This is a genomic window from Pirellulales bacterium (genome assembly GCA_019694435.1).
Taxonomy (GTDB): Bacteria; Planctomycetota; Planctomycetia; order Pirellulales; family JAEUIK01; genus JAIBBZ01.
In genome coordinates this window covers 288357-342422 of the sequence record JAIBBZ010000003.1, presented here as the reverse complement: position 1 = coordinate 342422, position 54066 = coordinate 288357, and the positions used below count along the sequence as shown (strand labels likewise).

The 54066-nt window shown below is 65.7% G+C and carries 48 protein-coding genes (1 of these 48 cut by a window edge); 25 read left to right on the top strand and 23 right to left on the bottom strand.

The window, feature by feature from the left end; all coding sequences use genetic code 11:
- The 3 genes from K1X74_05140 to ggt form a co-directional block, all read right to left on the bottom strand.
- Positions 1–319: toll/interleukin-1 receptor domain-containing protein (locus K1X74_05140; protein MBX7165714.1), on the bottom strand; the 319-nt coding region annotated here is incomplete at its 3' end.
- Between the two features lie 107 nt (positions 320–426).
- Complete coding sequence (locus tag K1X74_05135; protein ID MBX7165713.1) at positions 427–2550, bottom strand: enoyl-CoA hydratase/isomerase family protein; 2124 nt, start codon at positions 2548–2550, stop codon at positions 427–429.
- A gap of 116 nt (positions 2551–2666) precedes the next feature.
- Positions 2667–4430, bottom strand: coding sequence for a gamma-glutamyltransferase (gene ggt, locus K1X74_05130; protein MBX7165712.1), 1764 nt, complete (start codon positions 4428–4430; stop codon positions 2667–2669).
- Positions 4431–4576: 146 nt separating this feature from the next.
- Between ggt and deoC the strand changes: the two genes are divergently transcribed.
- Together deoC and K1X74_05120 are read left to right on the top strand one after the other, a co-directional pair.
- Positions 4577–5281 carry a deoxyribose-phosphate aldolase gene (gene deoC / locus K1X74_05125; protein ID MBX7165711.1) on the top strand — a complete coding sequence of 235 codons (705 nt, stop codon included), beginning with the start codon at positions 4577–4579 and terminating at the stop codon, positions 5279–5281.
- A gap of 246 nt (positions 5282–5527) precedes the next feature.
- Positions 5528–6511: a fatty acid desaturase gene (locus K1X74_05120; protein ID MBX7165710.1), complete on the top strand. Its 984-nt coding sequence runs from the start codon at positions 5528–5530 to the stop codon at positions 6509–6511.
- A 22-nt stretch (positions 6512–6533) separates the two neighbouring features.
- Here the strand turns inward: K1X74_05120 and K1X74_05115 are convergent, their stop codons facing one another.
- The gene (locus K1X74_05115; GenBank protein MBX7165709.1) at positions 6534–7202 is read right to left on the bottom strand and encodes a class I SAM-dependent methyltransferase; all 669 of its coding nucleotides are present in this window, start codon (positions 7200–7202) and stop codon (positions 6534–6536) included.
- Between the two features lie 253 nt (positions 7203–7455).
- On the opposite strand from K1X74_05115, the gene rpsO reads away from it, so the two are divergent.
- The 15 genes from rpsO to K1X74_05040 all read left to right on the top strand — a co-directional run bounded on the left by rpsO (position 7456) and on the right by K1X74_05040 (position 25560).
- Positions 7456–7725 carry a 30S ribosomal protein S15 gene (rpsO, locus tag K1X74_05110; GenBank protein ID MBX7165708.1) on the top strand — a complete coding sequence of 90 codons (270 nt, stop codon included), beginning with the start codon at positions 7456–7458 and terminating at the stop codon, positions 7723–7725.
- A gap of 222 nt (positions 7726–7947) precedes the next feature.
- Entirely contained in the window at positions 7948–10140 is a 2193-nt protein-coding gene (gene pnp, locus K1X74_05105; protein MBX7165707.1) for a polyribonucleotide nucleotidyltransferase, read from the top strand.
- A 107-nt stretch (positions 10141–10247) separates the two neighbouring features.
- The gene (locus K1X74_05100; protein MBX7165706.1) at positions 10248–10970 is read left to right on the top strand and encodes a sensor histidine kinase; all 723 of its coding nucleotides are present in this window, start codon (positions 10248–10250) and stop codon (positions 10968–10970) included.
- 95 nt (positions 10971–11065) lie between these two features.
- On the top strand, positions 11066–12475 hold the full coding sequence (locus K1X74_05095) for a sigma-54 dependent transcriptional regulator (protein MBX7165705.1): 1410 nt from the start codon (positions 11066–11068) through the stop codon (positions 12473–12475).
- A gap of 48 nt (positions 12476–12523) precedes the next feature.
- Positions 12524–14434 (top strand): DNA mismatch repair endonuclease MutL, encoded by a 1911-nt coding sequence (gene mutL, locus K1X74_05090; protein ID MBX7165704.1) that lies wholly within the window; start codon positions 12524–12526, stop codon positions 14432–14434.
- 222 nt (positions 14435–14656) lie between these two features.
- Positions 14657–16144, top strand: a complete 1488-nt coding sequence (gene aroE, locus K1X74_05085) for a shikimate dehydrogenase (GenBank protein MBX7165703.1) — start codon at positions 14657–14659, stop codon at positions 16142–16144.
- A 47-nt stretch (positions 16145–16191) separates the two neighbouring features.
- Positions 16192–16731, top strand: coding sequence for a shikimate kinase (locus tag K1X74_05080; protein MBX7165702.1), 540 nt, complete (start codon positions 16192–16194; stop codon positions 16729–16731).
- On the top strand, positions 16728–17960 hold the full coding sequence (locus K1X74_05075; GenBank protein MBX7165701.1) for an A24 family peptidase: 1233 nt from the start codon (positions 16728–16730) through the stop codon (positions 17958–17960). The genes K1X74_05080 and K1X74_05075 overlap by 4 nt, the downstream gene beginning before the upstream one ends.
- Before the next feature lie 82 nt (positions 17961–18042).
- Positions 18043–18639, top strand: coding sequence for a hypothetical protein (locus K1X74_05070; protein ID MBX7165700.1), 597 nt, complete (start codon positions 18043–18045; stop codon positions 18637–18639).
- A gap of 130 nt (positions 18640–18769) precedes the next feature.
- Positions 18770–19651 (top strand): OmpA family protein, encoded by an 882-nt coding sequence (locus K1X74_05065; protein ID MBX7165699.1) that lies wholly within the window; start codon positions 18770–18772, stop codon positions 19649–19651.
- A gap of 114 nt (positions 19652–19765) precedes the next feature.
- Entirely contained in the window at positions 19766–20371 is a 606-nt protein-coding gene (gene hisH / locus K1X74_05060; protein MBX7165698.1) for an imidazole glycerol phosphate synthase subunit HisH, read from the top strand.
- 127 nt (positions 20372–20498) lie between these two features.
- A complete protein-coding gene (locus tag K1X74_05055) occupies positions 20499–20888 on the top strand; it encodes a DoxX family protein (protein ID MBX7165697.1) in 390 nt (129 codons plus the stop codon).
- Between the two features lie 219 nt (positions 20889–21107).
- The gene (gene hisA, locus K1X74_05050; GenBank protein MBX7165696.1) at positions 21108–21833 is read left to right on the top strand and encodes a 1-(5-phosphoribosyl)-5-[(5-phosphoribosylamino)methylideneamino]imidazole-4-carboxamide isomerase; all 726 of its coding nucleotides are present in this window, start codon (positions 21108–21110) and stop codon (positions 21831–21833) included.
- Positions 21834–21993: 160 nt separating this feature from the next.
- Complete coding sequence (locus tag K1X74_05045) at positions 21994–24096, top strand: elongation factor G (GenBank protein MBX7165695.1); 2103 nt, start codon at positions 21994–21996, stop codon at positions 24094–24096.
- A 501-nt stretch (positions 24097–24597) separates the two neighbouring features.
- Positions 24598–25560 (top strand): serine acetyltransferase, encoded by a 963-nt coding sequence (locus tag K1X74_05040; GenBank protein ID MBX7165694.1) that lies wholly within the window; start codon positions 24598–24600, stop codon positions 25558–25560.
- Positions 25561–25607: 47 nt separating this feature from the next.
- Here K1X74_05040 and K1X74_05035 read toward each other — a convergent pair whose 3' ends face one another.
- Positions 25608–26447 carry an FkbM family methyltransferase gene (locus K1X74_05035; GenBank protein ID MBX7165693.1) on the bottom strand — a complete coding sequence of 280 codons (840 nt, stop codon included), beginning with the start codon at positions 26445–26447 and terminating at the stop codon, positions 25608–25610.
- A gap of 202 nt (positions 26448–26649) precedes the next feature.
- Here K1X74_05035 and K1X74_05030 point away from each other — a divergent pair, with 202 nt between their 5' ends.
- Positions 26650–28410, top strand: a complete 1761-nt coding sequence (locus K1X74_05030; GenBank protein MBX7165692.1) for an ABC transporter permease subunit — start codon at positions 26650–26652, stop codon at positions 28408–28410.
- Here the strand turns inward: K1X74_05030 and K1X74_05025 are convergent.
- From K1X74_05025 to K1X74_04965, 13 genes are all read right to left on the bottom strand, one after another.
- A complete protein-coding gene (locus K1X74_05025) occupies positions 28379–30880 on the bottom strand; it encodes a YfhO family protein (GenBank protein MBX7165691.1) in 2502 nt (833 codons plus the stop codon). The genes K1X74_05030 and K1X74_05025 overlap by 32 nt on opposite strands.
- Before the next feature lie 72 nt (positions 30881–30952).
- Positions 30953–31324 carry a hypothetical protein gene (locus tag K1X74_05020; protein MBX7165690.1) on the bottom strand — a complete coding sequence of 124 codons (372 nt, stop codon included), beginning with the start codon at positions 31322–31324 and terminating at the stop codon, positions 30953–30955.
- A gap of 87 nt (positions 31325–31411) precedes the next feature.
- On the bottom strand, positions 31412–32041 hold the full coding sequence (locus tag K1X74_05015) for an FHA domain-containing protein (protein ID MBX7165689.1): 630 nt from the start codon (positions 32039–32041) through the stop codon (positions 31412–31414).
- 249 nt (positions 32042–32290) lie between these two features.
- Positions 32291–32707 (bottom strand): ATP synthase F1 subunit epsilon, encoded by a 417-nt coding sequence (atpC, locus tag K1X74_05010; protein ID MBX7165688.1) that lies wholly within the window; start codon positions 32705–32707, stop codon positions 32291–32293.
- Positions 32708–32785: 78 nt separating this feature from the next.
- Positions 32786–34240, bottom strand: coding sequence for a F0F1 ATP synthase subunit beta (atpD, locus tag K1X74_05005; protein ID MBX7165687.1), 1455 nt, complete (start codon positions 34238–34240; stop codon positions 32786–32788).
- Positions 34241–34338: 98 nt separating this feature from the next.
- Positions 34339–35223: an ATP synthase F1 subunit gamma gene (gene atpG, locus K1X74_05000; GenBank protein MBX7165686.1), complete on the bottom strand. Its 885-nt coding sequence runs from the start codon at positions 35221–35223 to the stop codon at positions 34339–34341.
- Positions 35224–35227: 4 nt separating this feature from the next.
- A complete protein-coding gene (gene atpA, locus K1X74_04995; GenBank protein ID MBX7165685.1) occupies positions 35228–36763 on the bottom strand; it encodes a F0F1 ATP synthase subunit alpha in 1536 nt (511 codons plus the stop codon).
- Positions 36714–37349, bottom strand: a complete 636-nt coding sequence (atpH, locus tag K1X74_04990) for an ATP synthase F1 subunit delta (GenBank protein MBX7165684.1) — start codon at positions 37347–37349, stop codon at positions 36714–36716. Before atpH ends, atpA begins: the two co-directional genes overlap by 50 nt.
- Positions 37350–37413: 64 nt before the next feature.
- Entirely contained in the window at positions 37414–38079 is a 666-nt protein-coding gene (gene atpF / locus K1X74_04985) for a F0F1 ATP synthase subunit B (GenBank protein ID MBX7165683.1), read from the bottom strand.
- Positions 38080–38164: 85 nt separating this feature from the next.
- Complete coding sequence (gene atpE, locus K1X74_04980) at positions 38165–38515, bottom strand: ATP synthase F0 subunit C (protein MBX7165682.1); 351 nt, start codon at positions 38513–38515, stop codon at positions 38165–38167.
- Positions 38516–38576: 61 nt separating this feature from the next.
- Positions 38577–39386 (bottom strand): F0F1 ATP synthase subunit A, encoded by an 810-nt coding sequence (gene atpB, locus K1X74_04975; protein MBX7165681.1) that lies wholly within the window; start codon positions 39384–39386, stop codon positions 38577–38579.
- Positions 39387–39420: 34 nt separating this feature from the next.
- Complete coding sequence (locus K1X74_04970; GenBank protein MBX7165680.1) at positions 39421–39879, bottom strand: hypothetical protein; 459 nt, start codon at positions 39877–39879, stop codon at positions 39421–39423.
- Between the two features lie 48 nt (positions 39880–39927).
- Positions 39928–40233 carry an AtpZ/AtpI family protein gene (locus K1X74_04965; GenBank protein ID MBX7165679.1) on the bottom strand — a complete coding sequence of 102 codons (306 nt, stop codon included), beginning with the start codon at positions 40231–40233 and terminating at the stop codon, positions 39928–39930.
- Between the two features lie 968 nt (positions 40234–41201).
- On the opposite strand from K1X74_04965, the gene K1X74_04960 reads away from it, so the two are divergent.
- The 4 genes from K1X74_04960 to larE all read left to right on the top strand — a co-directional run bounded on the left by K1X74_04960 (position 41202) and on the right by larE (position 45885).
- Complete coding sequence (locus K1X74_04960; protein ID MBX7165678.1) at positions 41202–42479, top strand: DUF4912 domain-containing protein; 1278 nt, start codon at positions 41202–41204, stop codon at positions 42477–42479.
- Between the two features lie 209 nt (positions 42480–42688).
- A complete protein-coding gene (locus K1X74_04955) occupies positions 42689–43372 on the top strand; it encodes a hypothetical protein (GenBank protein MBX7165677.1) in 684 nt (227 codons plus the stop codon).
- A 305-nt stretch (positions 43373–43677) separates the two neighbouring features.
- Positions 43678–44487, top strand: coding sequence for a UvrB/UvrC motif-containing protein (locus K1X74_04950; GenBank protein ID MBX7165676.1), 810 nt, complete (start codon positions 43678–43680; stop codon positions 44485–44487).
- Between the two features lie 537 nt (positions 44488–45024).
- Entirely contained in the window at positions 45025–45885 is an 861-nt protein-coding gene (gene larE, locus K1X74_04945; protein ID MBX7165675.1) for an ATP-dependent sacrificial sulfur transferase LarE, read from the top strand.
- Here the strand turns inward: larE and K1X74_04940 are convergent.
- From K1X74_04940 to K1X74_04925, 4 genes are all read right to left on the bottom strand, one after another.
- On the bottom strand, positions 45839–46561 hold the full coding sequence (locus tag K1X74_04940; protein ID MBX7165674.1) for a class I SAM-dependent methyltransferase: 723 nt from the start codon (positions 46559–46561) through the stop codon (positions 45839–45841). The genes larE and K1X74_04940 overlap by 47 nt on opposite strands.
- A 156-nt stretch (positions 46562–46717) precedes the next feature.
- Positions 46718–48175, bottom strand: coding sequence for a hypothetical protein (locus K1X74_04935; protein ID MBX7165673.1), 1458 nt, complete (start codon positions 48173–48175; stop codon positions 46718–46720).
- Positions 48176–48332: 157 nt separating this feature from the next.
- Positions 48333–49034 carry a hypothetical protein gene (locus K1X74_04930; protein MBX7165672.1) on the bottom strand — a complete coding sequence of 234 codons (702 nt, stop codon included), beginning with the start codon at positions 49032–49034 and terminating at the stop codon, positions 48333–48335.
- Between the two features lie 419 nt (positions 49035–49453).
- Positions 49454–51154, bottom strand: coding sequence for a protein kinase (locus K1X74_04925; protein ID MBX7165671.1), 1701 nt, complete (start codon positions 51152–51154; stop codon positions 49454–49456).
- 313 nt (positions 51155–51467) lie between these two features.
- On the opposite strand from K1X74_04925, the gene K1X74_04920 reads away from it, so the two are divergent.
- The 3 genes from K1X74_04920 (at position 51468) to thiO (ending at position 53568) form a co-directional block, all read left to right on the top strand.
- Entirely contained in the window at positions 51468–51725 is a 258-nt protein-coding gene (locus K1X74_04920) for a glutaredoxin family protein (protein MBX7165670.1), read from the top strand.
- Entirely contained in the window at positions 51722–52387 is a 666-nt protein-coding gene (locus K1X74_04915) for a TIGR04282 family arsenosugar biosynthesis glycosyltransferase (GenBank protein ID MBX7165669.1), read from the top strand. Before K1X74_04920 ends, K1X74_04915 begins: the two co-directional genes overlap by 4 nt.
- A gap of 74 nt (positions 52388–52461) precedes the next feature.
- Entirely contained in the window at positions 52462–53568 is a 1107-nt protein-coding gene (thiO, locus tag K1X74_04910) for a glycine oxidase ThiO (protein ID MBX7165668.1), read from the top strand.
- 36 nt (positions 53569–53604) lie between these two features.
- On the opposite strand, the gene K1X74_04905 is transcribed toward thiO, so the two are convergent.
- Positions 53605–54066 carry the final stretch of a chemotaxis response regulator protein-glutamate methylesterase gene (locus K1X74_04905; protein MBX7165667.1) on the bottom strand. Its footprint extends 630 nt past the window's final position, so only the last 462 of its 1092 coding nucleotides appear in the window; the start codon falls outside the window, past its right edge; its stop codon occupies positions 53605–53607.

The following is a 54066-nucleotide window of genomic DNA, read 5'->3' as shown; positions in this document are numbered from 1 at the left end:
TGCGCAAGGGCGGCGGCGCCACGTCCTGAAACTCGCCCTCGACGAGCACCGGCACGACGACGGCGGCGCCGTAGGCCTCGAACCGCGTCCACTGCGACTGCTGCCAGCGCGGCGTGAGCACCGGCACGACCGCGCGGCTGGCCTGGCAGTGGCGGTCGATCTCGCGATACCAGTGATCGCCCGTTTCGAGCCGCTGCTCGTCGAACCAGACCGTGAGCCCGGCGTCGACCAGCCGCCGATAGACGGCCCGGGCCAGCTCGACGTCCGGCTTGCGATAGCTCAAAAACACGTCGAACGACGCGTCCGGCTGGGTGGTCATGATGCAGCCCTGCCCGCGGAATGAAGAAATGTATTCACTCCAGTTGCCGCACGTTACCAAGCAGGCACGGTCGTGTCGCGTGCGCCGGGGGCGGTCCCCAAGGCGGTCTAGTCCATCAAGCTCGCGCCGGCGGCCGCCTTACGCTGCAGGTAATCGCAGGGCGCGTAGACGTTGCCGTGTACCTGGGCCCAGGCCGCGAGCCGGTCGCAGACGTGCTTGGCCCCCAGCTCGTTGGCATAGAACATGATGCCGCCGCGATACGCGGGAAAGCCCATGCCCATCACCGAGGCGACGTCGATGTCCGAAGCGCGAATGGCGATGCCCTCGTCGAGGCAGCGGCAGGCCTCGTTGACGACGCCGAACAGCACGCGCTCGACGATGTCCTGGTCCGACAGCTCCAGCGGCTTCGGGTTGCCGGCATCGGCCCGGGCCTTGGCGACGAGCGCGGCCAGCGAGGGATCTTCCTTGGCCGTCTTGCCGTCTTCGTAGACGTAGTACCCGCGCCCGGTCTTCTGGCCGAAGCGTTTCTCGGCGAACAGGTAATCGACGAGCGTCGAGGCGTAGGACCGGTCGCGATAGGCGTTCAACAAGATGCCGCCGGCGAACTTGGCCACGTCGACGCCGGCCAGGTCTCCCATGCGGAACGGTCCCATCGGCATGCCGAAATCGAACAGGGCCTTGTCGATGCGGTACGGGTCGATGCCGTAATCGACCAGCAGCCCGGCCGTCTGGCCGTAGGGAAAGAAGATGCGGTTGACCAAAAACCCGACGCAGTTGCCCACGGTGACCGGCGTCTTCCGGATTTTCTTCGCCAGCTCGATCGCGGCCAGCAGCGTTTCTTTGCTGGTGTGCTGGCTGCGCACCAGCTCGACCAGCGGCATCACGTGCGCCGGCGAGAAGAAGTGTGTACCCACGATCCGCGGCGCGGCTTGGGTCTTGGCCCCGACGACTTCGAGGTCGATCGTCGAGGTGTTCGTGGCCAGGATGCAGTCGGGCCGGGTGACCTTTTCGAGATCGGCAAACACCTGCTGCTTGAGCTCGATGTTTTCGATCACCGCCTCGATCACGAGGTCGAGACCGTCGAAGCCGCTGTAATCGGTTTGCGTGCGGAGCCGGGCCAGCGTTTCGTCGTATTTCTGCTGGGTCAGCTTGCCCTTCTTGAGCCGCGATTGCAGGTTCGATTCGATCCGTCCGCGCCCGGCGGCCACCGCCGGCTCGTCGACTTCCTTGAGCACGACCTCGATCCCCGATTGCAACAGGGCCGTGGCGATACCGCTGCCCATGGTGCCGCCACCGAGCACGGCCGCCTTGGCCACCGGCTTGGGCGTGAGCTTCTGATCGGTCACGCCGGGCACCTTGGCCGCCGCGCGCGGCGAGAAGAACATGTGGATCAAGCCACGGGCCTGCGAACTGGCCAGCAGCTTGGCGAAATTCTCCGCCTCGCGTTGCAGGCCGGCCTGATAGCCGTCGGTGATGCCGTGCAGCATCGCGTCGAGGCAGGCCAGGGGGTGGATCAGGTTGCGCCCCTTGTCGCCGAGCATGCCCTTGGCCATGTCGACCATCATTCGCGCCTCGTCGGCCGACGGCAGCTTGCTCGAATCCTGCGAAGCGCGCACCTTGGGCAGTTCGCCGGCGGCCAGCTTGCGCGCCGCGACCACGGCCGCGGGCAGCAACTGCGCCGGTTCCACCAATTCCTGCACGATGCCCAGGGCAAGTGCCTCTTGCGCGCGGGCCTCGGAGCTGGTGAGCATCATCTCGGCGGCCTTTTGCAGACCGACGATCCGCGGCAGACGCTGCGTGCCTGCGGCACCGGGGATCAGGCCCAGGGTCAACTCGGGCAGGCCGCAGCGACAGCGCGTCGTGCCGATGCGGCGATGGCCGGCCATGGCCACTTCGAGCCCGCCGCCCAGGGCAAAGCCGTCGATGGCCATCACGATCGGCTTTTCGCTGCCTTCGAACTCCTCGAGCGCCGCGGTGAGCGAGCCGGCCAATTGGCCCGACCCGGCCGCGCGCGCGGCCTGCTGTAGCTCGCCGATGTCGGCCCCCGCGATGAAATTGTCGCCCGCGCCGGTAATGACGATGGCCTTCACGGCCGCGTCGGCCTGCGCCGCGCGCACGGCCTCGAGTAGGCCCGACACGACGCGCTGCGAGAGCGAGTTCACCGGCGGAGAGTCGATCGTGAGAATGGCCACTTCGCCATCGCGGCTGGTGCGGATCGGTGAGTCGGACATGACGGACCTCGGCTGTCGATGCGGGTGACGAACGCGTTGTGCGCAAAAGTGGTTTGCGGGCCGCCAATCGTAGCGCGGCAGCGGGCAGGCTTCAAGCAACGGCGGCGCTTCGGGCGTCAGTAGCCCAGCGCGCAGCCGTCCTTGCGGGGATCGCTGGCGCCGTGCAGGGTGCCGTGGTCCCAATCGATCAGGATTCCCTGGTAGCCGCCGAAAGTGCCGCGGCTGCCCGTCAGGACGTGATGGCCCCGGGCCTTGAGGGCGTCGACCGTGGCCGGCAAGATGCCCGGCTCGACGTGCACGGTGCCGCCGTTCGCGGCGCCGCGCTGGCCGGTTGGCGTGGGGCTACCCGAGTGGCAGATCCGCGCCGCGTCGCCGGCGGCCTGAGGGTTCATGCCGAAGTCGATCATGTTCACGAGCACTTGGACGTGCCCCTGCGCCTGCATGTCGCCACCCATCACGCCGAAGCTGAACCAGGGGCGGCCGTCCTTTGTGACCATCGCCGGAATGATCGTGTGGAACGGCCGCTTGTGCGGCTCGTAGCGGTTCAGGTGCTCGCGGTCGAGCGCGAACAACTCGCCGCGATTCTGGAGGACGAATCCGACCTTGCCGGGCACCATGCCCGAGCCGAAGGCGGCAAAATTGCTCTGGATCAGCGAGCAGCAGTTGCGGTCCTTGTCGACGACGGTCAAGTAGATGGTGTCCGATCGTTCGAGCTTGGGATCGCCCGGCGGATAGCTCAGCGCCGCGTGCTGCCGATCGATCAGCGCGCGCCGCCGCTCGGCGTAAGGTTTCGAGATCAACTCGGCCACGGGCAGCGCGCCGAACGCCGGATCGGCGTAGTACGTCGCGCGATCGGCGAAGGTCAGCTTCTTGGCCTCGAGGAACAGGTGCCACCACTCGGGTCCGTCGGGCCCCAGGGATTTGAGGTCATACCCTTCGAGTAGATTGAGCATCTGCAGCGCGGCGATCCCCTGGCCATTCGGCGGCAGCTCCCAAACGTCGTAGCCGCGATAGTTGGTCGAGACGGGCTCGACCCAATCGCTCGTGTGTTCGGCAAAGTCGCGCGCCGAGAAGAACCCGCCGTTGGCCTGGCTGAAGGCCACGATCTGCTGCGCGATCGGCCCACGATAGAACGCGTCGGCACCGCCCGCGGCGAGTTGCCGATAACTCGCCGCCAAGTCGGCGTTTTTGAACAGCTCCCCTTCGCGCGGCGGCCTGCCGTCGGGCAGGTACGTCCGCACCGAATCGGGCCAGCGGCGCAAACCGTTGGCCGTGTACATCCAGGCCACGGCGATAATGTCGGTTACCGGGAAGCCGCGCTCGGCCAGTTCGATCGAAGGGGCCAGCAGCTCGGCGTACGATTTCGTCCCGAAGCGCGCGCGCAGCGCCTCCCAACCCGACACGCAGCCCGGCACCGACCAGCACAGGGGACCGTCGCCGGGGATTTCCTGGAGACCACGTTTTTCGAACTCCTCGAACGTGAGGTCATAGGGGCTGCGCCCGCTGGCGTTGAGGCCGTAGAGTTTCTGCGTCTTGGCATCCCAGTAGATGGCGAACAAATCGCCCCCGATGCCGCAACTCATCGGCTCGACCAGGCCGATCATGGCGTTGGCCGCAATGGCCGCATCGGCGGCGTTCCCACCGGCGCGCAGCGCCTCGAGCCCGGCGAGCACCGCCGCCGGATGACTCGTAGCGACCATGCCGCGCTCGGCGATCGACACGCTGCGGCTTTGAAACGGGTTGAGCGCGGGCCGATCGTAGCCGGGCCCCACGCGAACGACCTTCGCCGGATCCGCGGCGGCACTCATCGAGCAGGTTCCCAAGGCGAGGCCGACGATCGCGGCGGCCAACGACTGCGGCCCACGCAAGTTGGCATACATGAGATTCCCCAGATCGAGGCTGCAAAACCCGGGACGGAAAACCCACGGCGGCGGTTTGCCGCGGAACAGGTGCCCGTTAATCTACTGACGCGTCGGGTGCCACGCCACGCGGCGTCCGCAGTGCGTTTCGACGGGAGCCCAGCAACATGAGCGGCTCGATTGCCCGCTTGATTGATCATTCGCTGCTGCACCCTACGCTTACGGCCCCGGAAGTGGCGGCCGGGTGTCGCTTGGCGCTCGAGTACGGCGTGGCCAGCGTCTGCGCCAAACCGTGCGACGTTGCGCTGGCGGCGGAAATCCTGGTTGGTACTCCGGTCGCCGTGGGCACGGTGATTGGCTTTCCGCACGGCAGCGCCGCGACCGAGACCAAGCTGTTCGAGGCCCGGCTCGCCTGCAGTCAGGGGGCGGTGGAGCTCGACATGGTGGTCAACGTTGCGCGGGTGCTGTCGCACGATTGGCTGCTGATCGAAGAGGAGATTCGCGCCATCGTGACCCAGGCTCACGAGTTCGGCGCGATCACCAAGGTGATTTTCGAGAACGATTTCTTGCCGGACGACGCCCTGAAAATCCGCCTGTGCGAGATCTGCACGTTCGCCGGCGCCGAGTTCGCCAAAACCTCGACCGGCTTCGGCTTCGTCAAGGGCGCTGACGGCCGCTACGACTACCGTGGTGCCACCGAGCACGACGTGGCCCTGATGCGCGCGCATTGCGGACAAGGGGTGCAGATCAAAGCGGCCGGCGGAATCCGCACATATGCCCAGGCCCAGCGGATGCGCGAGCTTGGCTGTACGCGCATCGGGGCCACGGCCACCGCCGAAATCGTCGCCGGGGAACGGGCCCAGCGGGGCTGACCCGCGGGCCGCGCCCGAAGCCTGCTGTCGGACGGCCCATGCTGCCTCTCTAGGCACAATCGCCCCCCTGGCCGGGGCTGTGACCAAACTATGACAGACCCTCGACGGTGAGGTGACACGACAAACCCAAGCCACGAATAGAATTCCGTCGATCACCCTGGTGGGTTGCCGTGAGGCGACGCAGGGTGCCTTGGGAACGGCAACGCGCATCCAGGCGGGTGCGTCTCGTTACCGGAGGAGGCTTTCGTGGCATCTGTGATTGACGACATCGGAATCGACGAAGCGAGTGCGGCGACGGCGGTCGCGCAGCATCCTGCAACGCGCGCTGCGACTGGCGCGTCGCCGACTGCTGCCGCGCCCGAGGCGCGCAATGCGAGCCTGCGCTGGCGCAACGGAATGGATTGGCCGGTCATCCTGTGGATCGGCTTCTTGCACGTCGGGGCGCTGGCCGCGCCGTTCTTCTTCACCTGGAAGGCGCTGGCCGTCGTCGTGTTGCTGTGGTTCGTGACCGGCTGCATCGGCATCACGCTCGGCTATCACCGTCTGCTCTCACACGGCAGTTTTCAGACCTATCGCTGGATGCGGCGACTGATCGCCACGATCGGCTGCCTGGCGGGCGAAGGCTCGCCGACGACCTGGGTCGCCACGCACCGCAAGCATCATGCCTTTAGCGACGAACCCGACGATCCGCATTCGCCACGCGACGGCGGTTGGTGGAGCCACATGTTCTGGCTGTTTCCGCAGTTGAACCAGGCTGATCGCGAGGCGCTCTACAGCCGCTGGGCGCCGGACCTTTGGAAGGATCCTGTCATCCGCTCGCTCGACAAGATGTTCTTGCCGATCAACTGGGGGCTGGGTCTCCTCCTGTTCGCCGTCGGCTATTACTTCTGGGACACCTACACCGCGTGGTCGTTCGTCGTTTACGGCGTCTTCGTGCGGATGGTCTACGTGTTGCACGCCACCTGGTTGATCAACTCGGCCACACACCTGTGGGGCTATCGCAACTATGTGACGACCGACGACAGCCGTAACCTCTGGTGGGTGTCGCTGTTGACCTTCGGCGAAGGCTGGCACAACAACCATCACGCCCATCAACGCATGGCCCGCCATGGCCACCGCTGGTGGGAAGTCGATATCACCTACGGGGTGATCCGGTTGCTGGAAAAGACCGGCCTGGCCTGGAACGTCGTCCACGATCTGCCGCGGCGCCAAAAAGGCGTCGGGGTCTGATCCGCGCCGGCCGATTTCCGCTTCAGACCCGCCGGTAAGTGGCGCGGACGCGGTGCACCGGCGGGTGTTCGTGGTCGTCGAATTCCTCGCAGGCCAGCGGCACCAGGCCCAGACCTTCGAACGCTGCAAGCTCGCTGCGCAGCAGCGGCCAGGGCATCGAGCCGGGGTCGTCCCCGGGCTGGCGGCATCGGGCCACGACAAACAACCTGCCGCCGGGCGCGACGCAGCCGGCGAGCGCGGCCATCGCCGCCGCTCTCGGCTCGGGCGGCAGGACCTGCAGGGTGTATATCTCGACGACCAGGTCGAACGCGCCGCGCCACGCAGCCGGCGGAGCGAGCAGATCGGCCACGAGGTAATCGACGGGCGAAGCGGGAAACCGCTGCTGGCACCAGGTCACGGCCGCGGGCGAGACGTCGAAGGCGGTCACCGCATAACCGCGCTGGGCCAATGCCTCGGCATCGTCGCCCAGGCCGCAGCCGACCACCAGGGCACGGCCCGTTGGCGATGGTGCCCAGGGGCCATCCAGCCATGCAAGCAGATGGGGATTGATCACCTGGTCGGCCCAGGGGATTCGGGCAGGGTCACCCGCGGCGGCCTGATAGAGCCGTTCGAACCAACCGGTGGCGTCGCCTTGGGCGAGCGATTCGGCAGCCAGCCGCCGGGCTTCACTTCGGTCGGGGGGCGAATTCATGGCGAACATCGGTTGCGAGGGGTGAGCTAAGTTCCGGCCCGGCAGGCACATCGCACCGGCGGCGCGTCCGGGCTTGGCAGCGAGGTTCGATTTGCGGTTGCAATGCCCGAGGGCACTGATAGACTTACGAATCTAAGTTTTTGTCAACGTAGTAGGTAGTAAAAGAGTCTCAGCAGTAAGGCTTCAGTAGCACGGTATCCGGGGATCAGCGCTTCACGGAAGCACGATCCGAGTGGAGAAGCAAGCGGTTAGCATGACCATCACCAAACAGCGCAAGCAAGAACTGATCGGCGACTTTCGTCGCGACGACCAAGACACCGGCTCCCCCGAGGTGCAGATCGCGATCCTGACCTCGCGCATCGGGCAGCTCACCGAGCACTTGCGCTCGCACAAGAAAGACTTCGCCAGCCGGCGTGGTCTGCTGATGATGGTCAGCCGTAGGCGACGTTTGTTGGACTATTTACGCAAGGTCAATCCTCAGCGTTACCTCGACATTTTGCGCCGGCTCGAAATCCGCAAGTAACGACGCGGAAGCGGGCTCGCACAGGCGCCCTCTGGTGCTGATGCGTCGAGGGCAGGTATTCGTCGAGAGCAGGGACGTCGTCGAACAAGTTCTCCTCACGGGCAGTGCGCCGCACGAACCGAGCGCTCGTCGCCAAGTGGCGTTCTCGACGCATCGGCGCCCATCTTCTTGAGCATTCGTCTCTGAATTGGGCACCGGCCAAGGTCTGGCCGCCGCCCCGCGATGGATTCCTCCCCGGAATCACGCCATTGCTTTCCGGACGCCGGGACGCAGCCACCAGACAGGAATTCGACCTTGAAAGCCAGCGTATCCAAGACCATCGGTAACAAGACCATCTCGATCGAAACCGGCCACATTGCCAAGCAGGCCGCCGGGAGCTGCATCGTGCGGCTCGAAGACACCCTCGTATTAGTCGCTTCCACGACCGGTCCGCCGCGGCCGGGCATCGATTTCTTTCCGCTCACCTGCGACTACCGCGAGCGGCACGCTGCGGCCGGTAAGTTTCCCGGCGGGTTCCTCAAGCGCGAAGGCCGCCCTTCGACCAAGGAAACCCTGACCTCGCGATTGATGGACCGCCCCATCCGTCCGCTCTTCCCCGCCTGGTTCCATGACGAAGTGCAGGTGCAGGCCATGGTCCTGGCCAGCGATCGGCAAAACGACCCCGACGTCCTGGCCATGCTTGGCGCGTCGGCCGCGTTGATGTTGTCGGGCCTGCCGTTCCGTGGCCCCATCGGCACGGTCCGCCTGGGCCAGGTCGAGGGCAAGTTCGTGTTGTTCCCCACGCAAGACGAGTTGGAAGAGAGCGATCTCGACCTGATCGTCTCGGGCAACCGCGACACGATCTGCATGATCGAAGGCTTTGCCCGCGAATTGCCCGAGACCCGCATGGCCGAGGCCTTTGAAGAGGCCCACCGCGCGATTCGCCAGCTGATCGAACTGCAGGACGAGCTGGTCAAGGCCGCCGGCGTCACGCCGCGGACCTACGAAGTACCGCCCGCCAGCGATTTGTTCGATCGCCTCAAGGCCAAGTACTACGACGGCTTCCTCGCCGCCAAACGGACCGAAGGCAAGCTGGCCCGGGCCGAGTCCGTCTCGGCGCTGAAAGCTCAGGCCCAAGCGGACTTCATTCCCGATCCGGCCGCCGAAGGAGCGATCGCCCCGAACGCGTTCTTCCACGCCTGGCACGATCTCGAGGAGCGCGTGGTGCGCGACTTGATTCTGGCTGGTACTCGGGCCGACGGCCGGGGCCACAAAGATCTGCGCAACATCGACTGCTCGATCGACGTGCTGCCGCGGGTGCACGGCTCGGCCATTTTCCAGCGCGGCGAGACCCAGGCCGTGATCACGGTCACCTTAGGCACGACGCGCGACGAGCAGCGCGTCGATGGCCTGGTCGAGGAATACTCGAAGAAATTCATGCTCGACTACTACTTCCCGCCCTTCTCGGTGGGCGAGTGCCGCCCGATCCGCGGACCGGGGCGACGCGAAATCGGTCACGGCATGCTGGCCGAACGGAGCCTGAAGCCGGTGTTGCCGGACCCGGACGAATTTCCTTACACAGTGCGGCTCATTTCCGACATTTTCGAGTCGAACGGCTCGAGCTCGATGGCCTCGGTGTGCGGCGGAACGCTTGGCCTGATGGCTGCGGGCGTGCCCATTTCGAACCCCGTGGCGGGCATCTCGGTGGGTCTGGTCAAGGAGCCCCAGGGCTGGGTACTGCTGACCGACATCATCGGCGACGAAGACCACTTCGGCGATATGGACTTCAAGATTGCCGGTACCCAAAACGGTATCACGGGCATTCAGCTCGACCTGAAGATCGAAGGCATCGATCATGAGATCATCCGCGCCGTGATGAACCAATCGCGCGAAGCGCGGATCGAAATCCTGCGCCGAATGCTCAGCGCGATCCCGCGCCCGCGGAAAGAAATCTCCGCGTTTGCCCCGCGGCTGCTGCGGACCCGGATCGACCCGGACAAGATCGGTTTGCTGATTGGCCCCGGCGGCAAGACGATCCGCGGCATTCAGGAATCGACCGGTGCGGTGATCGAAGTCGAGGACGACGGCACCGTGACCGTGGCCTGCAGCGAGGCCGGCGGCGCCGAAGCAGCGATGCGGCGCGTCGAGGCGCTCACCGAGAGCGTGCAGGTCGGCAAGATTTACGACGGCCGCGTGTCGAGCATCAAGGACTTCGGCGCGTTCGTCGAAATCCTGCCCGGCAAGGACGGCCTGTGCCACATCAGCGAACTGGCCGACGGCTATGTGCAGCGCGTCGGCGATATCTGTAAGGTCGGCGACGAGATGCCCGTCAAGGTAATCGCCATCGACGAGCAGAACCGCGTCAAGCTGAGCCGGCGCCAGGCCCTGGCCGAATTGGGCTTGCCGACTGGCGCCGAGACGGAAGCCGACGCCTAGAGCACGGCGGCCGCTGCCGGCTGGTTCCCGCAAGTTTCCCCCCAGACGGACGCCCATGCTGCGGGCGTCCGTCTGGCTTTTTCGACTTCGAGTCGTTGGTTCTCGCGATGACTGCCCAGCGCCAACCGCAACCGGCCGATCCGGCCACGGCCCTCGATCGCTACACCGAGATCGCCACGCTGGCTGGCGGGTTGGCCCACGAGATCAAGAACCCGCTGTCGACGATCCGCCTGAATCTCGAATTGCTGGCCGAGGATTTTGCCGACGCGGAGACGCCGCGGGAACGGCGAGCGCTGGCCAAGATTCGCACGGTCGAGCGCGAATGCCAGCGGCTGCAAAACGTGCTCGACGACTTTCTCAACTTCGCCAAGCTCCGCAATCTGAAGCTTGAGCCGAGCGACTTGAACGAGCAGGTGCTCAAGCTCTGGGATTTCTTCCGGCCGCAGGCCGAGGAATGCAAGATCGAGCTCGTGCCCTACCTGGCCAGCGATCTGCCGCCGGTGCTGCTGGATCGCGAGGTGTTTCGTGCGGCCTTGCTGAACCTGGTGATCAATGCCCAGCAAGCCATGCCCGCGGGAGGACAGCTCATGGTGCGCACGCAGCGCACCGACGAGGGCGTCGTGCTGCAGTTGATCGACACGGGCGTCGGCATGAGCGCCGAAACCGCGGCCCGGGTGTTTGAGGCTTTTTTCTCGACCAAGCCGGGCGGCTCGGGGTTGGGCTTGCCGACAACACGGCGGATCGTCGAAGCGCACGGCGGTACCATCGCCGTACAAAGCGAGCCGGGACGCGGCACGCAGTTCACACTTACGCTGCCGCCGGCCTCCTGAGCCGAGACAGGGACGCCCCCAGGGGCTGTGGCGCCCGGTCGTGCGCGGGTTGGCGCCGCTTATCAGCCGACAATCGCTCCGTTATGATTCGTCCCATGGTGGCCACGGAAGCTCAGGATCAGGACGCCGGACCTCCGCTCCGCGTGCTGATCATCGACAACGACGAACCCCATGCGCAGGCCGTGGCCGAGAGCCTGGAACGAGTCGGCTACAACTGCACCGTCGCCACGAGCGGCGCCGCGGGCGTCCAGCGCATCGAACAGCAGACGTTCGACGTCATCATTACCGATCTGGTGATGAGCGACGTCGACGGCCTGGGCATTCTGGCCCGGGCCAAGCAAGACTTGCCCGAGGCCGAAGTGATTCTCGTCACCGGCCACGGTTCGGTCCCCTCGGCCGTACAGGCGATGCAACAGGGGGCTTTCAACTACCTGCTCAAGCCGCTCGACATCGGCCAGTTGCGGGCCGTCACCGAAAAGGCCTGCGCCAATCAACGCCTGCGGCGGACCAACGCCGAGTTGAACCGTCGGCTCGACGAGCGATTCGGTTTCGAGGGCGTGATCGGTTCGAGCCCCCAGATGAACGAAGTGATCGACCGGCTCAAGCGGATCGCGCCGACCAATGCCAGCGTGCTGATCCAGGGCGAGACGGGCACCGGCAAGGAGCTCGTGGCCCAGGCCATTCATCAGAACAGCCCGCGGAAGAACAAGCCGTTCGTGGCGCTCAACTGCGCCGCGCTCAGCGAAAACATCCTCGAGAGCGAGCTGTTTGGACACGTCAAAGGCGCGTTTACCGACGCCTCGACCGATCGTATCGGCAAGTTCGAGTATGCCCACGGCGGTACGCTGTTTCTCGACGAAGTCGGCGACATGCCGATGGCCACGCAAATCAAGCTGCTGCGCGTGCTGGAAAGCGGCGAGATTACCCGCGTGGGCTCGAACGATCCGATCAACGTCAACGTGCGGATTCTATCGGCCACGAATCGCAACCTGGAGACAGCGATCGCCGCGGGGACCTTTCGCAGCGATTTGTATCATCGCCTCAAGGTCGTGACGATCGTCCTGCCGCGGTTGGTGGAACGTGCGGCCGATATCCCATTGTTGATCGAGCACTTCATCAAGCAGTTTGCCCGCCGGCACGACAAGCCGGTCAAGTCGATGAGCACCGCCGCGCGGCGCCGGCTGATGGCCTACGACTGGCCCGGCAATGTGCGCCAGTTGCGCAACGTGATCGAGAGCATGGTCGTGGTCGATTACGACGGCGTGCTCGACCTGGACGATCTGCCGCAGGAATTGGTCGAAACCGGCGCGACCCCGCCGCATGCCGGCGACGGGCGGGGCTCGACGTTTGGCAGCCTGGTGGGCCAATCGCTCGAGGAAGTCGAGCGGATGTTCATCACCGAGACGCTTCGCGCCACGGGCGGCAATCGCGAGGAGGCGGCGGCCATGCTCGGCATCGGCGAGCGGACTTTGTATCGTAAGATCAAGCAATTCGGACTGAGCTGAGCAAGCGGGGCTGCCGGCCCGCTACGCCGCACGGAGCGCAGGGAATCGATGCCGCGGATTCAGCAGCTATCGCCGAGCGTGGTGAATAAGATCGCCGCCGGCGAGGTGATCGAGCGGCCCGCGAGCGTCGTCAAAGAGCTCGTCGAGAACGCCATCGATGCCGGCGCGCGGCGGATCGACGTGGCCGTCGATCGCGGCGGCGTCGAGGTGATTCGCGTGACCGACGACGGCTGCGGGATCGCGGCCGACGAGTTGGCCTTGGCCCTCACCAGCCATGCCACGAGCAAGATTCGCGAGGCGGACGATTTGTTCCACGTCCGCACGTTGGGCTTTCGCGGCGAGGCCCTGGCCTCGATCGCCGAGGTCAGCCGGCTGTTGCTGCGCAGCCGCACGGCCGACGATCCGGCCGGCGCGGAAATCGAAGTCGTCGCCGGCCAACGCACCGGCCCGACGCCTTGCGGTTGTCCCCAGGGCACGACGATCGAGGTCTCGAGCCTGTTCTGCAACACGCCTGTGCGACGCAAGTTCCTGCGGTCGACGCAGACCGAATTTGGCCATCTGACCGAGGCCTTTTTGCGGCAGGTGCTGGCCTATCCGGAGATTCATTTCACGCTCAGGCACCATGACCGCACGGTTTACGATCTGCCCGCCACCGACCAGTGGACCGACCGCATTGCCGCCGTGCTCGGGCCGGAACTGGTGGCCGGACTGATCCCCGTTGAAAGCGTCGACGAACAGGTGCGGCTCTGGGGCTACGTGGCCCATCCCAGCCACAGCCGCAGCCACGCCAAGATGCAGTATCTGTTTCTCAATGGCCGGCACATTCGCGACCGCTCGCTGCAGCACGCTCTGGGCGAGGCCTATCGCGGCCTGCTGCTCACCGGGCGGTACCCGATCTCGATCCTACAGATGACGATGCCGCCCGAGATGGTCGACGTCAACGTGCATCCGACCAAGCTCGAGGTGCGGTTTCTCGACTCGGGCCGCATTTACAGCCAGTTGCTCTCCACGCTGCGGACCCGGTTTTTATCGGCCGATCTCAGCACACAGTTGCGCCCGCCCGAGACCGAGCAGCCGGGCGACGCCGCGCACGATCCGGCCCAGGCCGAGCGTTTTCGCGAGCAGGTGATTCAATGGGCCCAGGGCGGCTCCGCTGCGGCGTCGCGCATGGTACAGGTCGAGCCGCGGCGACCGCTGACCTTGAATCGCATCGACGACGCCGCAGCCTGGCGACAGTCGAGCACGCCTGCGGCGCGCAGCGGGCAGGGGGCGTCGCCTGCCCAAGGTGAGCATGCCCCGACGATTGTCCCGGCGGCCGTGGGCTTTGCGGAGTTGGAGGCGACCGTCGCCGGCGACCTACCTACGAGCCTGGACCCTGCGCACGACGTGGCCGTTCCGGCGATGCAGGTGCACAATCGCTACCTGGTCGTCGAGGAAGATCAGGGCATCGTGGTCATCGATCAGCACGCGCTCCATGAGCGGATTCTGTACGAGCAGTTTCGCGCCCGGCTGGATTCTGGCACGCTCGAATCGCAGATGTTGCTGGTGCCCGAGCCTGTCGATCTGGGTCCCAGCCAGGCTGCGCGGCTGCTGGAGCACCGCGACGAGTTGGCGCGGTTGGGGGTCAAGGTCGAGCCCTTCGGCGGCGGAACGGTGCTCGTGACTGGCCATCCGGCGATGCTGGCCGCCAGTCCCGTGGCCGAGGTGCTGCGATCGCTCGTGACTCAGCTCGAGTCGGGCGCCCACCGCCCGCAGATGGGCGATCTGGTCGATGAGCTGTTGCACATGATGGCGTGCAAAGCGGCGGTCAAGGCGGGCGATCGCCTGTCGGCCGAAGAGATCCAGGCCTTGCTGGCCCAGCGGCACCTGGTGCACGACACGCACCACTGCCCGCACGGACGCCCGACGGCGCTGGTCCTGTCGCGCGAAGAGCTCGACAAGCAGTTCAAACGGACCTAGCGGCCCGGCGAATCGCGCCCCGGCCTGCGCAGCGTGTGACGGCCGCGAACGGGGCAAAACAGGCCGGCCGCGACGATTGAGCGAATCGCATCGAGTGCCCGTGGGACCGCCGGAGAACCGCCCGGACGCCTCCTCCCCCGGGGTACGGCTCGGCAACTATACTGGGCTGTTCCTGGGGATGGTGGACGGCCGGTTCAGGTCAACTGCACTCGACAAGCATCCATGATTTGCGTCAGCATTGGTCGCGGCCGGCACCGCCATATGATTGCCGAACATCGGCACCTGGCCGAACTCGGCGCGCAATTGGTCGAGTTGCGGCTCGACTACATTAACGGGCCGGTAAATCTCCGCCGGTTGCTGGCCGATCGGCCCTGCCCGGTGATCATCACCTGCCGCCGCGCGGCGGACGGCGGCAAGTGGAGCGGCAGTGAAGAGTCACGGCAGTTGCTGCTCCGCTCGGCGATTGCCGAAGGCGTCGAATACGTCGATCTCGAAGACGACATCGCGGCGCAGATTCCGCGGTTCGGCAAGACCAAGCGGATCGTCAGCCTGCACGATTTTCGGCGCACGCCGGAAGATCTCGACGAGCTGATCCAGCGGCTCGGGGCGCTCGATGCCGATATCGTCAAGATTGCGGCCATGGCCAACCGCCCTCATGACAACGTGCGGATGCTCCACGCCATGCGCCGCGCCAAGGTGCCGACAGTCGGCCTCTGCATGGGCGACATCGGTACCCCTTCACGGATCCTCGCCGCCAGATTTGGCGCGCCGTTCACCTACTCGACGTTCAGCCACGAACGGGCCCTCGCCCCTGGGCAGCTCAGCTTTCAGCAGATGCGCGAGATCTACCATTACGACAGCCTTGGTCCGGAGACCAAGGTCTTCGGCGTGATTGCCGACCCGGTCGGTCACAGCCTGAGTCCGGTGATCCACAACGCGGCGTTCGAGCATGACGAGTTCGACGCGGTGTACGTGCCGTTTCGCGTGTCGAAGCAAGACCTGAACCAGTTTCTCGACGAGGCCCCCAGCCTGGGCGTCGTCGGGCTGAGCGTGACGATTCCGCACAAGGAAACCGTGATCCGCAAGCTGTCGAAAGTCGACGGGGCGACGCGTCGCGTCGGCGCAGCCAACACGATCGTGTGGGAAGACGGCGCCCTGGTGGGCCACAACACCGATTATCGCGCGGCGATGGACAGCCTCGAATCGGCGATGGGTGAGGCGGGCGGCGAGGTCAGCCCCGTACGCGGCAAGACTATCTTGATTCTGGGCGCCGGCGGCGTGGCCCGGGTCATGGCGCATGGCTTTCAACGCCGCGGGGCCGAGGTATTGGTCGCCAGCCGTACCAGCGATCGGGCCGATCGCCTCGCCGAAAAAGTGCACTGCAAGGCCATCGACTGGGCGGCCCGGTATGCGGTCACAGCCGACGTGCTGATCAATTGCACGCCGGTGGGCATGCATCCCAACGTCGACGAAACGCCTTACGACAAGCATCATCTGCGCCCCTCGATGGTCGTGTTCGACACCGTCTACAATCCCGAGAGCACGTTGCTGATCAAAGAGGCGCGGGCCCGGAGTTGCACGGTGGTGACCGGCGTCGATATGTTCATTCGCCAGGCGGCTCTGCAATACAAGTTGTTCACCGGGCGCGAGGCTCCGCTGGCGGCCATGCGCGACGCCTTGCGTCGAGCGATTGGCCCGGCGCGGTCGTAAGGGGCCCTTAGCCGACGCGGGCGGAATGCCGCGCAGGAAGGCGGCCGGTGATGAACGTCGTCCTGATCGGGTTGCGAGGTGCGGGCAAGACCACCGTGGCCCGCGCCCTGGCCGCGCGCCTGGGATGGCAGGCCATCGACTTGGACGACGAGATCGAACGCCGTGCGGGCTGCTCGATTGCCGAGATCTTTGCCCGCCAAGGCGAGCCGGCCTTTCGCGACCTGGAAAGCCAGTGTCTCGCCGAATGGATCGAGCGGCCCGAGGTGGTGCTGGCCACCGGCGGCGGCGTAGTCACGCGGTCCGAGAACCGCGCTCGCTTGCAGGCGCGGCCGCGGGTCGTATGGCTGTCGGCCCCCGCCGAGACGCTTGCCTCGCGACTCGCCGGCGATGCTTCGACCGCTGCGCGTCGGCCGGCGTTGACCGCGTTAAGCGGCGTCGAGGAACTACGCCAGTTGCTCGAACAGCGCCGCGATTGGTACGCCCAATGCGCCCGGCTGACGCTCGACGCCACGACGGCGCCGCCCAAGGAGTTGGCCGAACAGATCCTGACGGTCTGGAACTTGTCACCTGGCACGGAGGCGCCATGACGCTTGAACTGGTGCTGGCCGCGGTGTGGGGACTGCTCCTGGGAGCGGTGGTCAATGTGGCTGTCGCCCGCCTGGCCTGGACGCGCGTCGGCGCGAGCCCTTGGTGGACCGCGCCCGCGTCCTTGCCGCGCCGCTCTTTCTGGACGCGGGTGCCGGTCTTGGGGTGGTTCGTCCTGCGGGGCGAAGCGAGCCACTGGGGCACTGCGTTTTGGGTACGACCGCTGCTGCTCGAGTTGGGCACCGCGGCGGGGGTAGCCGGCCTTTACTGGCTCGAAGTGGTCGATCGCGCGCTGCTGCCCGCGACGGTAAAACTCGTCCCGCCGCCGAACCTGGCGACGATCGTCCACGTGCAGTTCCTGGCCCACTCGCTGCTCTTGGCCCTGATGCTGGCGGCGGCGGTGATCGACCTCGACGAATTGATCATTCCCGATTCGATCACGATTCCTGGCACGCTCGCCGGGCTGGCGATGGGTGCAACCTGGCCCTGGATGCACTTGCCGATCCTCGACGAGGCGGGCGAGTTCACCTGGCTCGCCATCGCCGCGCCGCAGCCGTGGCCCGCCGCACTCGATGCCCCCGGCGGCCAGACACTGGCGCTGGGGCTGGCCTGCGTTTGGATCTGGTGCCTGGGCTTGCTGCCTCGCCCCTGGCGTTTGCGGCGCGGGTGGGGGGTGGCGCTGCGACTGCTCTACGCGCGCATGCTGCGCTCGGCGCTGACACCGTGGATCTTGGCGCTCGGCGGAGTCGTCTCGGCAGCGGTCGTGGGCGGCTGGGCGATCGGCGGTGAGACTTGGCGCGGACTGCTGACTTCGCTGGTGGGCTTGTTCGGCGGAGGCTTAATCGTCTGGGTCGTGCGCGTGGTTGGCACCGCTGCGCTGGGGCGCGAGGCGATGGGTTTCGGCGACGTCACGTTGCTGGGCATGATCGGCGCTTTCCTGGGCTGGCAGACCTGCGTGCTGGTGTTCTTCCTGGCGCCGTTCATGGGCATCCTGTTGGGCGTGTTGCAATATGTCGCCCGCCGCGAGACGGTGATGCCCTATGGCCCGTTCTTGTGTCTGGCCGCGGCCGGCGCGATCGCCGGCTGGCGAGGCCTGTGGGAATGGGCCGAATCGATCTTTGCCCTGGGGTGGATCGTGCCTGCGGCGTTGACCGCGTGCATGGGCACCATGGGCGGGTTATTACTCCTGTATCGCGCACTTTCAGAGTGGGCAGTTCGCAAGCGCCCATAAGACGCGCCGCCCCAGCCGCGCCGGGGCAGCATACGAATCGTGGGCTAGGCTTTTGCGGGGACGCGGGCGCAGGCCCAAGGTAGTGGAATTGTTTCCCGGGGCGTTTGCCCCCAACGCGGCCATGTTGCTTACGCCCTATACGATCCTCGACCTGAACGACGAGCGGCTCGTCGAGTGCACGCACGGCGTGATCGAGACGGCTGGTGGACGCTTCGTGCGGATCGAGCTGCGCCCGTTCCCGAAATGGGTCACGCCCTGGGAGTTGATCGCGCAAGGCGACTGGTACCACCGGCGATTCGGCCAGGATCGCTGCCGGTTGTACTTCAACCACTCGGCCCGACTGCCCGAGTTCATGGCCCTGAAATACGTCTACTCGGGCCGGGGTACGCGGCTGGCGAGTTTCCGTCTGGCACTGCGCGTGTTGGACGAGGTGGCCCGCCGCCGGGGCGTGTCTGCGATCGTCTGCGACGCGGCCAACTTTCGCATCTCAGGTCGCTTGCTGGCGCGCTGGGGTTGGGCATCGCATTGCCCGAGCCGCTGGCACCGCAATCACATCAAGCGGTTCTACGGCAAGTTTCCGCAGCCTCTGGTGTTCGACCCGCTGGGTTACCCGGTGGCTGACGAACAGCCGGCCGAGCAACTGCTAGCTGCCGGCAGCGGCGTGCAATTGACCTTGTGAAACCTGGGGGGTGGCCGGTACTTTCCGGCCCGGTCCCCGGCGACGCAAGGCGTCTGGCGGCGTGTGTTTGCCGCTGTGGCCGGTCCCATCCGAGCTGTTCTGTATCTTCGAGCGCGAGCGATTCCCGCACATGGATCGTGCCGGCCCACTGCTGTTGACGAGTCTCGCGCTGGCCTGGGCTTGCGGCTGCACGCAACAGAACCCTTATCTGGCGGGCGGGCAACCGAGCCTCGCGCAGCAGCAGCAACAACTGTTGCAGCAGCAACAGGCCGCGCTGCAGCCCCAGATGCAACAGGCGCAGCTCGCCATGACGCAGCAAAACCAGGAGCTGATGTCGCGGATCAGCGCGCTCGACCGCGACAACCAGGAGCTCGATTCGCTGTTGGCCCAAGCGCGGCAGCAGAACCAGATCTATGCCGAGCAGCTCACGGCGCTGCGCGATCAGTTGGGCGGCGCGGCGCAGCAATTGGCCCAAACGCGCCAGCAGCAACAACAAGCCGAACAACGCGCGCAAACGCTCGCGGCCTCCTCCCGCCGGCGTACGGGCGCTTCGATCAGCGCCAACAACAGCCTGCAGGAAGCTTTGCCGGTGATCACCGTGCCGGGCGTCGAGACGCGGTTCGACGGCGACGTGATTCGCATCGAGCTGCCCGCCGACCTGGTGTTCGAACCGGGTACAAATCGGTTGCTGCCGCAAGCCAGCGCGACGATCGACCTGGTGGCCGCCGAGGTGCTGCGGCTGCACGGCCGGCAGCTCATCGGCGTCGAAGGCCATACGGACAGCGACCCGCCGACGAATCCGCAATGGGTCAACAACCACCAGCTTTCCGTGGGACGGGCCCTGGCCGTGTATGATTACCTGGTGAGCCGCACCCAGCTTCGGCCCGACCAGATGTTCATCGTCGGCCACGGAGCGAATCACCCGGTGGTGTCGAATGCCACCCCGGCTGGCAAGGCGCGAAATCGCCGCGTCGAGCTGGTCATCTATCCCGAGCGTCTGCCGGGACGTTAAACTCGCTGGTTTGGCGCGAACCAGCAGACGCTGCCGATGGTCTGCCTGGTACCCCCCCGGCCTGCAGCCCCTTGCCGGCCCCCACCTTGGTCCGACTTTGTTCGAGCGTTGCGGATGATTGCGATCGTCGATTACGGGATGGGCAACCTGCGGAGCGTGCAAAAGGGCTTCGCCAAGGTCGGGCACGAGGCCGAGATCGTGGCCGACGCGGCGGCCCTTGAGCGGGCCGACAAGATCGTGCTGCCGGGCGTCGGGGCCTTTGCCGACGCGATGGACGAGCTGCATCGTCGCGGGCTGGTCGAGCCGCTGCGCAAGCTGGTCGGCGACGGCCGGCCCTTTCTCGGCATCTGCCTCGGCCTGCAGTTGCTGTTTGAAACCGGCTTCGAAGACGGCCGGCACGAGGGGCTGGGCATCTTTGCCGGCGAGGTCGTGCGGTTCGACTTGCCGCACGAATTCAAGGTGCCGCACATGGGGTGGAACCAGTTGGAGATCCGCCGCCCGGCGCCGGTGCTCGCGGGGTTGCCGCCGGATACTTACGTCTATTTCGTGCATTCCTACTACGTGGTGCCCAAGGATCCCGCGATCGTGGCGACCGAGACCACCTACGGTCGCCCGTTCTGTTCGATGATCTGGCAGAAGAACGTGTTCGCCACGCAGTTCCATCCGGAAAAGAGCCAGGCCGACGGCCTCAAGATCCTGGCCAACTTCGCAGCGCTGTAGTGCCTGTCCACGTCTCCGCGCTTCTGTCGAGCGTCGCGTTCGTCGTTGCTTCAATCGCCGTGCACGCGACTGCAGATTCGACTATCCTTGCCCCGGGGTTCAACCTTCGCTGGCAAGGAACGGCGGTATGAATAAGCTCATCTGGACCGGTCGGGTGCTTTCGTGGTTGATCGGTGCGCTGCTGATCATGTCGGCGGCCGGTAAATTCGCCGGGGGCGCCGGGCTGGAGGAGGGCTTGAAGCACCTCGGCTTGCCGATGTCGATGGTCAAGCCGCTGGCGATCGTCGAGCTCACCTGCGCCGTCGTCTACCTGATTCCGCAGACGGCCGTGCTGGGGGCGATCCTCATCGCCGGCTACATGGGCGGGGCCATCTGCACGCACTGGCGCGTTGGAGATCCGTTCATCGTGCAGATCGGCGTGGGAGTCGTGGCGTGGCTGGGCGTCTATCTCCGCGACCGCCGGCTGTGGGCGCTCTTGCCGCTGCGCCGCCTGTATGACGGCGACGCCGCGACCTGACGGCGGCCGACGCCGTACAACCGGCTCCAAGCGCAGGGCCTGTCGGCAGGTGGGAAGCCCGTGCGCCTTTTGCTTGATTCGCGCTAGCCGCTGTGGCAAACTCGCCAGACTAGCAGTCCGTGGCCGATCCGCACCCGGGACCACGAGTACGTCTTGCCGAGTGTTCGAGACGTCCCCGATCGATGCGGAGCCGCCGACGCGTGCCCGACGAGTGGGGACATGCAGATTTGGCCGGCGATCGATTTGAGGGCAGGCCGTTGCGTGCGGCTCGAGCAGGGCGATTTTTCTCGCGAGACGGTCTTTGGCGATGACCCCGCCGCGATGGCGCGCTCGTTCGCCGAACAAGGCGCGCGGCATCTGCACCTGGTCGATCTGGACGGCGCACGCGAGGGAAGGCCGTCGAACCTCGACGCCGTACGGGCCATCGTCGCGAGCGTGCAGCTGGAGTGCGAGCTGGGGGGCGGGGTGCGCGACGAGGCCACGATCGAGCAATTGCTGGCGCTGGGGCTCGCGCGGCTGGTGATCGGCACCAAAGCGCTCAAGGAGCCCGACTGGTTTCGCGGCGTGTGCCGCCGTTTTCCCGGTCGGCTTGTCCTCGGGCTCGATGCCCGCGATGGGCAAGTGGCGACCGACGGCTGGCTGAGCACCAGCGGCACTTCGGCGGCCGAATTGGCGCGGCAATTCGACGGCGAACCTTTGGCTTCGATCGTCTACACCGACATTGCCACCGACGGCATGCTGGCTGGACCGAACCTGGCGGCGATGGCCGAAATGGCCGCTGCCGTGCGGACGCCGGTCATCGCCTCGGGCGGCGTGACGACGGCCGACGATGTGCGCCGGCTGGCCGAGGCCGGCGTGGCGGGCTGTATCATCGGCCGCGCGCTGTATGCCGGCACGATCACGCTCGGTGCCGCGCTGGCCGCGGCCGCGCCCAGCGCGGCCTGAACCGAACGACCAACGAACCAAATCCCGGAGTACTCACCCCGACAACACGCACGACGCCGCAGGGATTTCTCCACCGGGACGATTCGACGGGCATTGCTCGCTTGAGAGCGCAGCACTCGCATTCATCTCATGTGCCACATCCGGAGACGAAGGACTCGCTATGGCAGACCGCAGCATCTCGGATATCCGCGCCCTGGTCTTTTGCGGCCATGGCGCATCGGGCAAGACCACGTTGCTGGACAAGATTCTGCAGAAGACCGGGACGATTAATCGTTCGGCCAGCGTCGACGACGGCACCAGCGTCTGCGATTTCGACGATGAAGAGAAGCACCACAAGTATTCGATCGAAGCGTCCGTCGCGCATTTCGAGTACGGCGGCAAGCTCTTTCAGGTGATCGACACGCCGGGCTACCCCGACTTCATCGGCGCCACGATCGGCGCGATGCAGGCCGTCGACACGGCTGTGATCATGATCAATGCCCACACCGGTATCGGCGTCAACACCCGGCGGGTGTTCGAAGAGGCCGGCAAGGCGGGCCTCGAGCGGATGATCTGCATCACCAAGATGGACCTGGAGAACATCGACTATCCGAAGCTGCTGGCCGAAATCCAGGAGCTGTTCGGATCGCACTGCGTGCCCTGGAACGTACCGATCGGCGTGAGTCACGAGTTTCGCGGCGTGGCCAGCACTTTGCATCCGCCGGACGACGTTACCGGGGCCGTGATCGATCCGCACCAATTGCACGAGACGCTGATCGAGGACATCGTCGAGGTCGACGAAGCCGCCACCGAGCGCTATTTCGCCGGCGAGGAGCCCAGCGACGAGGACATTCCCCGGCTGGCGCAGGAGTCGGCCCTCTGCGGCAACTTGATTCCCATCGTCTGCCTGTCGGCCAAGTTGGACTTTGGCGTCGACGAGTTTCTCGACGCGCTGCTGCAATGCTCGTTGCCGCCCGACAAGCGGCACATTTTCGGCACCGACGTCGCGGGCCAGCAGGTCGAAGTGCAGGCCTCGCCGGACGGCCCGCTCGTGGCGCAGGTCTTCAAGACGCGGATCGATCCGTTCGTCCAGAAGCTGAGCTACATTCGCGTCTTCTCCGGTACGCTCAAGAAGGACGACACCGTGCACGTCTCCGGCGTGCGCAAGGCGGTGAAAATCTCGCAGTTGTTGCGGCCGCAAGGCGGCGAGAACCAGCCCGTCGATCACGCGGGCCCGGGCGACATCGTGGCCGTGGCCAAGCAGGACGATCTGCACACCGGCGTGAGCCTGGGCGATATCGAACTGCCCCGGGCCCAATATCCGACGCCGATGGTCGGCTTGGCCGTCGCGCCCAAGGCGCGCGGCGACGAGGCCAAGCTGTCCGGCGCGCTCCACAAGTTGCTCGAGGAGGACAACACCTTCCGGGTGACGCGCGATCCGCAGACCAAAGAGATGATCATGACGGGCATGAGCGAATTGCACCTGCAGATCATCCGCGAACGGCTCAAGCGCCGCGACAAGGTCGAGGTCGACACGAAGGAACCGAAGGTTCCCTATCGCGAGACGATCACCGCCAGTGGCGACGGCAGCTATCGGCACAAAAAGCAGTCGGGCGGCCGCGGGCAATTCGGCGAGGTGCACATCCGCTTGTTTCCCTTCCCCAAGGGTACGAAGCCGGAAGAGTTTTGCACCAAGGATCGCTTCCCGTCGATGCGCGAGCAACACTACGACGCCGAGCACAATTTCCTCTGGGTCGACTCGATCGTCGGCGGCTCGATTCCGAACAACTTCCTGCCTGCCGTCGAGAAGGGGTTCAAGGAACGCTTGGCCCGCGGAGTGATCGCCGGCTTTCTCGTGCAGGACGTGTGCGCCGAGGTTTACTTCGGTAAGCATCACCCGGTCGACAGCTCAGAAGCCGCGTTCAAGACGGCCGGGTCGATGGCCTTCCGCAACGTGTTTCAACAGTCACGGCCCGTGCTGCTCGAGCCGATCGTCAAGCTGCACGTCACCGTACCGGCCGACAAACTGGGCGACATCAACAGCGATATGTCGGGCCGGCGCGGCCGAGTGCTGGGAATGAACGCGGCGGGCGGCGATTTGCAAACCGTCACGGCCGAGGTGCCGCTGTCGGAAGTGACGACCTATGCCCGCAGCCTATCGAGCATCACCGGCGGCCGCGGCAGCTTCGCGATGGAGTTCAGCCACTACGACGCCGTGCCGGGCAACGTGCAAAAGGACATCATCGACAAGGCCGGGATCAAGGAGGAGGAAGAAGAGGAGTAAACGGCTTCCCGGGCACGACGCTCAGGGCCGACTTTCCGCTGGCATCGCGTTGCTAGTCCCCTCGCAGCGGCCGGGGGCGCGATGTTTCGTGCGCAGCAGGCTCAATCTGCGCACCTGGGGCGTCGAAGACTAGAAAAGAGCCGCAGCGGTCGTGGGGGTCGCGGGCGGCTTGATTCTGCCTGGTTCGACTCCTAGGATGACCGCAGCGAGGCGACGCTAGCAGGCCGCGCGAACGGGCTGCTGGCATCGGACCCTGCCCGGCGTCCGCAAATCACGGCTTGAAAGCCGCTGCGCATGAAACCCGCGTTCTCGATCGGCTGTTTTTTCCGGCGTGGCGGCTGTTGCCGCCGGCGTGGTTGTCCGGCCTGACCGGACAACCTTCTTTCCCAAGCTTGCGCCCGCTGTTCGTGTTGTTGCCCGTTGCCTGCGTGCTCCCCTGGAGCACGCGGTTTCGCAGGGCGGACATCCGCCGCCTGGATGAGCGCCGAGGAGCCTTTGCCGATGGCCACCGATTTTCGCCGTAAAGAGTCGCTGCCTGCGATCACCGACCGGATCGTCAAGACTTATACCGACCCCGGGTCGATCCAGCACCTGGGTCATTGCGCGCTGCCGAGCTATAAGGTGGTGGTCGAAGTCATCGAGGATCTCAAGGAGATCCTCTACCCCGGCTACCGTCGCCGCGAGAACCTGCACCTGGGCAACGTGCTCTATCACGTCGGCGACCTGATCGACGGGTTGCACGATAAGCTGACCACGCAAATTGCCCGGGCCCTGCTGCACGATGCTGATGCGCGGGGAACGCTCGATCCGGACGCCGACTACGAGGCCCTCGGTCAGGCGTCGGCCATTGCGTTCCTCGAGCAGCTTCCCGAATTGCGCCAGATTCTCCGGTACGACGTGCAGGCCGCCTACGACGGCGATCCGGCAGTCACCAACGTCGACGAGATCATTTTCTGCTATCCCGGCCTCGAGGCGGTGACGATCTATCGCCTGGCACATTTGCTGCGCGAAGGGGGCGTGCCGCTGATCCCGCGGATGATGACCGAGTGGGCGCACTCAAAGACCGGCATCGACATTCACCCGGGCGCGCAGATCGGGCATCATTTCTTTATCGATCACGGCACGGGCGTGGTGATCGGCGAGACGTGCGAGATCGGTCATCACGTCAAGCTGTACCAGGGCGTCACGCTCGGCGCGCTGAGTTTTCCGACCGACGGCGATGGGCAGATCATCCGCGGCCACAAGCGGCATCCCACGCTCGAAGACCGCGTGGTGATCTATGCGAATGCCACGGTGTTGGGCGGCCAGACGGTCGTGGGACACGACTCGGTAATCGGCTCGAGCGTGTGGCTGACGCGGAGCGTCGCGCCGCGCACCACCGTTGTGCTCGAAAAGCCGAAGCTGCGCATCCGCGGCGAAGCGAGCGACGATCTGTTGCCGGAAGACATGAACTACCAGATCTGAGCTGGGCGGCGGCGCCCGGCTGCGCGGCAGTTACATCCGTTGGCGCGTCAGGCGGCGCGGCGGGCAATGCTCACGGCCGAATGCGCCAGCCGTGGAAAGCGCCGGGCCATCGATTGCAGTCCCCCGGCGACGCGCAGGCCGATCCGCAGCGACGTGGGAGCGATCTCGGCCGTGTGCCCTGTTTCGACGAGGTGCTGCAGGTAGTCGACCATGCCGCGCACGTGCGGTGCGGCGATGTAGTCGTCACCGGCGGTCACGGGAACGCGAAGCGGGTCGAGCCATTGACGATCTTCGTCGCGCACGTACCAGACGTTGATCCCGTCGAAGTTGGCACGGTGGTAACGGTGGCTCAGCAGAATCGGTTCCCACGATTCGACGCCGTTGGCCTCGACGAGCAGGATGCGCGGACGGAACCGCGTCCAGTCGGCGCCTTCGATGACTTGCAGCTCGCGGCCTTCCACGTCGATCGACATGAAGTCGATCAGCCGGGCGCCGACGTAACGTTCGCAGAGCGTGCGCAACGTCAGCACCGGCACCTGGCGCTCGAAGTACGGCTGGCCGAGCCCGCTGCGGCGCTCGGCGACCTCCTTGCTGAGCGTCGACAGCGCCGTGGCGTTCGGAAATTCATAGAACGTGAGCGTTGATTCTTCATTCGAGATGGCGACCTGCAGGTTCAGGTCCCGCGGCCGGAGCGGCGGAATCTCGTTGTAGATCGTGCCGGGCTCGATGTTGATGCCGCTCCAGCCACTGTCGTAGAAGTGCTTCGTGACCGAGCAGTTCACCGGGTGATTGGCGCCGACGTCGATATAGAACCCGCAATAGTGCGGCGGAAACACGCGGCGAAGCAACACGTCTTCACCGATCTGGGCATACGAGATCATGGTCATCGCGGGCAGACTCCGGGCGCGCAGGCCTTGCGGTTGAGACGATGCGGAACTGGCCGGGGCAGGGTGTAACATGCCCGCCGCGCAGGGGTCAAGACGAGGCTGCGCGGAACCTGACGCGTGCCGTTGGCCGGAGCACGCGGTAAGCTGGCAAGGGTTCGAGGCCCGCGGTCGAACGCGGCGCCGTGTAACCCGTCGAGGGGGCATGTCCGTGCTGGGACCCGTTTTTCCCGTTGAGCTGACGACGACGCTACGGCGATCACGCTATTTCGTCGTGCGCGTGCTGTATTTGCTCGTGCTGGCCGTCACCTTGTGGGTGACGGTCGAAAGCACGTCCTGGGTGCGGTGGTCCGCCGGCGGCGGCACCGATTGGCGGGTCATGGCCCAGATTGCCAATCAGTTCTTCAATACGTTTGTCGTCGTGCAACTGCTGGCAGTGCTGGCAGTCGCCCCGGCGGTCGTCGCCGGAACCATCGCCGAGGAACGCTCCCGGCGGACGATCGAATACTTGTTCGTCACCCATTTGCGCGACACGGAGATCGTGCTCGGCAAACTCCTGGCGCGGCTGGTACCGATCACGCTGCTGTTGGCCGCGGGGCTGCCCATCCTGGCCATCGTGATGACGTTGGGAGGGATCTCGCCCAAATTGCTGCTGCAATGTTTCTGCCTCACCGCCAGCACGCTGTTGTGGGTCACCGCGTTGTCGATCTGCGTGTCGGTGTTCTATGGCAAGGCGCGCGATGCGGTGACGAGCACCTATGGCATGTTGTTTGCGCTGCTGGCCGTGATTCCGTTTGCGTGGGGTATGTACGAATCGCTGCAAATCGTCACCCCGTACGACCTGGCTGTGGAAACTGTGCTGACCGGTTTCAATCCGTTTTACGTCCTCGCGCAGGTGCTCTGGGCCGGGGCCTGGTCAGGCACCGATCAGGGTTGGGTGACCCTGGGCTTGATGGTCCTCTACCACGCGGTGTGGACCGTGGGGTGTGTGCTGTTGGCCATTTGGCGGCTGCGCCCCGCACATCTGCAGGCTCGTGCGCGGGCCCTGCCAGCCGCGCGTGCGAAAAAAGCCTTGCGCCGTCGGCCGGGTCGACATGCGATGTTGTGGAAGGAAATCTACGTCGAAGGGCGCCCAACGCGATTTCGTCGCACGCGGCGCTGGCTGACCGTTCTGGCCGTAATCGCCTGGGCCGTGGTTGTCGCCTGGCAGTGGTTGTTGCATCTCGACAGTTATGGCATGGGGTCGCGCTTTACCTACTGGTACTTCTCCGTCTGGACTAGCGTGCTGATCTCGACGATCGGCCTGGTGATTGTCACTGCCCGCGCCGCATCCTGCGTGACAATCGAACGTGAGCAGGACACCTGGCTCATGTTGATCAGCACGCCGCTCGAGGCGCGCGAGATCGTGCGGGCCAAATTCCTGGGCACGCTCTATTCTGCTCGCGTAATTCTCGTCGTCCTGGCAATCGCCTGGCTGCCGCTGCCGTTGGTCGTGGGACGCGCGGCGCTGATTCTGATTGTCGTCGCGCTCACCTTGGCGGTGCTGGCGGCCTTCTTCTGCATGTTTGGCATCTGGTGCTCGCTCCGGAGCGCGTCGTCCGTCCGGGCCCAAGCAGCCGCGGTGGGGATCGGGATGTTTTTAGGCGGGGGCTACTTGTTTTGCTCCCTGCCCATTGTCTTGGCCAACGGTCCAGGCCAAGAAAGCATGATGGTCTTGGCAGCCTGTGTTCCCTTCCTGCTGTCGTCCCCCTGGAATTTTCTCACTCCGGAGGGTGTTGTTCTGGGTGCCTCTGAGTGGGACATTTACGTGACCGCCTGGGGTGTGGGCGTATGCGGATATGCCTTCGGTGCGTGGGTGTTCTACAGCCTCGCGTGTACACGTTTCGATCACCTCGTCGGTCGTAGCGATTCGGCCTCCGATCTGCCTCGACCGGTCACGCCGATTGCCGAGTCGCGGTCGCCGTGAAGTACAGCGCTCGCGCGGCCAGCCAGCCGCCGAGTGCGATCAGAGTTGCTGCGGTGACGCCGGCGCCCAGGTAACAGCTGGTAGGTCGATAGATGAACTCGACCTGGTGTTGGCCCGCCGGCAGGAACACTCCGCGCATCACCTGGTTGGCGCGCGCGATCGGCGCGGCGGTGAACTGCGCAGCGGGCGCGGTGCGAACGCGCGCCTGCCAGCCCGGGTAGAATTGATCGGCCAGGACCAGCAGACCCGGCGCGGCCAGCCGAACCTCGCAGACGACACGTTCGGGTTCATGGCGGGTGATTTCGCAGCGCTCGCCGGCTGCGACATCTGTGTCGGGTCCTTCGGCCAATTCCTCGTGCGACAGTTCGACGATCGGCCGTTCGCGCAGATTCGCGAAAGGGCGCAGGCTCGGCGGGAAGTGCAACCGGAACTCCTCGAGCGATTGCCAGCGATGCGTGACCCAGGCACGCGGCGGCCGATCGGGCGACAACCACACGGCCGTGTCCGCCGTGTGCACGCCTCGGGGCTCGAGCGATGCTCGCACTCGATCGAGCCCAGGGTCGCGCGACGCTGTGGGCGTTCGTGCGTTGCTCGGCAAGATGTACGCATCGGCGGCGAGCAGATCGAGGCCGGCGCCGGGAGTCTTGCCACCTTGGTGGAGGGCGCCCAGCGTTGGTTCGATGAACTCGGCCCAAAACTGCCGGTAGTCCGCCAGCTGGAACGAGCCGGGCACGCGCAATATGCCGACGCGATCGGTGAGCGGATAGCGCGGAAACGTGGTCTGTTGATCCCAGCGCCAGGCCTCGACGACGCGCTGGGCCGAACTGCTGCGCTGCCAGGCATCGGGAAGCCACAACGGGGCGCGGTAGACGCGGAGGCACTCCGGGCCGGGGCGCAGCGTCCGAAGCTGGTCGACGATCGTTTCTCGAGGTCGGTCCGCTGCCGGGGTCGCGGTCAGCATCCAGCCATGCGCCACGGTCAGCTCAAGCGCAGTCGCTGCAACGAGGGCGCGAAACGCCCAGCGCACGCTGCGCGCTGCTTTTCGCCAGCCGTGGCCATCCGGCCGGCGCTGGGCCCAAGTCCAGATTGCCGCGCCCAGCGCGGCGACGATCGCCGTCTGGACAAATCCCCAACGCAGGTCGGCCAGCGCCGCGCCCGGATTCAACGGACCAAACAGCAGGTCCGGCGGCGCGTCGAACGTGACGAGCAGCCGGGCCCACAGCGGAATGCATAGCCCCAAGGCGACGAGCGAGACGCTTGTCAGCAGCGCCAAAGAGATCCACGCTCGACGAGGCGCTCTGCGCCAGGCGTCGGCCCCCAGCGCGGCCAGCGCGGCCAGCGCCACGCTGCTGACCAGGAACAGCTTGCCCGGGTAGCGGAACCCGCCATAGCCAGGCAGGCCGTGCTGCAGGATCCCGTAGCCACCGGCGCTGCCGCAAGCCAACGCGGCGGTGGCCACGGCGACCAGCGCCAAGACCACCACCGCCGGACGACGCCGGGCACTCGCCAAGGTTGATGCGGCCGCCGCAAGGGGGATCGTGCCCAAATAGAGCGAGTAGGTCCATTGCCGGCTGCCGCCGGGCAGCGCATTCCACCAGCGGGCATTCATGGGATAGAGCGTGCCACCAAGATTGGGCCAAAGGAGTTCCAGGTAGCGGGCCGGTGGAATGGCAAACAGTTCGACGAGACGCTCGTGGACGCCGTCGAGCGCCGCACGCGTACTGAGTCGATACAACTCGGCGGTCGGCACGATCTGAATCGCCGCCAGCGCGACACCGAGCCCTATGGCGCCACCGACGCGCAACAGCCCGCGGTAACGAGTGACCGAGCGGCGCCCTCCCCAACCGCACGCCAAGAGCCACGCCAGGCCCGCGTGGTAGGCGCTTTGCGGTTCACCTCCCAGCACGAGCAGAGCCCAGACCAGGCCGGCTTTGACCGGGTCGCCCGGGCGCGCGTCTCGTGCGGCGCGAATGCCATAGAGCAGCGCCGCGGGCAACCATGCCGAGCCGACCAGGAAGACGACGTTCGTGACCTGGAACAAGACCTGTCCGCAGAGTGCATAGGCCACCCCGGCCAGCGCCGCGCCGGTGCGCCGAGCCCCCCAGGCCCGAGCCGCCGCGAACATGGTCGCGCAGGCGAGCAACAAATGAGCGGCCAAGTACCAGGCCAGTGCGACGTCGTTATTGATCGGCAGGACCCACAGCAGCTTGAGCGGATAGAACACGCTCGAGGTGCCGTCGGCGGCCAGGGGCTGGCCCAGATTCTCGTACGGGTTCCACAGCGGCACGCGCCCGGCTGCCCATTCATCGCGGCACAGCGCGAACACCGGTGTGTAGAAATGGGCCACGTCGCGAAACGTGGGCACTTGAGCGCCGCAGAGCTGCTGGCCCAACAGCCAGAGCACGGACAGCCCAACCAGGGTCAGGGCGCACAGCAGTTCGCCGCTGGGGCGCAATCGAGAGGGCGGCATAGGCGCAAGACTCGCACGTTCGTCCCGCGGGCATCGCTCGCGCGACGTGGTGAGCCGGGTAGATCGCGAGGCCTATGCTAGCCTCTCGTCCAAGGCGTTGCCTTGTCCGTTCAGAAGCTGAAACTGCGCATCGAGGTGGGCCAGCAGCCGGACGAGGTCGGCCTGGTGTTGCTCAGCCGGGAAGTCTCCCGGGCACACCATGGCGGCGAACCATTGAGCCAAGGCTCGCCGCGGCCGCCAGCGGCCTGCCAGGCAATGCACCGGCGAATGGTCCGAGACGGCCGCGACGGTCTCCACCGTCCAGACCGATTCGTACCCGGCCAGGGCGAGGGCGATGACGTCGCAAGCGGCGTCATCCAGCGAGCGGGGCTGCACCAGACCACGCTCGGACCACAGGGCGTCGAGGTCGACCAAGGCGGTATCCGTGGGACTCGAGTGCGACATGACGGCAGTTGCCTTCTGGGCCTTCCGTGCGGCCCGTGCGGAAATTCAATGCCCAGGCGTGGGGTGCAACTCGTGGGGGGGCGTGGGTTACCTTCCGTGGTGACGATCTTCAGAGTGCAGGCGCGGGTGGTCGATATGTACGGCTTCGCCCGCTCGCCCCGCACCGTCGAACAGACGCAAGCGTCCCTCGGCGACCCACGTCGCCCGGTTCAGACCGGGCGAAGGATCGGGCGGCACGTTGAGTGCCGTTGGCGGCAGTTCGTTGCTCACTGCGGCCACCGAAGAACTCGCCGCGGCGCGCGGTTTGAGGCAGTGCGGGGCCGGGATGCGTGGCTCGGGCTGCTCGTCGCCTGCCGCTCTCGGCAGGATGCGAATCAAGAACTCGTAGGTCCCGGTGCGGATTCGGTCCTGATCGGCGAGCGTGGCGTTTTCGCGCGGCTGGCCGTTGAGCGTCAATTCGGGATCGCTCGACAGCCAGCGGATTTGCACCGTCTCGCCGTGGCGAAACAAGTAGCCCTGCACGGGAGCAAAGCGGTCATCGACCAGCACCAGGTCGCAGTCCGGTGCTGTGCCGATCAAGAACACGGGGCCTTCGACCGGGCGAATTCGCTGCCGGGTGCGGCCGCGAATGATGATTAACTCGACGCGCGCGGTGCCGGTCGGGTTTTGCCGGTCGGGCAGACCTTGCAGGTTTTGGGATTTCGTACTGCGGGTCATCCGCGACCTCGGCCGGCGAGCGGTCCTTCGCTGTGCGGCGATGATTGCCGGGGCAACGTACGCCCCCCTTGCTATCTGATTCGGCGCAGGCGACGCTCGAAAGTGAGCGGGACTAAGCGCGCGGTGGCGATTTCGCGCAGCCTTGCGGTGCGAAGGGCACAGCTAGAGAAGCTGATCCGTAGCGCCGACGGCGAAACGGCCGAACCGCGCTCGCTTCGTAGCGAACCGCGCGCGACCGGCGGAGCCCTTCTAGTGCCCGCTGCTGCCTTGACGCGAGCGTGCCAACCGCAGTTGGGTGCGGGCACGCAGCAACTGCTCATCGCGAATGGCCTGCAATTCCGGGCTGCCGGCCTTTGTCGCGACGATCTCGGCAAACTTGTCCGAGGCTTCCTTCAAGTCGAGCTGCTGCACGGGGATGGCCCGGTTGGTGAGGACCGAGACCGTGTTGTCTGCCACCTGGACGAATCCGCCGTCGATGAACAGCCGCGTCGTCGCGGCGCCGGGTGCGGAGAGCCGCAGCTCGCCGTAACCGAGCCGGCCGATCAGTGGAGCGTGCCCGGCCAGGATGCCGATTTCGCCGTCGTAAAGCGGCAAGACGACGCTGGCGACCGTCGTTTCGACGACGGTCGTTTCAGGCGTGACGACGATGCATTTGAGTTCGGCCATGGTCTGTTCGCGGCTGGCGGGGCGCAGCCAGGCTACTCCGGGGCAGCGGTTGGGGGCGAGGCGATCGGGTGCTGGGCGTTATTTCTTGGCCTGGGCCGCCATCTTCTTGGCCTGCTCTTCGGCCTGTTCGATGACACCGACGTACATGAAGGCGCTTTCGGGCAGGTGATCCCACTTGCCGTCGGCGATTTCCTCGAAGCTGCGGATGGTTTCCGACAGCGGGGTGATTTCGCCGGGCTTGCCGGTGAACACTTCGGCCACCAGGAACGGCTGCGAAAGGAAGCGCTCCATGCGGCGGGCGCGGTGCACGACCAGCTTGTCCTCTTCGCTCAATTCGTCGACGCCAAGGATGGCGATGATGTCCTGCAATTCGCGATATCGCTGCAAGGTTTGTTGCACCCGGCGGGCACACGCATAGTGCCGGTCGCCGACGTAGGCCGGGTCGAGAATTCGCGAGCTCGAGGCGAGCGGATCGACCGCCGGGTAGATGCCTTTTTCGCTGATTGAGCGTTCCAGGTAGATGAAGGCGTCCAACTGGCCGAACGCGGCTGCCGGCGCGGGATCGGTCGGATCGTCTGCCGGCACGTACACGGCCTGCACCGAGGTGACGGCGCCCTTGTTGGTCGAGGCGATGCGTTCTTGCAAGGCGCCCATCTCGGTGGCCAAGGTCGGCTGGTAACCCACCGCCGAGGGCATCCGGCCCAGCAACGCCGACACCTCGCTCCCGGCCTGCGAGAAGCGGAAAATGTTATCGACGAACAGCAGTACGTCGGTGCCGGTCGTGTCGCGGAAGTATTCGGCCATGGTCAACGCCGAGAGGGCCACGCGCAACCGGGCTCCCGGCGGCTCGTTCATTTGGCCGAAAACCATGCACGTCTGTTCGATGACGCTGCGGCCCGTGTCGCCGATCTTGGCCTCTTGCATTTCGAGCCACAGGTCGGTTCCTTCGCGGGTCCGTTCGCCGACGCCGGCGAACACCGAAAAGCCGCCGTACGAGCTGGCGATGCGGGCGATCAGCTCGGTGAGAATGACCGTCTTGCCCAGCCCGGCACCGCCGAACAGGCCGGCCTTGCCGCCGCGGACGAACGGCGTCAGCAGGTCGATCACCTTGATGCCCGTCTCGAAGACTTCGGTCTTGGTCGAGAGGTCGGCCACCGAGGGGGCTTCGCGGTGAATCGGCCAGCGGTCATCGGCCACGACCGGGCCGCGCTCGTCGATCGGTTCGCCCAGCAGATTGAACACCCGGCCCAGGCAGCCCTTGCCCACCGGCACGCTGACCGGCGCGCCCGTATCGACGCACTCCTGGCCGCGCATCAAACCGTCGGTGTTGCCCAGCGCGACGCAACGCACGCGGCCGCCGCCCAAGTGCTGCTGCACTTCGCCGGTCAGCTTCATCTTGACGCCCTTGTGGTCGCTCTCGATTTGCACGGCGTTGTAGATCGCCGGCAGGCGCTGCTCGCCGAATTCGGCGTCGAAGGTCGAGCCGATCACCTGGGTAATGCGTCCGACGTTGGTTTGAGTCGCGGTGGCCATGGTTCGTTTCGCGGAACTTCTGGGGATTGTTTCGGGATAAAGTTACGGCAAGGGCAGGGCGTGCTCGACTGCCGCGGCAGCGTGGCTCGTGGAGGGGGTTATCCTTTGAGGGCCTCGACGCCGCCGAGCACGTCGAGCAGATCGCTGGTGATCTGCGACTGCCGGGCACGGTTGTAGGTCATCGACAACGACTTGATCATCTTGTCGGCGTTCTCGGTGGCCGATTTCATCGCCACCATCCGGGCAATCTGTTCGCTCACGGCCGCGTCGAGGAAGCACTTGAACAGCTTGACCTTGAAGCTGGTCGGCACGACCTCTTCGAGGATGCTCGCGGCCGAGGGCAGGAATTCGTACTGCCGCGCGGTGCCGGAACTGGCCTTGGCGGCCGCGCCGGTGTCGAGCGCGGCCAAGGGCAGCAGTGTCTCGACCACGGCCGCCTGCTTCGCCACGTTTTCAAATCGCGTGTACACCACGTCCAGCCGATCGAGCTGGCCCGTGACGTATTGCTCGAGGTAGCGCTTGGCCAGCACCTCGATTTCGTCGTAGGTCGGCTTGTCTTCGAACTGCGTGTAGCTGACCGCGGTCGGAATGCCGCGGAACTTAAAGGCCGAGATCCCGCGCTTGCCCGACACCTCGAGGGCCGTGTCGATGCCTTGTTCGCGGAGCCTCGCGTAGCGCTCGTTGGCCAGCCGCAAGACGTTCGAGTTGTAGCCGGCGCACAAGCCGCGGTTGCTGGTAATGACCAGCAACGCGGCGCGGCGCGTTTCGGCGCGGGCCACGAGCAGCGGGTGGGTGATGTCCAGGCCGCTGCGCGCCAGGTCGGCCACGAGCGCCGTCATCCGCCGCGTGTAGGCGGTGGCCGCGTGGGCGCGGTCCATCGCCTTCTTGAAGCGCGCAGTCGCGATCAATTCCATCGTCCGCGTGATCTTGCGGATGTTCTTGATGCTCTTGCGGCGTTTGTCGAGCGCGCGGGCCTTGGCCATCGGGCTATGCCTTTTTCGCTGCGCCCTGGCGGGCTTCGTACTGTTTCTTGAACTCGGCGATCGCCTGCTCCAGCTTGGCCGCCGAATCGTCGGACAATTGCTGGGAGTCGGCGATGACCTGCCGCACCTCGGGCTTCTGCTCCCGCATGAACGCCAGGAACTCGGTCTCCCAGTTGCGGACCTGTTTGATCGGCACCTTGTCGAGGTAACCGCGGGTGCCGGCGTAGATGCTCATCACCTCGTCGATCACGTCCATCGGCTGGTACTGGCCCTGCTTGAGCAGTTCGACCATGCGGTAACCGCGATCGAGCCGCGACTGCGTGGCGGCGTCGAGCTCGGTACCGAGCTGGGCGAACGCTTCAAGTTCGCGGAACGCGGCCAGGTCGAGCCGCAAACCGCCAGCCACCTTTTTCATCGCCGGAATCTGAGCCGCACCACCGACGCGCGACACCGAGATCCCGACGTTCATCGCCGGCCGCTGGCCGCGGAAGAACAAGTCGGGCTGCAGGTAGATTTGGCCGTCGGTGATCGAGATCACGTTCGTGGGAATGTAGGCCGACACTTCGCCTTCGAGCGTTTCCACGATCGGCAGCGAGGTCAGCGAGCCACCGCCCAGCTCTTGGCTCAATTTGGCCGAACGCTCGAGCAGCCGGCTGTGGCAGTAGAACACGTCGCCCGGGAAGGCTTCGCGACCCGGGGGCCGCCGCATCAGCAGCGACAATTCGCGATAGGCCGCGGCCTGCTTCGACAAGTCGTCATAGACGATCAGGGCATGCTCGCCGCGGTAGGTGAAGAACTCGGCCATCGCCGTGCCCGAGTAGGGGGCGATGTACTGCATCGGGGCCGGGTCGCTGGCGCCGGCGACGATCACGGTGGTGTAGTCCATCGCGCCGTGCTGGCGGAGGGCCTCGATGATGCCGGCGACGGTGCTTTCCTTCTGGCCGACGGCCACGTAGAAGCACTTCACGCCGGAGTGCTTCTGGTTGATGATCGCGTCGATGCCGATCGCGGTCTTGCCGGTCTTGCGGTCGCCGATGATCAATTCGCGCTGCCCGCGGCCGATCGGCGTCATGGCGTCGATGGCCTTGATGCCGGTTTGCAGCGGTTCACGCACCGGCTGACGGCCGGCCACGCCCGGCGCCATCGATTCGACCGGACGGCGTTCGCTGGTGACGATCGGGCCACGGCCGTCGAGCGGGTTCCCCAGCCCGTCGACCACGCGGCCGATCATGGCCTCGCCCACCGGCACGCTCAGCAGTCGGCCGGTGCTGCGGACTTCTTCGCCCTCGCGCACCTTGAGGAAGTCGCCGAGGATGATGATCCCCACCGAGTTCTCTTCGAGGTTGAAGGCCAGGCCCTGCACGCCGCTTTCAGTGAAGTCGACCATTTCGCCCGACATCACGCCGGACAGGCCGTACACGCGGGCAATGCCGTCGCCAGCTTCGAGCACACGGCCGACGTCGCGGACGTCGATCTGCGCGTCGAACTGCTCAATTTCCTTCTGGATGACGGAAGCGATCTCGTCGGCTCTGAATCTCATGGACGCTCCTGTTGATCATCTGTCGGCGAACACGTTCGAGCTGCGCGGCCAGCGAACCGTCGTAGACGGTGTCGCCGACCCGCACCACGAGCCCGCCGATCAGCTCAGGGTCAACCTGGTGGTGAATTTCTGCCTGGCCTTTGACAAGGTTCGACATCGCGGCGGCCGCACGGGCCAACAACCCATCGGCCAGCGGTGCCGCGGTCCGCACCTCGACGGGAACCACGCCGCGCATTTCGTTGCGGACTTCGCGGGCGGCCACGAGCATGGCCCGCAACTCGCTCAGCCGGCCGTGACGGGCCACGACCTTCAAGAATTTGCCGAAGATGTCCGAAGCACGACCGGTCAATACCCGATCGAGCACGGCCACCTTGTTTTCGGGGCTGACCAGCGCCGAGCCCAGCAAATGCTCGAAGCGCGGTTGCCGGTCGAGCACTTCCTGCACGAACGATGCAAACTCCACGACGATCGCGTCGAGCTGCCCGGCGGCTTGGGCCGCGTTCAGCAGGCCGCGCGCGTAGACCAACCCTACCTGCTTGCTGCGCGGGTCGATCTCGTTGGCGGCGTGGTTTGCGGCGTTGCTCATGGGACGGTCGTCGCCGTGGCTGGATGACGTTCGGACAGGGCTTATACGATCCGGTAACCGGCGGTCAGTTTTTCGAGGGGCTGCCGAACTTGGCAACCGCCTCGTCGATCAGTCGGGCATGGTCGGCCGGCCCGAGTTGGCTGCGGACGATCTTGCCGGCCAGCTCGACGGCCACATTGGCACTCCGCTCGGCCAGCTCCTTGAGCGCCTGTGCCGTCGCGGTCTCGATATCCCGCACAGCGCGGTCGCGCAGGTGCTGCGCCTCGACGTTGGCCTTGGCCAGGATGTCCTTCTGCGTGTGCTCCGCGTCGCGGCGGGCTTCTTCGATCATCTTGCGGACCTCGTCGGCGGCCGTGGCCAGCTTGGCCTCGTACTGGCCCAGCAGCTTCTGGGCATCCTGGTTGGCCTGCTCCGCGGTGGCGATCGCCGAGGTGATCCGTTCCTCGCGGCGGTCGAGTCCGGCGGAGATCGGTCCCCAGGCGAATTTCTTCAGCGTAGCCAGCAGCATGGCGAAGACGACCGCCGTCCAAATGGCGAGCTGCGTGTTGGGCGACAGCACGCCCCCATCGTCGCCATGCGCGTCTGCGCCGTGGCCGGCTTCTGCGGCATGCCCAGCGTCCGTAGCAGGATGCCCAGCCGTGTCGTGCGCCGCATCGGCCGCAGTTGCCGGAACATTCGCCAGTGCCAGCGCAAAGATCAGCGCCGGCCCGAGCAGCAGTTTGTTCAGCATGTCCAAATCGCTTTGCAGTGGGAGGACTCGGCGTTAGCGCGGCGGCAGGCCGCGCCTCCGGCAGAGTCGAACCGGGACCAACGAACTAGTTGAGCAAGAAGCCGCAGATGATCAGGCCGAACAAGCCGGCCCCTTCGATCAGCGCGGCCGCGATGATCATGCCCGTCTGGATGTTGCCCCAGGCTTCCGGCTGGCGGGCGGCGGCCTCGACGGCCGAACCGCCGATGCGACCGATCCCCAGGCCCAGGCCAATCATCACCAGGCCGATGCTCAAGCCGGCCGCGGCCTTGACGGGCAACACGGCATTCGGCGCCGAAGAGGCAGCCGCCTCGGCCGGAGCAGGCGCGGGGGTTTCCTGAGCCAGCGCCGGCGCCACGGTGAACAACACGGCCAATACGATCGCAAGCGTCTTCAGAACTCGAAACACGGGTTGCATCTCCTTCACTAGAGCGAGTTGAGCGGTCCTGTGCGAAAACAACGGACTCGGCGCGGCCGCCTCAGTGGGCGTGCGAAGCCATGCCGATAAACATTGCGGACAAAAACGTGAAGATATAGGCCTGCAAAAAGGCCACGAACAATTCCAACAGGCTCATGGCCGTCGCCCCCAGCAGGCTCGCCGGCCAAACGGGCAACGCCGACCAGGTGCCGGCGGTTTGCACGATGAAGCCCAGGATTACGGCCAGCATCAGGTGGCCGGCAAACATGTTGGCAAACAACCGAATCGCCAACACGCAGTGCTTGACCAGCAAGCCGAACAGCTCGATCACCAGGAGCATCGGCTTCAGCACGAGCCCCAGGCCCCCGGGCAGATCCATGTGGGGCACCTGCGCCTTGACGAAGCCGACCGGGCCCATCTTGATCACGCCCGTCAGCAGCACCGTGGCAAACGTGATCAGCGCCATGACGCCGGTCACGTTGATGTCGCTAGTCGGCGTTCCCATCCACGGCAACATGCCGAGCAAATTGCAGAACAGGATGAAAAAGAACACGGTCCACAGCAGTGGCGTGAACTTGTCGGCGTCGTGCTTGCCCATCGACGGTCGGATCACCTCGTCGCGCACGAACAGCAGGATCGCCTCGAGCAGGTTGACCAGTCGCCCGCGCGGCTGATCGCCCTTGCCGATGCGTTGGCCCAGCCAGATAAAGGCCACGGCCACGAACACCGCCGCTACGACCTCGAGCACCATGAACTTGGTGATCGTGAATCCCTGCGCCTCGAAGGGTTGCGGAATTTGGCAGGTCCACCCCGGGAACTCGAAGTGGGTCGAGTCCTGGACGTGATCCAGCAGATGATCAGTATCGCTCATCGACGATCGAACTCCGTGCGGACGGACGCTCCCATTAGGCTCGCGTGGACCCGGCGCTAAACTCCGCTTGTTGCCGCTTCAGCACGCCGAGCATGGCCATGGTCTCGACCACGAGCGTGGCACCGTACAGCGGCAGCAGATAGATGGGGAGGCCCGCATCGATCAGCGCCGGGTGGATGAATTGCACGGCCAGCAGGCCGAACAGCGGCACACCCGTCCGCAGCGCGATGGCCAGATGCACCTTGCCCACATCGACCTGGCCGGGTCGAGGGTAGGCGAGCACGGCCGCGCTCACGCCACCCACCAGGCACAGGGCATTGGCGATGGTGATTTCGACCAGCGGCAAGCGATAACCCAGCGCGGCGGCCAAGGCCACGAGCAACAGGCTGACCAGACTGAGTACCGCGACGAGCCTCAACAGCGACGTCAGCGCGTGCCGGCCGTGCGACCCGAGGGTCGAAAGTGGGCGGCGGGCTGTTGAGGAGAATTCCACGGACGCGGTCAATTCTTCGTTGGCGCCCTTGGCGGTCGGGCAGCAGCTTCAGCGGTCGAAAGTTTCTCCGCCCTGAGGCGGCGGTTTCGTCGGTCTCTTGGTTGGCAGGTCGTCGTCGTGCCGTCCCGGCATGCCTTTCGTGCCCTCGATTGAGAGCCGAAGCAGATGCCACATCGACACCACGATCCCCAATAGAAACCCGACTAAGGCACACCAGTTTTGGGTGCCGAAATAGCGATCGAGCCCAATCCCAATCACCCCGGGCACGACCATTTCTGAGGAAATGGTCAGGGCGACGGAATACCAAGCAATTCCCCTGGCTACAGCCGACTCGTCGTCAGGAGTCTGATCCATGGTGCTGCCTGATCCATGGCACTGCCGCTCTCGGGAAACCGGCGCCCACGGGAAAGGGTTTTCCCTGACGAGTCTCCCAGCCAGCGAAGCAGGGCCAGATGGCCGGGCGTCGAGCGGGCGCTATCCCCCCGCGGAGCGACCGCTGCAAACGCAGCAGAGCAAGCAGGTTACGACGTACGACACTGCGACTGCAAGCAGGAAGCCAAAACTGTAATGGAGGCCGCCAGGAAGTGTCAATGAACTGCGACAAAGAATTCGTGTTTTTTTTCACAATGTCTGCAACCGGCCCTTGACGAGGTGCAAACACGATCCGCGGAACCCCTTAGGTCAGCCCCCACGCGTGTCGTAGAAGGTGGCAGGCGCAGGTGACGGGTGCCGCTTAGGTGGCCAGCCGAAATGGGTGTTCGGATCGGGCCAATTCGGCGCGCTCTCCCACGGCCAAGATCAACACAAGTCGGACCTTGTCGATTGTAGCAATTGTTCTGTTAACCTTTACTAAATATAGAGATGCGGCAAGTTCGCTAGAACCGCTAGAGCCTGTTTGCAACCGGTGGGGTCGTTGCGTAAATGCAACGTTATGGTTAGACTCAAGAGGCCGGGTTGCTCAGCATGGCCCTTCATTTTTGCGGTCGCAAGACGCCGCACGAGCGGGGGCATGCTGACGAGCAGAAAAGCGAGTTTCTGATTGGGGGTCCGGTAAGTCGATGGCCCCGGCTGGGAGGCCGGAGCGCGGCTGCTTCCGCCTGCGTTAAGCGAATTGCCTGCCTTGGTTTAGTGTCGGTTTCCCGGCGACGCGGTTTCCCGGCGACTTGGAACCGGCTCTTCCGCATCAATCGCTGACGGGCTCGGCCTGGACTGGCCAGGGGCGGAGGGATTTTTGTCGTCAGGGACGGCACTCTGGATTTCGTCGGGTGGCCGGTAAGTAAATGCCTGGCCATGCCGTCTGCAGCACCGGGAGAGCTAGTCCCTTGATGACCGCCGAGAAGCTCAAAGCCCAGAACGCCCGGGACCTCGCTCAGCTCGCCAAGCGCAAAGGCGTCAGCGGCTGGCACGGGATGACCAAGGACCAACTTGTCAAGGCGCTGCTGCAAATGGCACGCAGCTCTGCACGCCGTGCACCCACGAGCCGCGCTGCAACCAAATCGACACCCGCCAAAGCGCACGGGGCAAAGGTCGTTACGACCAAGAAGCTGTCTGGCAAGCCGGTGATCGCGGCCAAGAACGGCAAGGCGATGGAACAGGCCAAGAGCTCCGCGGCGGGCAAGTCGCAGGTGGCGAAGCCGGCGGTCGTGGCCAAGGCCGAGGTGGCTAAGCCCAGGCCGGTCAAACCGGTGAAAGTGGCGCCGCCTCCCGACCCGCGCGTCCTGCAGCGCATCAATCGATTCAAGAACGCGCAAGAGCGCGGCAAGAACCTGGCTCACAATACGCCGCCTAATCGTCCTGGCGGTTATACGCGCGATCGCCTGGTGGTCATGGTGCGCGATCCCTACTGGCTGCACGCCTACTGGGAACTGACTCGGCAATCGGTCGAGCGGGCCCAGGCGGCGATGGCCGGCGAATGGCACACGTGCCGCCCGGTCTTGCGACTGCTGCGGGTGCACGGGACCAGCACAACCAGTTCGAGCGAGACGGTCGTACGCAACATCGAAATTCACGGCGGCGTGAACAACTGGTATGTCGACGTCCACGATCCGCCGAAAAACTTCCGCCTGGAAATCGGCTACCTCGCGGCGGGCGGGCGGTTCTACTGCCTGGCCCGGAGCAATATGGTGAGCACGCCGCGCGCCGGCGCCAGCGATGCGATTGACGAGAACTGGACCGATGTCGCGCAGAACGCCGAGAAGATCTACGCGATGAGCGCCAACCCGGCGGGTGGCTGCAGCACCGAGCTGCAGGAGTTGTTCGAGGAGCGGCTCCGCCGCCCGATGGGCTCGCCGATGATGACGCGCTTTGGCACCGGCGCCGACGGCGCCCTGGGCCGCGAGCGCAAATTCAATTTCGAGCTCGATGCCGAGCTGATCGTGTTCGGCGCAACGGAGCCGGGGGCCCACGTCACCTTGCAGGGCGACCCCGTGAAGCTGCGTCCCGACGGAACCTTTACGGTGCGCTACAGCCTGCCGAATTGTCGACAGGTGATTCCGGCCGTGGCCAGTAGCATCGACGGTGCGGAACAGCGGACCGTGGTGCTGGCGGTCGAACGGAACACGAAGGTGATGGAACCCCTCGTCCGCGACGCCGACGAGTAAGGGGGGGCGGGCATCCCCTCGCCCGCCGTTTCCCGCAGAGTGCCAGCATGGGGCCGCAGGTCCCGCGCACGTTGATCTTGCCCGATCGGGCGTTCGCCGGGTATTTACGCGCAATGTGGCGCTCGGTGCGCGCTCAGGCGGCTTGTTCGGATGCCCGCCGGGTAGCGCTCGGAAATAACGCGTACTGCAGCCCCACATGAGGTGAGGTCATGTCGCGTCGAGCCACGGCCTGGGTGCGGACTTTCTTGCTGGGACTGGGAAGCATGGCCTTCCCCGAGTTGGCCAGCGCCGTACCCCTCGTGGCTGACGAAGAGCGCAATCCACAACTGGTCATGCAGGACCAGTTTGGCGCAGAACACGATCTGTCGAAGCTGCGCGGCGACGTGGTTGTGCTGGTGTTTGCCGATCGCGGCGGCGCCGAAGCGAGCCGCGAGTTGGGCGCCAAGCTCCACGTCGAGTTTCATCCCGCTGCCGCAGGCCAGCCGCCGGACGTGGCCGCGCAAGCACCGCCGCGGGCCATTCCGCGCTGGCCCGCCGATCGCAAGTTGCCCGACGCCAGGATCGTCGCCATCGGCGTGATCGGCGACGTGCCCAAGACGCTTCACGCGATGGTGCGCTATCGCTTTCGCAAGGTGGCGCCCGAGGGCGTGATCTGGCTCGATCTGCGGGACGACATCCGCCGGCAATTCAAGCTTGTGGCTGACGTGCCGAATGTGGCGGTGATCGACAAGCAGGGGCAGCTGCGCTATCGCACCTGGGGCGAACTTTCGCCGGAAAAATACGGCGAGCTGATTCGTGCGATCGAGATCTTGCGCCGCGAGCGGCCAACCGTCGAGGGCGACCGCGTCGCGCGGCAGCCGCCATCGACGACCCCTGCAAACGCTCGCCGCTGAAAAGACAAAACGACGCAGGGCAATCGCGCGACAGCGCCCGGCAATCGACCGGCACCCAGTCGCCCCTGCCTGGCCGAGGTGCGTGCCGCCCGTTGAAAGGTGCCACCCTGGTATGTTTCCACCGCGCCAGGCATCGAGCAAAAACTCCGCACGGCTCGCACATAACGACTTACGTCGTCATCTTGTGACCGCATCGTTGCGAGCGAGCAGCCCCTTGCATAGTGCGACGGGCTGCTAGACTAGGCGCAAGTCGCCCCGTGCGGTGGCCGAGGCGAACCCTTTGCGTCCTAGACGATGGGCCAGCGGTGTCCAAAGACATTTCGCGAATACTCGACGGCTGGAAGTACGAACCCGACGAAGTCTCGGTGCGGATCGTGGCCGGTGACGACGGGCGCGACAAGATCCAGCTCCGGCTCGATCTGGGTGTGCTGCAGATGGAGATGGATGGGCGTCCGGACGGGTTGCGCCCGCACGGTTACGACTCGTGGCTCGACTACTTTGAAGCCCAGCAGCAGGCCCACGACGAGGCTCATCCCGACGAGGCGCCTTTCCGGCTCGAGTCGGACGATTGTGCCAACCTGTTGCGCGAGGGCATCCAGTACTACCACCGCTACCTCAGCTTCTGGCACCTCGACCGCTATGACCTGTGTGCCAGGGATACGGCGCGAAATCTGCGACTGCTGCGGTTCGTCCGCGAGCGTGCCAAGCACGAGCGGGACATGCTGCAGTTCGACCAATGGCGCCCGTACATCACCATGATGCACGCCCGGAGCCTGGCCGTACCGGCGCTCGAGGCGGGGGACGTCGGCCGGGCGATCGAAGCCGTCGACGCGGGCATTGCCGCGATCCGACGGTTTCTGGACGATTACGGCCAGAGCGAGCGCTGGGAACAATGTGGCGAACTGGTGCAATTGCTGCGTTGGCGCGAGGAGCTGAGCGCGCAGCGGGCCCAGCGCACGCCGCAACTCGAATCTCCGGGCGCCGACGCGGCCGCCCTGCGGCGCCGTCTGAACGAAGCCGTGGCCGACGAGCGGTTCGAGGAAGCGGCCAAGCTGCGCGACGAGCTGCGGCGACTGACGGGCGGCGCCGATCCGCGCCATGAGACCGGCATGTAAACGGCTGCTCGCGTGGCGGAACGGCGTGTGCCGTGCGCGTCAAGCGCGATTCGCGACACGCGTGTTTTCAGCGGTTTCTCCGCGCGGCTTGCCATTTGCTTCGTCTTGTCCGGCCCGTTGGTCGCGACTAGGATGACCAACGACAGGGATCACGCCGCCCTGGTGGTCGGGATTTGCCAGACGCCGCCGCGAGGGACCAGGCGAAGTGCCGCTTGCAGGCAATGGACCTCTGCCATGTTCGTGCTGTCGATGCAACTTTTTGGCGAGCCGATAGACAGTCCGCAGGGAGCCCAAACATCGATCGGGATTCACGTCATGCCACCGTCCGCGCGGCACCTCGGTGCACCGCGGGCCAAACGGTCGGATCACGTGCCCCGGTCGCCAGCTCCCCCTTATTAACTGCGGGCTCTCAAAAACTCATCGCCACGGCATTGCGGTGGAGGTTTTTTCACCTACCCGGTGAGACATGCGGGCGTTGCGGTCGCAAACCGACCAGCGACGCCCGTTTTGTTTTTGGCTTGGCTATAATGCCTGGTTATGAGCACCACGGTCGAGCTGCCGCCGGATCTGGACGCCAAGCGTGCCCGGTTGCATAACCTGCTGGCCGGCTATGGCCGCGTGATCGTCGCGTTTTCCGGCGGCATCGACAGTACGGTCGTCGCCAAGGCGGCGCAGTTGGCTCTGGGCGACAATGCCTGCGCCGTGACCGGCGCCAGCGCCAGCCTGGCCAGCGGCGAATTGGACGAGGCCCGCGCGTTGGCCCGGCTGATCGGTATCCGTCACGAAGTCATCTCGACCGACGAGTTCACCAGCGCCGATTACCGGCGCAACAACCCCGACCGCTGTTATCACTGCAAGACCGAGCTGTACACGCAGCTCGAAGGGGTCGCCCCGCGGTTCGGCGGCGGCGTGATCGTCAACGGGGCCAACACCGACGACAAAGGCGACTATCGACCCGGCATGCAAGCGGCCGGCGAACATGCCGTGCGCAGCCCGCTCGTCGAATGCGACATCTCCAAGGCCGAATTGCGGCAACTAGCCGCGTATTGGGAGCTGCCGACCTGGGACAAGCCCGCTTCGCCGTGCCTGAGCAGCCGCGTGGCCTATGGCGAAGAGGTCACGCCCGAACGTGTGGCGATGATCGATCGGGCCGAGCAGGCGCTACGGTCGCTCGGCCTGCGCGAATTGCGCGTGCGCTATCACAAGGGCGACCTGGCACGCATCGAGGTCCCGGTCGATGCCGTCGCGCGATTGGCCGAGGCCACGACGCGCGAGCAGGTGATCGCCGCGCTCCGCGCGGCCGGGTTCCGCTTCGTCACGCTCGACCTGGAAGGCTTTCGTTCGGGCAGCCTCAACACGCTGGTGCCGCTCGAAGTTCTTCACGGCACGAGTCGGTGAGCTCCGTTCCATCGACCAGCTGGTGGAACTCGTCCACCGAGCGCAATTGCAGCAAGTCGGCACGGTGCCGATCGAAGAACGGGTACTTGTCCGCGAGCTCGAGCGCGAACCATTCCCGCACCAGCTCCCTATCGGGCCGTGTGCCGACGAGCGGCAACAGGCCGTCCGACTTCAGCACCACCCCGCAGCCGAAATCGCAGTCGACGGTGAAGTACGTCAGGGCAGGGTCGCCGAGCACGACATCGAGAAACGCGGCATACGTAATCCCGCACCAATTGCCCGCGATGAACTCCGGAGTCGACCACTCCGCGCACGGCGGGCTGCAATCGTGGACGACCATGACGCCCGTCGGGTTGAGCACTTGCAGCCCGTAGACCAGGTCGCGCAACGTACAGGCGTGCGTGTGGAACGGATCGACGAATACGGCGTCGAAGCGGCGGCCCGATTGCATCAGCCGGGCATAGAGCGGTTCGCTCGATTCGGCCTCGGTGCGTACGTCGAGCTGCAGGCCGTCGTCGTAATCGGCCGGGCAGCGATACATGCAGCGCACACGGGTCGGAAACTGCTCGGCCTTGATCTCGGCAAACGTCGCCCCGGTCGTAGGAGTGCAGATCTCCAAATAGCGGCGATACCCAAACCGTGCAGACAACTGCTGAACGACTTCGAACTTGCGCATGTCGGAGCCCTCGACAAGCCAGAGTACGAGCGGAAAAGCACTGCCGGCCGTGAAGCCTCCGCGTGGTGACAGGGGAGGAAAACGTCGGGCCGGAACAGGCGCTCGCGCGAAGAGTAACGCAGATCGCCGCGGGCAGACAAGACGAGATTTGTGCCTCTAGCGGCGGCCCTTGGCTGCCTTCGCTTGCCAGGCCGGGACCAGTTCGGCGGGAGACGAACCATAGGCGGCCTTGACCGCGTCATCGAACGGCTGACCCGCCGCGACTCCGTCCAGCAGCTTGCGATACCGGCCCACGTCGCTGAGCAGGAAACCCGCCAGACCGGCAGCCAGCGGCTCGAGCTGTTCGTCGGCCAGCTTTTCCGTCAACAAGGGCTTCGGATCGGTCAGCTCGGCGGCCCCCTGCTTGATGCGAGCCTGCAGCTCGACGGCCGCCGGGGATTTCGGGCTCACGCGCATCGCCACCGCGTCGCCCGAGCCCAGGACGAACCAGCCCGGCAGCGTCGCCCGGCTGAGCAAATAAACGGTCATCACCTGCCGCGAAAGCTCGAACAGGAGCGAGTCTTCGTCGTCGCCCGACGCGACCACGCAGACATACGCGTCGATGGAATTGAAGCGGGCGTGCCCGTTCCAGGTGTCGGGCAACTCGCGTTTCTCGACCATCCGCCCAAACTCGCCGTAGTCGTAGCGGCGCGTGAACGCGAACACGGTCAACCGGCCTTTCACCAGCGGGGACGACGGCGGCTGGCGCAAGAGTTTGGCCACGTCGCGCTGTGCGCGATCGGCCGCGGCAGCAATCTTGGTCAACTGACCTTCGTCCGCCAGGCCGACGACCAGACTGCGTTCGCCTTGTTGGGTGTGGACGTCGCGGCCGGGCAGGGCGAGCTTCCAGTTGGCGGCCGCGCGCTCAGCGCGGGCGGTCGATAGCTCGTCGTCGGTCATCCGCGCTGCCGTCGTCGTGCGCACCAGCACGTCGGTGGCGGTCGCGGGGCTGTCACCGTCGAATTTTGCCCCGGCGTCGATCCAGGCGGCAATCTTGCCGATCACCTCATCGCTGAGCGGATCGCGCCGCAAGGGCATCCGCGCGCCGGCCGTGCCGCGCAGCTTCTGGATCAACAGGCTGTCTTCCGCCTTGCCGGGCTCGATCGCGGCACCGGAGTTGCCGCCTTGGCTGAATCGATCGAAGTTGGCAAACGACAAGCCGCCCGCTGCACCGGTGCCGTGGCAACCGTAGCACGATTCGACAAACACGGGAGCCACGTCGCGGGCGTACGAGGGGCCCTTGGCCGTCGCCGCGGTCTGGGGCGCGTCGCCGGCCGCAGGGGCGTCCTGCTTCGGCAGCTCGATCCCCGCTGCTCGCAATTGCTCGGCGTAGCGGCTGGCCTGGGCTTGCAACGATTCGAGCGACCGCGCCAAAGGAGCGTCGTCATCGGCGCCGCTGGCCAGCTCGGCCAGTTGCCGCTGCAGCTCTGGCAGCTGCTTGGCAGCGCCCGCGTAATCTTTCTGGCGCAGGAGCTTGCCGATCGAAGCGGCCAGCGTGCGTGCCTCGGACACCGCTTCCCGGGCCGGCGCATCGGCGGCCCGCACGGGGCTGAATCCCAGGATCACGATCAGCACCAACCCCGCCACCTGCCTGCAGGAAGGACATCCGAACATGCAATCCGCCTGGCAACAGCCCTGAGAAATGGAGAACGCCGAAGCGCCGTCAGTTTACCCGAGAAACTCGCGGCAGGGGATCGTCGGGCGACCAGAGGGGCAACGGTCCGTGGGCCGTTTAAACGGCGTGATGCCTGCGCGTGACATTGCGCCGCTCGTTGTGCCGGGTCCGGAGATAGCCCCAATCCATGGCAAAGGCCTCGGCATACCGCTCGCGATCGGTATAGGTCGTGTTGCGATCGTCCAGCAGGTGGCCCAACTCGTGGATCAGGATGTTGTTCAGATAGAAGTCGCGGATCGCAGCGGCGGTCCAGATCAGCCGCCAGCCGCCGCGCCGATCGACCTGCCACCGACCGCCGTACATCCGGGCTTCCGTCAATTGCGCCGGCTTCGGGGGGACCGGGTAGCACTCGATCAACGACTCTTCAATCGGGTACAGGTACAGCGCCTGGCCCCATTGCATGCCGTAACAGGGGAAACTCGCCTTCTTGTGGGTCATCCGGCTGAACTGCACGACCTGCAAATCGTTGAGAAAGTGCGGGGGCAGCTCTGCCAGGCGTGCTCGGACGTCCTCGGGAGTGACGACGTGCCGGTAACCCTTGCCCGGCGGCTGCACGACAATGCGATAGCCGTCGGCTTCCTCGACCGGCTCGTGCCAATCCTCGGGCGGGGCAAATGGAAGGCGCTCGTTGCGTTGCGCGCGCGCCCGATGGCTCAGTCCCAGGCGCCGCTGGGCCGAGCGGGCACGCTGGCCGAGTGTCTGCGCGTGGTAGAGCTTGGGCGAACGACCGCCACGGTTTTCTGCGAAACGCCGAGCCATGGAAGTAGGCAAAGAGGTTGAAGGGAGATCGCGTAACCGGCACTCTCTTGCGGCCGGATGACGCCCGTTGCTCACGCGAGCGGTTCCCTCCAAATTCCCCGGCTTGCCAAATGCTCGTTTGCCGGGGCCGATGAGCTAAATCCATGGTAAGACGGGCCTTGGCAGTGGAACAAGTGTACGGATTAAGTTGTTGGGATTTAATGACTTGTGTGCATGTTGCAAGGCCGGACAGGTGGCCCCGGGGGGCGGTTTCGGCATGGTTCCGAGGACCGTTTCCGAGTGCGGAAAACGAACGCCGTTGAGGCGCGCGAGCCAGTCGCTCGATAGCAGATGGGGGCGTGCGATGAAGCGCGATGCTCATCGCTATAGAAGTGCGCGACACGCTGCTGCGCAGCGAGGCACGCGAGCGACTGCTCAGCTCAGCCTTGGAAGTGTTGCCAGACTTGCCAGGCAGCGACTGCGGCGATGATCAGACCTGTGCCGATGCCGAGTCCGATTGCTACCGAGACAATTACGCTCACGGGCTTCTCGGGCTTCCGCAGCTTCGACGGACCCAGCGCTGGGCCAGCATCGGCCGGTCCCGCGGCGACGGGGAGATCGGCCAGCAAGTCATCCAACGGAGAACTGACCGGAGGCAACGGCGGCAGTTTTGCCGGAGGGGCCTGCGGCGCGGCAGACGCTGTCTTGCGAACCGCGGAGCCGCCTGCAGCACGCTTGGCCGAATCACCTGGCGCGGCGCCGGCCGGCGGCTTCGGGCGGAGCACGTTCGAACCGCCGGCGCGTGGGCTCGAACCTGTGGGTGGTGCTTGACGTGGCGCGCCACCCTTTTGAACGCTCGAGGGTGAGGGCTGCTTGGCGGTCGGGGACGCCTGCTTGGGCTTTTCGTCCTCGTCCGGGGCCAGGCTCAGGCAAGAGTCGCTTGCCATGATCGGCGGACTGGTCGTCACCGGGCGCTTGTCGGTGTCGCTCGAGCGGTTGGTGACCGTGTCCGATGGCAACGGCGCCTGGAACCGCGATTCGCTGGGCATCCGCCCGATGATGCTCGAACCGCTGCCGCGCGACGAAAGGGGGTTGAATCCCGGACGAGTCCGCAGCGAACGTTCGAGCCAGCCGCGCAGGGCCTCGACCACCTGGTGGGCCGATTCGTAGCGACGTTCCGGGGCTTTCGCCATCATCCGCTGGCAAATGGCGACGAGTTCTGCGGGAGCGTCCGGGCGATCTTTCGTGATGGGCGCCGGTTCCTGCGTCTGATGCATCATCAGCCGCTGGGCCAGCGTCCCTTCGGGAAAAGGTGGGTGGCCGGTGAGCAGAAAATAGAGCGTACCGCCCAGGCTGTAGATGTCGGCCCGACGATCGACCGTGTGGCTGTTCAGGGCCTGCTCAGGAGCGAGGTAATCGGCCGTTCCCAGCACGTTCTCATCGTGCGTGATCGTCAGCGAGCAATGTTCGTCGTCCGAGAACCGGGCCAGTCCCATGTCGAGGATTTTGACGACGCCCGTTTTGGCGAGCAGCAAGTTGGCCGGTTTGATATCGCGATGCACCAAGCCGCGCTCATGTGCATAGGCCAGGCCCTCGGCCGCCTGGGCGATGTAGTCGGCCGCCGCGGCATAGCTCAGCGGACCCTCGTCGCGGACGACCTGTTGCAGGTCTCGCCCTTCGACGAATTCCATGACCAGGAAGTGCGTCTTGCCGTCGCTGTCGACGTCGAAGGCCCGCACGATGTTCGCGTGTTCGAGCTGGCCCGCGGCTCGGGCCTCGCGATAGAAGCGGCCCAGGTACGACGAGTCGTTGACCCGGTTTTGCGGCAGCACCTTGATGGCGCGCCGGCTGTGCATCAGCGTATGCTCGCCCAGGTACACGCTGCTCATACCGCCGTGGCCGATCAGGCCCAGCAGCTTGTACTTGCCGAGAAAGAATCCCTTGTGCCGGCCCTCGAGCAGCTTGTCGCATTGCCACTGGGTGAGGTGACCACCCTCGACAAGCTTGCGGCTCAGGATGCGGCTGCCGCCTTCGTCACCCGACGATTGGACCTCGTCGATGACACGGTCCAACTGCTCGCTGTCGAGCAGGCCGCTGCGACGCACCAGGTCGGCGAAATTGTCAAGGGTTTGTTTGGCCATGCCCACGTCGCCTGCGTTGGATTGCGACGTTGTGCGCGGGTGAATTACGGCGAACGTTCTTGCAGTCCGCACCGCAAGATCGTTGCGCGGGGTTCTAGCGCGCGCAGGGCCAACACAAGCCTCGAACGAGACGGTCCGACCCACGCTCGCACTACGTTGTTGCCTGCTCCTAAGTATCGAGGCTACCAACGATTGCGAAAAGATACCACAATAAAATGGCTGTCCTACCGCCGGATCGCGGGGGACGGTCGCATTGGACAGGTTCTTTCGTTCCGGTCGCAGGACCCTGCTTCCGAGTGGTGGGAAGACGCAGATGATTCCACCGAGCCCGTCCGATCGGCCCGAGATCCTCATTTTGACCCGCGCCAGCTGCGGTCTGTGCGAAGAGGCGGCCGAGTTGTTCTTGAGCCTGGGACTCGAGCCGCGGCGCGTCGATATCGATACCGATCCGGTGTTGCGGGCACGCTACACCGATTGCGTGCCTGTGGTGTTCGTCGATGGCCGGCTGCGGTTTCGCGGGCGGGTCGATCCCCGGCTGTTGAGCCGGCTGCTGCGAGGCCTGGCCCGATGAACGTGTTGGGAATGTTCGTCAAACGGGCAGCGCCGGGGCAGGTGAAGACCCGGTTGGCGGCGAGCATCGGTCCGGTGGCTGCGGCGCGCGTCTATGAAGCATTTGTCGAGACGCTGCTCGCCCGGTTGGCGTCGGCCGGCCAGCAACGCCTGTTGGCAGTTTCCCCCGACGAGGCGGTTGCCCATTTCTCACGACAGATTCCGGCATCGCCGTGGCAGGTCGTTCCCCAGGGAGCCGGCGATCTGGGCGCGCGAATGGCACGCTTCTTTGCCCAGGACGACGGCGCCTCGCAGCGCCGGGTTCTGGTCGGCTCCGATTGTCCGCAGCTTTCACCGCAGGCCGTGGAAGAGGCGTTCGAGTTGCTCCGATCGAAGCGCGTCGTGCTAGGGCCTGCCGAAGACGGCGGCTACTACCTGATAGGGTTGTCGGGCGAGACGCCCGATTTGTTCCTGGACATGCCCTGGAGTACGACCGACGTGCTGGCCTTGACACTCGATCGGCTGCGGACGGCGGGCATCGAGCCGGCGCTGCTGGCGCGGCAATTCGATGTGGATGTTGCGGACGACCTTGCTCGCCTGCGCGGCGAGCTGTCGCAGTCGCGCGACCCGCACCTGGTCCGACTTGCCCAGCGTCTGGACGAAATCCTGGGCGCTCGCGGCTAACCGACCGTGGTTAGTCGATCTACACTGGCAGGCAGTGAACCCACCTGGCGTTGCGGTTGCGGAGTTGAGCCATTTTGGACGACGTGTTGATCATCGGCGGCGGCGTGATCGGCTTGTCGCTGGCCTATGAACTGGCGACGCGCGGGAGGCGCGTGCGATTGCTCGAACGCGGAGCCGTCGGACAAGAGGCTTCCTGGGCGGGCGCGGGAATTCTGCCGCCGGGCAACCGCAGCACGGCCACCGATCCGTTCGCCATGCTCCAGGGACTCAGCGCCGAGCTGCATCCCCAATGGGCCGAGCGCTTGCGCGCCGAGACGGGCATCGACACGGGGTTTCGTCGTTGCGGCGGGTTGTATGTGGCTCGCGACGCTCAAGCGGCCGCTCTATTGGAGCTGGCCGAGCATGAGTTTGGCCGCCGGGCCATTCGCGTCGAACGCCTGGCGTGCGCCGAGGCGCGGCGGCTCGAGCCGGCGCTGTTCGCTGGATCGTCCGTCGTCGCCGATGCGGTCTTGCATCTGCCCGACGAGTGCCAGGTGCGCAACCCCTGGCATCTGCGCGCGTTGGAAACGGCGTGCCGCCGCCGCGGGGTCCTGATCGAGCTCGACCGGCCGGTCTTGGGGTTCGAGCGAGCAGGCCGCCGGGTAACGGCGGTCAACACGCCCGATGGCCCTCGCGTCGCGGCAACGTACTGCCTGGCCACCGGGGCTTGGAGCCGCGAGCTGGCGGCGCAATTGAACGTCGAGCTGCGGTTGAAGCCGATTCGCGGACAGATTGCCTTGTTGAATACTGGCGAACGGCTATTCTCGCGCGTGATCAACGAAGGTTCACGCTATCTGGTGCCGCGCGAGGACGGCCGAGTGCTCGTCGGCTCGACCGAGGAAGATGCCGGGTTCGAAAAACGCAACACGGCCGCAGGGATCGCCGGGCTCTTGGAACTGGCCGCAGGACTGGTACCCCCCTTGGCCGCCGCCACGCTGGAGAAGTGCTGGTCGGGCTTGCGCCCATCGAGCCCTGACGGCACGCCCTACCTGGGCCTGCTGCCCGGCTACGAAAATTTCTTTGCAGCCGCGGGCCATTTCCGTAGCGGGTTGCAGCTTTCGCCGGCCACGGCCGTGGTCCTGGCGCAGTTGATGCTGGGCGAGCGACCGGAGGTCGACTTGGAGCCGTTCGGGCCGCTGTAGGACCGATGGGCCGCTCGCAGGGGCGGTCGGCCGAAATCAGACGCCGACGGCCGCGCGGAGCCAGAGCCGCTTGACCTGCCGCGCCAGGACCGCGGGGCCCTCGCGCAGGGCGAATTGGGCGTCGACGTGGCCTTCGTTGAAGGCCGCCTTGTTCATGCCGTAGACGTCGCTCGTAGCTTCGTCCTGGCCGAGCACGTAGCCACCGGCGGCGCGGATCAGGCCGCAACCGTCTGCGCCGTCACGGCCCATGCCGGTCATGATCACGCCGAGCACGCGGTTACCGTAAATCTCGGCCGCGCACTTCATCATCACGTCGATGCTGGGCCTGTGGCCGCTCACCGGATCGCCGTCGCGCAACAGGGCCTTGACCACGTTGCCATCGCGACGCAACTGCAGGTGCACGCCGCCGCGGGCAATCAGCACCTGGTTGGGCACAAGCACGTCGCCCGTTTCGGCCTCTTTGATGTTCAGTCTGGAATTCGAATTGAGCCGCCAGGC

What these genes read in the sequence shown, in the direction of transcription:
- K1X74_04920 (MBX7165670.1), top strand. Translation starts at nt 51,468, where the DNA reads ATGATTCCACCGAGCCCGTCCGATCGGCCCGAGATCCTCATTTTGACC.
- atpB (MBX7165681.1), bottom strand. Translation starts at nt 39,386, where the DNA reads ATGAGCGATACTGATCATCTGCTGGATCACGTCCAGGACTCGACCCAC.
- atpH (MBX7165684.1), bottom strand. Translation starts at nt 37,349, where the DNA reads ATGAGCAACGCCGCAAACCACGCCGCCAACGAGATCGACCCGCGCAGC.
- K1X74_05015 (MBX7165689.1), bottom strand. Translation starts at nt 32,041, where the DNA reads ATGACCCGCAGTACGAAATCCCAAAACCTGCAAGGTCTGCCCGACCGG.
- atpA (MBX7165685.1), bottom strand. Translation starts at nt 36,763, where the DNA reads ATGAGATTCAGAGCCGACGAGATCGCTTCCGTCATCCAGAAGGAAATT.
- K1X74_04955 (MBX7165677.1), top strand. Translation starts at nt 42,689, where the DNA reads ATGTCGCGTCGAGCCACGGCCTGGGTGCGGACTTTCTTGCTGGGACTG.
- K1X74_05135 (MBX7165713.1), bottom strand. Translation starts at nt 2,550, where the DNA reads ATGTCCGACTCACCGATCCGCACCAGCCGCGATGGCGAAGTGGCCATT.
- K1X74_04965 (MBX7165679.1), bottom strand. Translation starts at nt 40,233, where the DNA reads ATGGATCAGACTCCTGACGACGAGTCGGCTGTAGCCAGGGGAATTGCT.
- K1X74_05040 (MBX7165694.1), top strand. Translation starts at nt 24,598, where the DNA reads ATGGCCACCGATTTTCGCCGTAAAGAGTCGCTGCCTGCGATCACCGAC.
- K1X74_04925 (MBX7165671.1), bottom strand. Translation starts at nt 51,154, where the DNA reads ATGGCCAAACAAACCCTTGACAATTTCGCCGACCTGGTGCGTCGCAGC.
- atpF (MBX7165683.1), bottom strand. Translation starts at nt 38,079, where the DNA reads ATGCTGAACAAACTGCTGCTCGGGCCGGCGCTGATCTTTGCGCTGGCA.
- aroE (MBX7165703.1), top strand. Translation starts at nt 14,657, where the DNA reads ATGATTTGCGTCAGCATTGGTCGCGGCCGGCACCGCCATATGATTGCC.
- atpG (MBX7165686.1), bottom strand. Translation starts at nt 35,223, where the DNA reads ATGGCCAAGGCCCGCGCGCTCGACAAACGCCGCAAGAGCATCAAGAAC.
- K1X74_05045 (MBX7165695.1), top strand. Translation starts at nt 21,994, where the DNA reads ATGGCAGACCGCAGCATCTCGGATATCCGCGCCCTGGTCTTTTGCGGC.
- K1X74_05065 (MBX7165699.1), top strand. Translation starts at nt 18,770, where the DNA reads ATGGATCGTGCCGGCCCACTGCTGTTGACGAGTCTCGCGCTGGCCTGG.
- K1X74_04940 (MBX7165674.1), bottom strand. Translation starts at nt 46,561, where the DNA reads ATGCGCAAGTTCGAAGTCGTTCAGCAGTTGTCTGCACGGTTTGGGTAT.
- K1X74_05055 (MBX7165697.1), top strand. Translation starts at nt 20,499, where the DNA reads ATGAATAAGCTCATCTGGACCGGTCGGGTGCTTTCGTGGTTGATCGGT.
- K1X74_05115 (MBX7165709.1), bottom strand. Translation starts at nt 7,202, where the DNA reads ATGAATTCGCCCCCCGACCGAAGTGAAGCCCGGCGGCTGGCTGCCGAA.
- K1X74_05095 (MBX7165705.1), top strand. Translation starts at nt 11,066, where the DNA reads ATGGTGGCCACGGAAGCTCAGGATCAGGACGCCGGACCTCCGCTCCGC.
- K1X74_05020 (MBX7165690.1), bottom strand. Translation starts at nt 31,324, where the DNA reads ATGTCGCACTCGAGTCCCACGGATACCGCCTTGGTCGACCTCGACGCC.
- hisH (MBX7165698.1), top strand. Translation starts at nt 19,766, where the DNA reads ATGATTGCGATCGTCGATTACGGGATGGGCAACCTGCGGAGCGTGCAA.
- hisA (MBX7165696.1), top strand. Translation starts at nt 21,108, where the DNA reads ATGCAGATTTGGCCGGCGATCGATTTGAGGGCAGGCCGTTGCGTGCGG.
- K1X74_04930 (MBX7165672.1), bottom strand. Translation starts at nt 49,034, where the DNA reads ATGGCTCGGCGTTTCGCAGAAAACCGTGGCGGTCGTTCGCCCAAGCTC.
- larE (MBX7165675.1), top strand. Translation starts at nt 45,025, where the DNA reads ATGAGCACCACGGTCGAGCTGCCGCCGGATCTGGACGCCAAGCGTGCC.
- mutL (MBX7165704.1), top strand. Translation starts at nt 12,524, where the DNA reads ATGCCGCGGATTCAGCAGCTATCGCCGAGCGTGGTGAATAAGATCGCC.
- K1X74_04915 (MBX7165669.1), top strand. Translation starts at nt 51,722, where the DNA reads ATGAACGTGTTGGGAATGTTCGTCAAACGGGCAGCGCCGGGGCAGGTG.
- deoC (MBX7165711.1), top strand. Translation starts at nt 4,577, where the DNA reads ATGAGCGGCTCGATTGCCCGCTTGATTGATCATTCGCTGCTGCACCCT.
- pnp (MBX7165707.1), top strand. Translation starts at nt 7,948, where the DNA reads ATGGATTCCTCCCCGGAATCACGCCATTGCTTTCCGGACGCCGGGACG.
- K1X74_05030 (MBX7165692.1), top strand. Translation starts at nt 26,650, where the DNA reads ATGTCCGTGCTGGGACCCGTTTTTCCCGTTGAGCTGACGACGACGCTA.
- K1X74_05100 (MBX7165706.1), top strand. Translation starts at nt 10,248, where the DNA reads ATGACTGCCCAGCGCCAACCGCAACCGGCCGATCCGGCCACGGCCCTC.
- K1X74_05035 (MBX7165693.1), bottom strand. Translation starts at nt 26,447, where the DNA reads ATGACCATGATCTCGTATGCCCAGATCGGTGAAGACGTGTTGCTTCGC.
- atpC (MBX7165688.1), bottom strand. Translation starts at nt 32,707, where the DNA reads ATGGCCGAACTCAAATGCATCGTCGTCACGCCTGAAACGACCGTCGTC.
- atpE (MBX7165682.1), bottom strand. Translation starts at nt 38,515, where the DNA reads ATGCAACCCGTGTTTCGAGTTCTGAAGACGCTTGCGATCGTATTGGCC.
- rpsO (MBX7165708.1), top strand. Translation starts at nt 7,456, where the DNA reads ATGACCATCACCAAACAGCGCAAGCAAGAACTGATCGGCGACTTTCGT.
- ggt (MBX7165712.1), bottom strand. Translation starts at nt 4,430, where the DNA reads ATGTATGCCAACTTGCGTGGGCCGCAGTCGTTGGCCGCCGCGATCGTC.
- atpD (MBX7165687.1), bottom strand. Translation starts at nt 34,240, where the DNA reads ATGGCCACCGCGACTCAAACCAACGTCGGACGCATTACCCAGGTGATC.
- K1X74_05075 (MBX7165701.1), top strand. Translation starts at nt 16,728, where the DNA reads ATGACGCTTGAACTGGTGCTGGCCGCGGTGTGGGGACTGCTCCTGGGA.
- K1X74_05025 (MBX7165691.1), bottom strand. Translation starts at nt 30,880, where the DNA reads ATGCCGCCCTCTCGATTGCGCCCCAGCGGCGAACTGCTGTGCGCCCTG.